A 57671-nucleotide genomic window follows, 5' to 3' on the forward strand; every position below is an offset into this window, starting at 1 on the left:
CTCGACCTTCCGGAACTGAACCGGCGGCTGCTCCACTCCACCCTGGCGGACCTCGAGCTCTACCGGGTGACGGGAGCGGTGTTCCTTACGGATTCGTTGCTCGCAGTCGCGAACGCGGGGTCATCTCAGGTCCTCCTCCTCGATCAACAAGGGAGCCTCCTGGAACGAAGAGGCCGCCAGGGAGAGGGGCCTGGAGAGTATGTCGACATCGCCTGGATCGGGGTCGACGCGGAGGGAACTCTCACCGTGTTCGACGATCGCCTGCGACGAATCACCTTCCTGGACGCGGCGGGAAGCGCGACCGGGGTCCGGCGTGTCGAGGTGACCGAGGCTCTTGTCCCGCTGGTTGGCCTCGCGAGCGGTGAATTCCTCGCCGTGGTCGAGACGCGTCCCTTCCGCCCCCTGGGGTTACAGCGAGGCCCACTTTTTCTCGTGCTGATCGACGATGCGGGCGCGGTCGTGGACACCCTGGGTCGGTGGGCTGGCAAGCAGCGCCATGTGACACCCGATCGGATGATCGAGGTCGGGTTCGCCGCCACGGCGCTGTATGCGGGGCGCGGCCGCCACGCGGCGATCGCCACGACGGATTCGCTCGACGTTACCCTGTACGAATCATCGACACCGCTGACCCGGATCCGCGGTGGCCATTCGCCCCGCCGGGTCACCTCCGGGGAAAAGGAAGCCTGGACCGAACTCGTTCTCGACCTCTACCCGGAGGCGGTGCGTCCGGCTCAGCGCCGAACGCTGGAGCAGTCGACCGTGCGGGACACCTATCCTGCCTTCGGTGCGCTGAAGGTGGCTGCCGATGGCGCGATATGGATCGGCGGCTACGCCGACCTCGACGACGCGGAGCGGAACTGGACCGTCCTCCGGCGCGACGGCGTCCCGCTCGGCCGCCTCAGCCTTCCCGTCTATCGCCCGGAGTTGCTGAAAGTCAGAGAGACCGGCGTCAGCGGCTGGGCTCCGGTTGAGCTTGAGACCACGATTCCCAGCGCCAGCCACGAGTTGCTCGATGTGGCCGCGGACCGCATCGCCGTCCTCCGCACGAGCGAACTCGGAGAAGAGTTCGTCGAAGTATACGCCATTGATCTGCCCCGGTAGCGGCTGACGTCCGGAAGCATGACGAAATCCGCGCCGCCCATCCGAACACCGAGGATGGCTTCGGAACGGCAAAGTTGTCGACGGCCCAAAGAGCTGGAACACAAGACGGGCGTCGTTCAGGACCCTCCGTCCGAGTTGGCGCCTGCGCTTCCGGTGGTGAGTGCGACGACCTCGATGGCGGCCTCGCGCATCGTGACCGCTAGCGTGCGTCCGTCGGGGCTTACGCTCGGCTGGAGTGCGCCGAGGGCGCCGGTCGTCACCTGTCCGGTCGCGCCGGTAGAGATGTCCACCCTCCATACCTGGAAGGGCCCGACCCCGTCGTTGCGCGAGTAGAAGAGCGACATGCCGTCGGCGCTCCACTCGGGCGCGCTGTACGGTTCGCCATTAACAAAGGAGACCACGGCCGTGGGGGCTCCTCCTGCGGCCGGCACCGTGTAGACGGTGACGCGTCCGTCCTCGAGCGAGCGTCCGTAGAAGGCCAGCCGCTCGCCGTCCGGCGAGAAACGGGCTCCCATGGCATAACCCTGGAACGCGTCGAGCGGGACTCGGACGGGGTCGGCGACCGCGCGCCCCGTGGCGGGATCGACGGCGACCGTGTACACGGACCCCGGATTCCCCTCGAGCGGCGGGCCGTGGCTGCTGAAGGCGAGCGCCCGCCCGTCCGGGCTCCAATCCGGCTCGCCGGTGTCCGCGCCCGGCCCGAAGTGCGTGAGTCGTGTGGGTCGCTCGCTCCCGCCGACCGGGACGAGCCAGATGTCGTCGCTCTGCTCCATGTGCGAGTGGAAGGCGAGCCACCGGTCGTCGGGCGACCACGCGGCTCCGTAGTCTTCGCCCTCCTCCGAGAGGAGCGTTCGGGCGGTGCCGGCCGGGGCGCCCTGCGCATCGAGGTCAAGGACGCCGAGGTCGAAGTCGATGGGCATGCGGACGCGCCGCCAGGAGAAGGTGATGAATCCCAGCGCCCGCCCGCCGGGGTGCCAGGAGGGCAGAAAGGCGCTCGTGGAACCTGTCGTGGTCACGTCCGTGGGTTCCCCTCCGGTCACAGGCACGAGGCCCACCGCGGTGCGCGTATGGTACACGCTGAGGGCGACGCGCCCGTCGGCGAGCGGCGTGACCGCGAGCACGTCACGGCCGCTGTGCTCCAGCCGTTCGGTCGGGCCTCCGTCCACCGGCACGCGCCAGGCGACAAAGAGCGAGTCGTCGACCCCGGCTGCCGCGAGATGGAGCGACCGGTCCGTGGAGGACCACTCCACGCGGCGGTCCCATCCGAGCCGGAGGTCGGAGGCGAGCGTGCGCGTCTCGCCCGTCGCGATCTCCGTCACGGCGAGATCCGCGCGTCTACCCGCGGCGCGAAGGTATGCGACGGAGCGCCCATCGGGCGATCGCACGGGCGCGACCCAGCCGCCGGCCCGGTCGACGACGACCGAGATTGCGCGCTCGACTCCCGGCGCATACGCGACCCACGCGGTATCGGCGCCCGCGTAGCGAAGCGCCGTCACGGTCCCGTCGGCCAGCAATCTCGGATAGTCGATGCGGGCGTCGCCGGGGTCCACGATGCGCGACTCCCGGCCGGTGATCGGGTCCAGCGTCCAGACTCCGTGACGGTCGGACTGGCGGTCGACGTACACGACGCGCGAACCGTCGGGCGACCAGGTCACCCGCGTCCGTCCCCCCGGCGTCCTCGTCAGCGCGCGGCCGACCCCCGTCGCCACGTCGTAGACCGTCAGCGATCGCTTGTCCGCGGCATAGTCGGCGAATACGATTCGATCGCCGGCGGGCGACGGAATGCCCGGGTAGGCATCGTAGAGGTCCGTATGGACGTGTCGTGCGAGCACGACGCCCGAAGCGTCTCCGACGTCGCTTCCGCACGCCGCCGCCGTGAGGAGCGGCACTGCCGCGAGGCTGCGGCATCCGGCCGACAGACGCCGTCCCATCATTCCTGTCAGTGTCTTCTCAGTGTCTTCATCGCGCGAGGACGGTATTCGTCGTGCGTTACGACCGTCAATGGAGCCGAGGTGGGGTGTTTCATGTACCTTGCGCTGCACACCCGGAGCCCCACGTGCCATGACCAGCAATCCAACGCCACCTGATGCGATCAACCGGACGATCGAGCTGGACGCCTCGCCCGCCCGTGTGTGGGTGGCGCTTGCCGACCCCGCCGGCCTGGGCTCGTGGTTCCCGGACCGGGTGGAGGGACTCGCGCCGCGAGAGGGGTCGCAGGGCTGGCTGGTGTGGGACAACCACGGGCGGTACGCCATCGCGATCGAGTGGATAGAGGCCGGGCGCCGACTCGTGTGGCGCTGGGCCCGGCAGCCTGAGACCCCGCTCGAGGGCGGCTACACGACGGTCGTCGAATGGACGCTCACCGAACGCGAAGGCGGCGGGACGATCCTGCGCCTGGTCGAGAGCGGTTTCCGAACCGAGAGCGACCGCCAGGACAACGTCGCCGGCTGGGAACACGAACTCGGCGAACTCGGCGACCACCTCGCGACCGCCTGACGGCGCAACCGGCTGACCCGGCTTCTCCTCTTATAGGGGGGGCCTTTACGGCGGGTGCATCTGGACCTATAAATCGTGGAACGAGTTTGGCGGAATCGGGAGCGGATCATTCGGTCGCTTCCATCCCCTCCAGCGCAAGGAGCGCCGAATGAAACGATTTGCCTCTCGCACCATCGGTGCATGGGGAGTGGGCTTGGTTGCGCTCGCCTGCCTCGCGCCGGGCCTGAGTGGCCAGGCCGCGGGCAGCATCGCGGGCCGAGTGACCGAAGAAGGCTCCCTCCGACCCCTTTCATCCGCGCAGGTGTTCATCGAAGGCACCGGCATCGGGACCTTCAGCAACGCCAGCGGAGACTTCGTGTTACTCAACGTACCCGCCGGCGAGCAGACGGTGGTCGTTCGCCTGGTCGGCTACCGTCAGGCCTCCGAGGCCGTGACCGTCACCGCCGGCTCGACCGCGACGCTCGACTTCGCCCTGAACGTCACCGCGGTCCAGATGGACGAGATCGTCGTGACGGGCACCGGTGTCGCGACCGAGAAACGCAGGCTCGGCCACACGATCGCGACCCTGGACGCCGCGGAGCTCGAGAACGCGCCCATCTCCGACTTCAGCCAGCTCATCGCGGGCCGCGAACCCGGCGTGGTGGCGCTGCCCTCGTCGGGCTACACGGGCGAAGGCGCACGCATCCGCATTCGCGGGTCCGCGTCGTTGTCGCAGCTTAACGAGCCCATCGTCTACGTGGACGGAATCCGCGTGGACCGCTCCGCCGTGCAGAACTTCAACGGGCAGGGGAACCCCTCCCGTCTCGACGACATCCCGCCCGAGTCCATCGAGCGCGTCGAGATCCTCAAGGGCGCCGCGGCCGCGACGCTGTACGGGACGGAGGCCTCGAACGGCGTGATCCAGATCTTCACGAAGCGCGGCACCATCGGGAGCCCGCGCTTCACGTTCCGGGGCGACCTGACCGGGATCTCCGTGCCGACCAACCGCATCCTGCCGGTGGCCGACTTCGCCGGCCGGGTCTGCGGGAGTCCCGGCTGCACGGGAGACGGCGACGCCGAGCGGCTGTCGGACGCCGTCAACCTGATGTCGACGCGCTGGGGACAGCCCGTGTCGCCCTGGGAGCCGGTCGAGCGCGACCTGATCCCCGATCTGCTCACCACGGGATTCGGCCAGACGTACTCCGGATCGCTCCAGGGCGGATCGAGCGTGTTCCAGTACTTTGCCTCCGCGCGCCTCGCCACCGAGGACGGGCCGTACGACGCGGCGAGGAACTTCGAGGTGGCGGAGGGGCTGGACCCGGAGAACGACACCAACCGCCGCGCATCGATCCACACCAACTTCACGCTGATCCCGACCAGCGATCTGCGCATCGGCGTTACGACGCTCTATTCGGACATGGCGCACCACACGCCCGACAACTCGAACAACATCTACGGCGTGTTCTCATCGGCGCTCATGTCGCAGCTGCGGCTCGCCAACGCCGACCCGGAACTCGGGCAGATCAACTACTACGGCCAGCCGGCGTTCGCGACGCTGCGCGAGAACGCCTACCAGCTGAACTTCGTGAACTCGCAGCACTTCGCGGGGTCCACGAACATCGACTTCTCGCCCACCGAAGCGTTCAACATCAACGGAACCTTCGGGATCGACTTCACCTCCGACGACGCGGTGAGTTTCCGCCCCTATCGGTGGAACGTGGACGGCTTCTCGGGCTCGACCCCGGACGGGAGCCGAAACGTCCAGGAGAACCGTAGCCGCGAGCTTACGGCCGACGTCAAGGGATCGTACGTCTTCAGCACCAGCCGGATCGAGCACACGCTGCTGTTCGGCGGCCAGGGGTTCCTGCGCCAGGCGCAGTCGGCGGGTGGGCAGGGACGCGACTTCCCCGGTCCCGGCCTGGAGACGCTTTCGGCGCTGGGTTCCGAGAACTCGTTCGAAAACTGGCTCCGGGTGACGCAGCTCGGCGGGTACGTGCAGGATCAGCTCGCTTGGGACAACTGGCTCTTCCTGACCGTGGGCGCTCGCTGGGATGCCAACTCGGCGTTCGGTGAGGCGTTCAACACGGCCTTCTACCCGAAGGCCAACTTCGCGATCGTCCCGAGCGAACAGTGGGACAGCGAGGTCTTCTCGTCGATGCGGATCAAGGGGGCCTACGGCACGTCCGGGCTGCAGCCGGGCGCCTTCGACAAGTTCACGACCTTCTCGTCGCTGGGCACCGAGGTGGGTCCCGGCGTCCAGCCGTCGAATCTCGGCAACGAGCAGTTGAAGCCCGAGGTGTCCACGGAGCTGGAGTTCGGGATCGACCTGGGTCTGTTCAACGACCGGTGGTCGGTCGAGGCGACCTATTGGGATCGGGTGGTCACCGACGCCATGGTCGCGCGCCAGTTCCCGGTCACGGGCGGGTTCACGCAGACCCAGCTCGACAACATCGGCGAGGTGTCGGCGCACGGCGTCGAGTTCGGTATCCGCGGCAACCTGATCCAGGCGCGGGATATCTCGCTCAACGTCTTCGCGAACACGGCCTTCCTGTCCGAGAAGATCACGGACATGGGCGGAGCGCCTCCGCTGAAGACCGGCGGCAGCTACCCGCGCTACCGCAACTACCTGGTCGAAGGATTCACGCCGGGCGCCTTCTTCGGCGCGAAGGTCGCCGATGTCGCGATCCCGCTGAACATCCTCGATCCGGTCGACGGCCAGTGCGTCGTGCCGACGCGCGATCAGGCGCTCGCGTACTTCAGTCAGCCGCGCAATCCCAACAGCTTCAAGCCGCTGGCGATCGGCAACGAGGACTTCGGAGTGCCCAACGGAGAGTTGGCGTCGCATAACTGCGGGGCGGGATTGCTCGATACGCACCTCGGCAACCCCACTCCGGACTTCGCGGGCTCCTTCGGCTTCGACCTCGCGTTCCTGGGCAACTTCCAGTTGACGACGCTCATGGAGTACAAGATCGGTCACCAGGTGCAGGATCTCTCGGGCATGTTCCGGCGCGCCAACAACTTCATCGGGCGCAACACGCCGCGCTCCGCCGAACTGTACGCCACGATGCTGAACCCCGGTTCGTCGGCGGATGAGCGGCTCGATGCGGCGGTCGCGTGGGCGCATGAGGTCGAGGGCCTCTCGCCGATGAGCGGCATGAACGGGATCTACGACGCCGACTGGATCCAGTGGCGCGAGCTGTCGCTCAGCTACCGGGTGCCGGCCACGTTCGTCCAGCGCTGGGGCTTCTCGGCCGCTACGGTGAACATGGGCGTGCGCAACCTGCTGCTCTTCATGATGGGCGACTACCCCGGCATGGACCCGGAGGGCAACGTCCTCGGGCGCTGCAACGAAGGCCTCAACTGCAACTTCCTGAATTCGACGGAAGGCTGGGGCATTCCGGTGCCGCGGCGCTTCACGATGTCCGTGCGCGTCACTTTCTAGATCCAAGCGGGAGAACCATACCATGAGGAATCGAAACATGAAGGCCTGGTTGGCCACGCCTCTCCTGGCCGCTTTCACGCTTGGGTGCGGCGATCTGCTGGACGTCAACAACCCCAACGACCTGGTCGAGGAGGACATCCGCAAGGAAGCGGCGGCGGCCGCCGTGGTGAACGGAACGCTCACGCTCGTTTCGTCGTCCGTCTCACAATCCTGGCAGCCGTACCTGGTGGCGTCCGACGAGATGCGCTGGATCGGCTCCAGGGATGCCTGGCTCTCGCTCGATCTCGGATTCGTGGATGATCCGCTGAACGAGTTCATCGATGGCCCGTTCCCGGCCATGGGACAGGCCCGGTGGATGAGCGACGAAGCCATCGAGATCCTGCAGGAGCATCACGGCAACAACCCATCCACCTCGATCAAGACGGATCTGGCGCGCGCGTACATGTACTCCGGCATCATCTACATGGTGATCGGAGAGATCCAGGAGGACTACGCGTTCTCCGACAAGACGGAGAGCGGACCTCCGGTCGGGCCGGCAAACATGGGTCAGGTCCTGGACGGCGCGATCGACAAGTTCTCTTCGGCCATCGCCGGCTTCAACGAGGTAGGGGCCACCGACATGGCGACGCAGGCCAGGGCGCTCCGCGCCCGCGCCAGACAGTCCCGCGCGATATGGGATGCGATCAACCCGTCGCCATCCGGCAACGGGCTGGTGTCTTCGGCCGACGCCGGCATGGACGCAAGCGCGGTTCTGGCGACCGTCCAGCCGGACTGGACGCACAACCTGACGTTCTCCGCCGCCAGCGTAACCAACTCGATGGCGTCCTGGGTCAACGACCGCAAGGAGAACCAGATCGACCTCTCGATCGCCACGGTCGACGACCAGAACGACATCAACGGCATCGCGCTCCAGGACCCCATCGATAACGTCGACGATCCGGCCGTCATCAAGTGGCTGAATCAGTGGAAGGGCGGCAGCTATCTCGACAAGGGCGGGGTCTATCCGCCCTTGACGCTCGCCTCGGCCCGGATGATGCACCTGATTCTGGCCGAAAACGCGTTGGCGGGCGGGGATTCCAACGGCTTCGCCATGCACATCAATCACATCCGCGCGCTGGACGACCTGACGCCGTACTCGGGTCAGATCTCCGAGATGGAGATGCTCCAGCATACGCGCCGGGTGAACGTGCTGCTGCAGGGCCTGCGCCTGGCGGACATGTACAGGTGGGGACTCACCGATCCCAAGTGGCAGGGCGCCGCCGCCGCGTCCAATGCGCCGGGCACGATGCTCCCGATTTCGATCATCGAGCTGCGGGCGAACTGCCACCTGAACGGACTGGGTTGCGGAGGTTGAGGTCAGGGGGGAGGCGGCGGTTCGCACCCGCCGCCTCTGCCGCCCCCTACGTTCGACTGCCGCTCCTGCTGGCCGCGATCGCCCTTGGCGGGTGTTCGGAGATTTTCGATGACCCGACGCCCGAGAACATCTATTTCGAGATGCGGGGCGAGGCGGGCGACCGGGTCCGGGCGATCTACTCCACCCAGTTCGTGGCCGGCCTCAACGAGTTTGGGGTGACGCGGGTGCAGGTGGCCCGGGCCGACACGGTGATTCACGAAATCCCCTTCCAGAGAACGATGAATATCTCCATCGATCGGCGCTGGCTCGTCCAGGCGGAGTCCCTGGATGGGGATACTCTCTCCGTCCGCGTCATCGTGAACGTCGACGACCGTGGTCTCGTGGACGAATCCGGCGGGATATTCCCCGACGAACCGTGGCACTTCGTCTACTCGTTCAACCAACTCCTGACGCGAGACCTCGATGTTGCGTTCTGATCTCTTGCCGAGCGCTAGAGCGCGGCGACATTGGCTCGTCGCTTTGCTCGGGGTCGTGCTCACCGCGCCGGGTTGCTACTCCTACCGACTTGTCGACGACGCGCCCGTCGGCGCGGTGGCCAGGCTGCGCGTGCCGATCCAGTCCGCGATCGTCGATCCCAACTCGCCTACCGGGACGGTCGCGGTCGAGGGTAAGGTCATCAGCGTGGGAGACACGATCGAGTTTGAAGCGAGCACGCGGCACACTCTCGGCCTGTTCCAGGACGTCGTGCAGTACGACACGCTTCGCGTGGCCCGGGACGGTGTGACGAGCATCGAGGTGCGCGAATTCTCGACGACGAAGAGCGTCCTGCTCGGGGCCGGGATCGCGGCCGGAACGGCGGCCCTGGCTGCCGCCGCGGCGGGGGTCGGGGGAGGCGACGCCGGCGACGCGCCGGGCACGGACCCGCCACAGACGTCCACGACGGTGGGCGTTTCCGTACCGGTGAGCGCGATCGGACGATGGTTCGGGCGCGCGATACCCTCCCTCCTGGGGATGAGGCGCTGACGGACCCGGTGGGTCGCGGCGCGCGCTACGTCGCGTCGCTACACTAGGACTTCGGGATCTCCTTGCGGGGATCCACGAAGGGCCGGGGCACCACCGTGGCGTTCCGCTCTCCGTTAGGCGTCGTCACGCTCAACCGTGAGCCCATCTCTCCGTAGGCGGTCGGTACGAAGGCGTAACCGATGTTCTTCCCGAGACGCGGCGAATACACGGCGGACGTGACGAATCCGATCGCGCCGCCCTCCCCGTTCACGCCTCCGCCTGCGCGCACGGGCCAGCGGTGCATGTTCAAGTCGAGCGGCGCGCCGGAGATTTCGATGCCGGCGAGGAGCCGCCGGGGCCCCTCTTCGGCGATCCGGGCCAGCGCCTCGCGGCCGATGAAGTCGCCCTCCTGATCGAAGTCGACCTGCCATCCGAGCCCGACCTCCCAGGGGTTCGTGTCCAGCGTCATGTCGATGCCGTAGTTGAGGATGCCGGCTTCGATGCGGCGGATGTCCGACGGACCGGTGGGAGAGATGCCCAGGTCGCGGCCCGCCTCCAGCACGCGGTCCCAGAGTTCGACCCCCCGGCTTCCGTCCCTCAGGTAGATCTCGTAGCCGACCTCGCCGCTCCACCCCGTGCGAGTCACGACCACCGGGATCCCGTCCACATCCGTCTCCAGGAACCAGTAGTAGCGGAGCTTCAGGACGTCTTCCCCGAAGAGCCTGCGCACGACCTCCTTCGACTTCGGGCCCTGCACCTGCATGGGCGAGACGTCCGGCTCGCAGATCTCGACGTCGAGGCCGGCGTTGAGCGCGACCCCCTTCGCGTACAGCAGCACGTCGCTGTCCGCCAGCGCGAGCCAGAAGTGGTTCTCGCCCAGGCGCAGCAGCACGGGGTCGTTCACGATGCCCCCGTCCTCGGCGCCGATGAGGACGTACTTGCCCTGCCCGACGGCGCACTTCGAGAGGTCGCGGGGCGTGAGCAGGTTCGTGAACTCGAAGGCGTCCGGCCCGGTGATCTCCACCTGCCGCTCGACGCTCACGTCCCACACCGTGACGCCGGTCAGGAGCTTCTCGTACTCCGCGTGCAGGTCGTCATAGCGCGTCGGGAGGAACATGTGGTTGTAGACCGTATAACTCCGGCATCCATCGCGGAGGGTGGCCTCGAAGTACGGCGAGCGGCGGAGCCGGGCCCCGCGCTGAATCAAGGCCATGTCAAAGGTCTCGGTCATGAGATCTCCCTCTCTGGTTTACAGGTTGGGTCGGTGTCACAGGACGGAATCGTTTCCGGCGAACGCCGCACGCGTTGCACGCGTCGAGTTGCTGCCCCGGTTTACCGCGAATCGGGGCGTTCCCGCGGGAACGTTGGGGACGGTTCGCCGCCGTCCGCCCTCGATCTCTTCGGCCACCGCGGCGCATTGCTCGAGATCACGCCGTATCCGTGCCGGTGTCGGGTGGTGCGATGCCGAGCACGGAACCCTCCAATCGGGCCACCGCCATGCGCGTCCTGGTCAGCTCCGCAACGACCGCGTCGATGCGGCCACCAAGTTCCTCGCGAACGCTCGCGATCTCCTCGCGCACGCTCGCGCGCAGGCTCCCGATCTCCTCGTTCACGCTCGCGCGCAGGCTCCCGATCTCCTCGCGCACGCTCCCGATCTCCTCGTTCACGCTCGCGCGCAAGGTCCCGATCTCCCCGCGCACGCCCTGGATCTCGCTCCGAAGCTCGTCCCGCAGCTCGCCGCTCGTGCGGTCGATCTTCTCTTCGAGCTTGCGCGTACGGCCGGCCACCGCCAATCCCACGACGACGATGGTCAACCATAGGGTTACGAGTCCGATGATCACGTACAGCTCCATCCCTTGACGACTCCCCGTTGAAGGTCTCGCGTGGCCTGCGGCGCCCTGGCCGCGGCCTCCATCCACGCGAACCTCCGCCTCCCGATCAAGGTGGTATCAAGAGGCGATCCGTCAGGCGGGGATGCCGTGCTTCACCGCGCGGGTCATCGCGTCGACGAAGCGGTCGAGTTCCTCGAGCGTCGTATAGGTGGACGGCGAGATGCGGAGCCCCGTGAACTCCGCGTGGTTGATGCCGACCGTGAAGATCCGGTGCTCGTTCCACAGCCAGTTGCGGAGCGCGCTCGTGTCGATGCCCTCGACCTGGACGTTGGCGATCCCGCACGCGAAGCCCGGCTTGAGGCTCGTGTTGAGCCGCACGCGGTCGTGCTCTAGGAGTTGCTCGGCCCAGTAGTTCCGCAGGTGGACGAGACGCGCCTCCTTGCGCTCGCCGCCGACGAGCTGGTGGAAGGTGAGCGCTTCGCCGATGGCGAGGAAGTTGGCCTCCGGGTGGGTGCCGATCGCCTCGAACTTCCGGATGTCGTCGTCGCGGCTTTCCGCCGCGGCCTGCAGCGGCCAGATCTCGGGGATCTTCTCCCGCCTCACGTAGAGGAGTCCGGTGCCGACCGGGGCGTGCAGCCACTTGTGCAGGCTGACGGCGTAGTTGTCGCAGTTCAACTCGGAGAGGGTAAAGTCGTGATGTGCAAGTGAATGTGCGCCGTCGACGAGGACGGGGATGCCGTAGCCGCGCGCCATCTCCACGACCTCGCGCACGGGGAGGATCTGTCCGGTGATGTTGATCATGTGGCACATCAGGATGAGCCGCGTGCGGTCGGTGATCTGCTCCTCGAACAGCCGCACGATTTCGGCTGGATCCTCGGCCGGGACCGGGATCTTGAACTGCTTCATGACGATCCCCTCGCGGCGCTCGCGCTGCTGGAAGGTCGTGATCATGCGCCCGTAGTCCTGGGTCGTCGTCACGACTTCGTCGCCGCGCTCCAGGTCATACCCGTTCTGGAGGATCTGGAGGCCCTCGGACGCGTTGCGCGTGATCGCGACTTCCTCGGGGTCCACGTCCCACTGCCGGGCGAGCCGGGCGCGGACGCCCTCCCGCTGCGGCTCGAGGATCTGCCACCCGTTGTAGACCGGGATCTGGTTCGCGAAGTCGAGGTCCCGCTTCATCGCCTCGAGCACGTGGGCGGGCGTCGGGCTCACGCCTCCGTTGTTGAGGTTGACGAGGGAACGGTCGGTGGTGAACGCCTTCTGGATCTCGATCCAGAACTCCTCGTCCCGCGCGATCTCCTCCGGGGAGCCGGGCGTGCGGGACAGGTCGCGGGCCGCCGCGACTGCGGTGCTCCACTTCGTGGGAACGACGGTCATGGCTCCGGCTGCAGCGGCGGAGCCCCCGAGGCGGGCGAGGAATCGTCGGCGGGTAGGCATGCGGCCTCCTGGCTGGTTCTTACCGGTCCGGCTGCTGCCAATTGGGCCGTTTTCGGCGTCGCGAGCAAGTCCGGCGCCCGCCGTGCCCCCGGCCTCGAGGCGTCAGTCCGGCGCCGTGATCATGGCGAGGATCGGGTCGATCGCCTCGTCCGCCAGCGATTCGAGTTCCGCCGCGGTGCGGTTCTGGATCGGGTGCGGGACCCAGACGATGCCGGGCTCGAAGCCGAGCGAGCGCGACTGGCTGCGCGCGGCCTCCTCGAACTCCGTCGTGACGACGAAGCAGCCGGGGATCCCGCGTTCGTCGAGGTCTCTGAGGTCGTGCAGACCGCACGACGTGCAGGACCCTCAGTCGGCTAAGGCCTGCACCACCACATCGGCCTCCGTGGCGATCCTCTGCAGCAACCCGGTCGGCGCCCGCCGCGCGTTCGTCGGCTTGTCCGTGCGGATCGTCGCGATGCCTCGCGCTTCGAGGCGCGCCTTCACGTGGTCGAGGAACTCGTCGCTGCGCTGCTTGCCGATCCCCTGGAGCGCGACCACGCGTCCTTCGAGAGATGGGGGAGGCGTGCGTCGAGGGCGCATCTCGGAGGCGAGTTCGGAAGTGGGGTCGTGCAGGACGGTCGTTCGCGCCGCCGGGGTTGCCGGGCTCGCCGGAGTCGAAGCGGTCATGTCTCGATCTCTCTGGTGATGGGGTGTGAGTGCTGCCAGGCGCGGCCGCCGGGCCAGCCGGCCAGGATGGCGGAGTACAGTCCGGCCGCGCCGCCGGCCCGGGCGAGGAGCAGTCCCCCGGGCGGGAACTTGGGCACCCGGCGGCGCGCCTCCGAGTCCGGCACGCCCTCCGCGAGGCCTCCCGCGCCGCGCGCCACCTCGCTCAGCGGCCGCGTCGTCGCCTCGAGCAGCGCCTCGGTGATCCGCGCCCGGCCCCAGCCCGCTTCCCGGTAGATGCCGTAATGCTCGGGGGAGAGGAGGAGCACCGCGTGCGCCCACTCGCAGATCTTCGGGTGGCAAACGGCCAGCAGGCACGCGGCCAGGGACGCGGTCAGCTCCTCCGGCGTGCGCGAGCGCTGGTCCATGATCCCCTGCACGCCCTCGCCCTGGAAGAGGGTGACGGCGCTGGCCCCGCGCGGGAGGCCGCGCGAAACCGCGAGCGGCTCCCACTCCTCGTCCGATTCGTCCTCCGCGAAACAGAACGTGTACTTGCTCGGCGCGCCGAAGGTCGCGCGGTCGATCTCGCCGGGGCGGCCGCCGCCCACGTTGCGCACGATCAGGTTGAGGGCGCGCCCGATGGTCGCGTTGGCGCGGTTTCCCTGGCCGAGGACGTTGAGTCCCGCGTTCATCCCGATGCGGCGGGCGACGGGGCCGTTGACGATGATGAGAGGAGACGTGAAGCACGTGCTGCACAGGATCCCGTGCAGCGTGAAGCCGGGGTCGAGCGCCGCCTCGAGCGCCGCGAGCAGGACCGGCATGTACTCCGGCTTGCAGCCGGCGAGCACGGCGTTGATCGCGACCTTTTCCACCGTGCACTCCGCGTAGTCCGGCGGCACGGCCCCCACGACCTCGTCCGCAGCCCGGGGCGTGCCCGCGAGCATGCGCAGGATCCGCTCCGGGGTCGGCGGAACGACGGGCAGCCCGTCCGTCCACCCGCGCTCGAAGCATGCCTCCAGGGCGTCCGCATGCGGTTCCAGCGCCACCTGCCGCGCTTCGATGCCGGTCTCCCCGAAGCGCGCCCGCAGCCGCTCCGCCGCGCCGGGTTCGACGGACCGCGAACCGCAGCCCGGCCGGAGCTCGGGCAGTTCCGCGCCCAGATCCGGCGTCGACGTCAGCTCGCGCCACTCGGCCCGGTTCCAGCCCACCACGCGGCCCGCCTCCTTCCCGTCCTCGAAGCGCACGAGCGTGGGGACCGTCTCGATCCCGAGGCGGAAGGAGTGTTCGAGTTCCGTGTCGTCGACCACACCGGAAAGCGCCGCGGGAAAGTCCGGATCGTCCTGGCTGAAGACGGCGAGCCCTCCGGGACGGCTCGCGAGCCGTTCGAGCACGGGTTCGACCAGCCGGCACGTGGGACAGTCGCGCTTCACGACGGCCGCGAGCCCCTCCTGCGGGAGCGGAACGTGTTCCATGCCGCAACTTCTCGGCCGGACCCGGTGCGGGCAACGAGCACCACAAAGTGTCGTCACGACGACCGAAGTAGTTATGCGGCGTAGTAGTTATGCGACCAGCCGGATTCCGGCCGTGGCGCAGCTTGTTCCACGCCGCGTTTTCTCTCCCAAAATTGGTGGTGTTCCGTGGACGCCCCATGGCCCATTCTGGGAGCCGCCGGAATGGAGAGGACGGGAAGACGGAAAATTGATTCGCAGGACAGGTTCGAGCGCACCGTGGCGTCGTTGTACGGCGCCGCGCTGGACGATGGGGCGTGGGTCTCGGCGGCCGGGGCGATCAACGACCTGCTCCGGATCAGCGGCCACGGCCTGACGTTCGCGGATCCGTGCCAGACCGAGCCCGAGATCTTCTTCAACCGGTTCTTCGTCGGCGCGGAACACCGGATGGACCTGGAGCTCCTGTATTTTCGCGACTGCTACTGGCGCGATGAAGCGATTCCGCGGCTCTACGCACTCGGCGACGGCGATTTCGTCTACCGGTCGGAACTCTATACCGACCGGGAGAAGGAGACGTCTCCCGCGTACAACGAGTTCCGGCACATCGCGAAGTCGCAGGACGGGCTCTTCCTCGCGCTCGACGGGCTGGACGGCTGCGGCGTCGTCTGGTCCATCGGCGACTCCGTCGAACGGGGAGGCTGGGGGCAGGATCAGATCCGGGCCATCCGCCGACTCGCGCCTCATCTGCGCCAGTTCGCGCGCATCCGTCGTGCGCTGGCCGATGCCAGGGCGCTGGGCGCGTCGCTTGCCGAGCTACTGGAAAGCGGGCGGTCGGGGGTCATCCAGCTGGACCGCCGCGGACGCATCCTGGAGGCGAACGACCGGGCCCGGGCCGTCCTGGCGAAACGCGACGAGCTCCGCGACGAGGGCGGCGTGCTCGCGGTCGGAACTCAGACGGAGCACGCGGAACTGCAGCACCTGCTCGCGCGCGCGCTGCCCGTTTACGGCGCCCGGGGGGCCGGCGGCACGATGAAGATCACGCGCCGCCGTGCCGGGACGCCGCTGGTCCTTGAAATCCACCCCGTCCAGAAGACGGGTACGGACGCTCGTTCGTGGGAGGTCGGCGCGCTGGCGCTGATCGTCGACCCGATCGCCCGTCCCCGGGTGGATCCCGGCTTGCCGGCGATGGCCTGGGGGTTGACGCCTGCGGAGAGCCGTGTGGCGGTGGCGGTGGCGACCGGCCAGACGCCAGCCGGCGTCGCGGCCGAACTGGGGTGCGCGGAGAGCATCGTGCGCACACACCTGAAGCGGGTCTACCGCAAGCTCGGAGTCCGCAGGCAGACCGAACTCGTGCGCAGGGTTCTGTCGCTCGAAGCCCTGCGGGGATCCTTCCGCTAGTCGGCAAGCCGCCGCAGGGGCTTCGTCAGCCTCCGAGCGGGATCACGACCCTATGGCAGAGAGTCGATCCGCCATCGGAGCGTGTCCGGGCACTGCGCGGGCGTTGACCGGGTGGGGGACTGAACGGAGATTTGTGCAGGCGTGTTGTGAAGGGATGTGAAGGTGATATGCAGGGTTTGTTGCGCCGCGATGGACCTGCGATGGACCCGTGATGGACCCTCGGGGAAGGATGTATCTCTCATGAACCGCACCGCACTCGCGCGCCGGCTGGCGGGCGGGGTCGTTCCGGGGCTGCTCCTCGCGTCGCTGTCGGGCCTTGCCGCTCCGGCGCCCGCCGACGCGCAGTACATGCCGAGCCAGGCCCCGGTGCCTCCCCCGTTCTTCGCCCTCCAGAACGCGCGCATCGTGACCGGCACGGGCGCCGTGATCGAGAACGGCACCGTCGTCATCGCCAACGGCCTCATCGAGGCGGTCGGAGCCGATGTCGAAGTCCCCGGCGACGCATGGCTGATCGACGTCTCGGGCCTGACCGTCTACCCCGGCCTGTTCGACGGGCTGTCCCGGATCGGGATGGCCTCGCAGGTGGGGAATCCGGGCGGCGGGGGAGGCAACCCCTTCGCCGCGTTTGTCGAGCAGGCGAACCAGCCCCGCACCGTGGGGCCCGAGGACCGTCCGGCGACGAACTCCTGGGTCAACGCGGCCGACATGCTGGACCCGGATTCCGACGACATCGAGACGTGGCGGAGCGGCGGGTTCACGAACGCGCTCGTGGCGCCCGATGACGGGATCGTGACGGGGCAGGGCGTCGTGGTGAACCTCGCGGGCGACGAGCAGGAGATGGTCGTGAAGGCGCCCGCCGCTCTCCGCGTGACGATGAGCGGAGCCGGAGGGTTCCGGAGCTTCCCGGGTTCCCTCATGGGCGTCATCGCCTACATCCGGCAACTGTACCTGGACGCGGATCACAGCCAGCAGTACGAGGCGCGCTACACGGCCAACCCGAGCGGCCAGCCGCGGCCCACCTACGACCGGGCGCTCGGTCCGATCCAGGACGCGATCGCCGCGGGGTGGCCGACCGTGATGCCGGCGAACGAGGTGCGGCAGATCCGGCGCGCGATCAAGCTCGGGCGCGACACCGGCGCGCGGCCGGTCCTCCAGGGCGCGCACGAGGCGTACGGACTCGCCGGCGAGATCGCGGCGGCCGGCGCCCAGGTGCTCGTGAACGCCGATTGGCCGGAGCGGAACCGCGATGCGGATCCGGAAGCCGACGAATCGCTCTCGTCGCTGAAGCGCCGCGCCTATGCGCCGACGACGCCGGCCCGGCTCGAGGAGGCGGGCGTCGAATGGGCCTTCTACAGCGGCTCGGCCGGGAGCCCCCGCGCCATGATGGAGAAGGTGCGGACGGCGATCGAGAACGGACTCTCCGAGGAGGCGGCGCTGGAGGCGCTCACCGTCGCGCCCGCCCGCATCTACGGCGTGGACGCGATGCTCGGCTCCGTCGAGGCGGGCAAGATCGCGAACCTCGTCGTGACCGACGGCCCGCTGTTCGACGAGGACACCGACATCCGCATGGTGTTCGTCGACGGCCACAGGTTCGAGGAGGAAGCACCGGAGCCGCGGCCGACGGAGCCCCCGGCGGTCGACATGAACGGCACCTGGCTCCTCTCCCTGAACAACGACTCGCAGGAGGCGACGGCTGAACTCGAGGTGTCGGAGGACGGCACGATTTCCGGCGTCATCCAGGGCGAGCGCGGGGAGCAGCAGATCACCGACGGCTGGGTGAGCGGCAACGAGTTCAGCATTACGGCCTCGGCCACGATGGGGCCGGGCATGGACGTGGAGATCGTCTACACCGGCACCGTCGAGGGCGATGCGATCGAGGGGAACGCTTCCTTCGGAGGCATGCGCAACATGGACTTCACGGGCACGAGGCCCGGGGGAGGTGTCCGATGAGACATCCGATGAGAGATCCGAGGACACGGGTTGCCGGCCGGGTCGGCGCCGGGTGCCTGGCGCTCGGTCTCGCGCTCGGGATTCCGGGCGGGGCCGCGGCTCAGGAGCAGCCCATCCTGATCACGGGCGCGACGATTCTCACCGCGGCGGAAGCCGGGAGGATCGAGGACGGCGCCGTCCTGTTCCAGAACGGGCGCATCGTCGCCGTCGGGCCGGCCTCCGAGGTGGAGGCCCCCTCCGACGCGGTGGTCATCGACGGGACGGGCAAGTACATCACGCCCGGGATCGTTGACGCCCACTCCCACATCGCGGCCGACGCGATCAACGAGGGGGCGGTCTCCGTCTCCTCCATGGTGTCGATCCACGACGTGATCGACCCGACGGACGTCGCGATCTACCGCGAGGCGGCGGGCGGCACGACGACTTCGCACGTCATGCACGGGAGCGCGAACCCGATCGGCGGCAACAACGCCGTCATCAAGCACCGCTGGGGCGCGGACGCGCAGGGTCTCCTCTTCCAGGGCGCCCCGCCCACGATCAAGTTCGCGCTCGGCGAGAACCCGAAGCGGGCCGGGAGCCCCAACCTACCCGGCCACGAGGCGCGCTATCCCGCCTCCCGCATGGGGGTGATGGACGTGGTCCGGCAGGCCTTCATCGAGGCCAGCGAGTACAAGGCCGAGTGGGACACCTACCGGGCGCGCGTGGCCGATGGCGACCGCAGTGCGATCCCGCCACGCCGCAACCTGACCATGGATCCGCTGGTTGAAGTGCTCGAAGGCACGCGCTACGTGCACGCGCACAGCTACCGCGCGGACGAGATCCTGCAGCTCATGCGGGTGGCCGAGGAGTTCGGCTTCCGCATCCACGTGTTCCAGCACGTGCTCGAAGGCTACCGCGTGGCCGACGAGATGGCCGAGCACGGGGCCCACGCCTCCACCTTCTCCGACTGGTGGGCGTACAAGATGGAGGCCTACGAGGCGATTCCGCACAACGCGGCGATCATGACGCAGCGCGGCGTCAACGTCTCCATCAACTCCGACAGCGGAGAAGAGGGACGGCACCTCAACCAGGAAGCCGCCAAGACGATGAAGTGGGGCGGTCTGAGCGAGGCCGAGGCCCTCGCCACCGTGACGATCAACGCGGCCTTCCAGCTGCTGATCGACGACCGCGTGGGTTCGCTGGAGGCGGGGAAGGACGCGGACATCGTCCTGTGGGAGAACTATCCGCTCTCCTCCTACGCCAGGGTCCGGACGACGTATATCGACGGCGAGGTGGTGTTCGACATCGACGCGGACCTGGCGATGCGGGCCGAGATCGAGGCCGAGAAGGCGGAGTTGAGAGAGATGCTCGGCGAGGCCGACGAGGACGACTCCGATAACGAGCGCGAGCCGGATCGGCGGCCGGGAGGTGAACGATGATGCGCATGGTGAAGTCGATAGTCGCGGCGGCGGCAGTCCTCGGCACCGTCGGGTTTGCCCTGCCGGCTGAGGCCGTCGCGCAGGACGGCGGCACGTTCGCGGTACAGGGAGCCACGATTCACACCGTCGCCGACGGCGTGATCGAGGGCGGCACGATCGTCATCCGGGACGGCCGCATCATCGCGGTCGGACAGGACGTCGACATCCCGGCGGACGCCGAGATCATCGACGGGGAGGGGAAGCACGTCTTTCCCGGCATGATCGATTCGTTCAGCTCGCTCGGGCTCACGGAGGTCGGGGCCGTCGCGGTGACGAACGACGCGAGCGAGCTGGGGCGCTGGAACCCGCATCTCAACGCGCACACGGCGATCCACCCCGCCAGCGAGCACATCCCGGTCGCGCGCGCGAACGGGATCACGCACTCGCTGGTCGCGCCCGGCGGCGGCGGCCGCTTCGGCGGCGGCGGAGGTTCGGGCATCCAGGGTCAGGCCACGCTCGTCCACCTCGACGGCTGGACGGTGGAGGAGATGGAGATCGAGAAGACGGCGGCCATGATCATCGGCTGGCCCACGCTGTCGACGGGTTTCCGCGCCTTCGCCGGCTTCGGCCGCCCGGCCGGGGGCCGCTCCTTCCAGCGGGCGCAGGAGCGCTTCGACGAGGAAGTGGCGGAGATGGACTCGTGGTTCGTCGCCGCCGAGCACTACCGGCAGGCCGTGGCGTCCGGATCGAGCCGCGTGCCCCGCAACATCCAGCTCGAGCACCTGTCGCGCGTCCTCGACCGGGGGATGAAGGTCATCGTGCGGGCGAACGGATGGCGCGAGATCGAGTCGGCCATCGAGTTCGCGGAGAAGTGGAACCTGGACCTCACCATCGCGGGCGGGAACGGGGCGCGCGAGATCGCCGGCACGCTCGCCGAGAAGAACATCCCCGTGATCCTGGGGCCGGTGCAGCGGCTGCCGCAGGGCGAGGACACCGCGTACGACGATCCGAACACGCTGCCCGGCGTGCTGCACGAGGCGGGGGTCGAGATCGCGTTCGCGACCTTCAACTCGTCCGATGCGCGGACCCTGCCCTACGAGGCCGCGAACTCCGTGTCGTGGGGGCTCTCGAAGGAGGCGGCGCTGGAAGCGGTGACGCTGGGCCCGGCGCGCGTGCTGGGCGTGGACGACCGGCTTGGGTCGCTGGAAGTCGGGAAGGTGGGGAACCTGATCGTGACCGACGGGGATCCGCTCGAGATCACGACCCGGATCGAGTGGGTGTTCATCAAGGGCGTGCCGTCCGACCTGGACAACAAGCACGATAGCCTGTGGGAGGAATACAGGAACCGCCCGGCGCGGCGCGTGACCACGACGACGACCTAGCAGCTACTCGTCGGATTCGGGACGGCGCCGCTGCCTCTTCGTGAGGGAGCGGCGCCGTTTCTTTTCCAGCCGTTGTTCGCGGGAGGCCCGGGTGGGCTTCGTCGGGCGGCGGGGCCGCGGCGTGTGCTCCCGCTCCCGGAGGGTGGCGCGGAGCCGGTCCAGGGCGCGGGCCCGGTTGCGGTGCTGGCTGCGGGACTCGCGCGCGGTCACGACGATGCCGGTGGGACGGTGCGTGAGCCGGACGGCCGACTCCGTCTTGTTCTGGTGCTGGCCGCCCGGACCACCGGCCCGGAACGTCTCGACGGTGCACTCGGCGAGCAGTTCTTCGTCGCTGCGTGACTCCGCGGCGCTCACGGCTTCCTCCCGTCGGATCGCTGGCCGGTTCCCGCCGGCTCCGCGCGCCGACACGAAAACCCTTCGATCAGCGTAACTTGTCCACATGAACGAGTCGACGCACAGCCCGGAGACGCCGGACCTGCCCGAGACGTCCGAAACGCCCGAGACATGGGGGACGCCGGAGACGGCGGGCTCCTGGGACCCGGCGGACCCGCCGAACCGGGAGGCCGGCAGCATTGCCGACGGGGTGCGCCGTTCGCTCGATCCGAAGGTGATCCCGCTGCAGCGCACGATCGGCGCCATCGTCACGGGTTGCGTCTCGCTCCCGCTCGGCGCCGCGGTCGGCGTGCTGTGGGCGGCCTTTGGACCCCCTCCGGTCGTATGGGGCCCGATGCTGGGAGGTTGGGCCGCGGTCACCGGCGCGCTGGGCTGGTGGCTGCAGCGGTGGCCCGTCCTTCACCACCGCTACGCGTCCTACGCCGTGCACCCGGACGGGATCGAGATCCGCAAGGGCGTGATCTGGCGGCAGGCGATCAGCGTGGCGCGCTCCCGCGTCCAGCACACCGACGTGTCGCAGGGTCCGCTCGAGCGGAAGTACGGCCTCGGGACGCTGGGCGTCTACACCGCGGGCACCGACCACGCCAAGGTCTCCCTCGACGGCCTGGAGCACGACACGGCGCTCCGCATCCGGGATCATCTCCTGCCGCCCGCGGGGGACGATGCCGTCTGAGGCGGCGGCGCCCACGCGGGCGATCGAGCACCGTCTCCATCCGCTCTCCGTCGGCTTCTCGCTCGCAAGCCAGCTCCGGCGGGCGATCCTCCCGCTGATCATCGGAGGCGCGTCGGCCAACTTCCTCGGCGTCGTGGAGATGCGTTTCGTCCTCCTGGTCGGGCTCATCCCGCTCGTGGTGGGTGCCGTCGTCCGCTACTTGACGTTCCGGTACCGGTACGAGGAGGCGGAACTCGTGATCCGGAGCGGACTCCTGTTTCGGCGCGAGCGGCACGTCCCCTACGCCCGCATCCAGAACCTCGACGCCGTGCAGGGCGTTTTCCACCGCGTGCTGGGCGTCGTGGAGGTCAAGCTCCAGACGGGCGGGGGACAGGAACCCGAGGCGACGCTGACCGTCCTCCCCCTGCCGGCCCTCGAAGCGCTGCGCCAGCGGGTCCGCGAGGGAAAGCGGGAAGCCGCCGGGGAGGTGGCGGGTGCCGGAGAGGTGACGGACGCCGCGACGGGGACGGCTGCCGACGCGGCGGCGACTCTCGACGCAGCGGCGACCGGTATGCCCGCCGAGCCGGCGGCGGATCCCGCTTCGGCCGATTCCGCGGAGAGCCGCACACTGCTGCACCTTCCGGCGCGCGAACTCCTGCTCCACGGTCTCCTCCAGAACCGCGGCATGGTGCTGATCGCCGCCGCTTTCGGCCTCGCTTGGGAGACGGGCCTCTTCGAGCGGGCCTCCGACTGGGTCGCCGGGGAGCAGTCGTGGATCGGCCCCGCGGTCGAGGGCGCGGCTGCGGACGTGGTGGTGGCCGGCATTCTCGTGACCGTGCTCGCCATAGCGGCGCTGGTCGTCGCCTTTGTGATCTTCGCCCGGCTGCTCTCGATCGTCTGGACGCTCGTGCGCCTGCACGACTACCGGGTCGTGCGCTCCGAGGAGGGGCTGCGCGCCACGTTCGGCATGCTGACGCAGGTCGCTGCCACCATCCCGCTGCGGCGCGTCCAGACGGTGACGATCCACGAGGGGCCGCTGCAGCGCTGGGCGGGCCGGGTCGCGGTCGGCGTCCAGACCGCCGGCGGAAGCCAGGCCGGACAGCCCGGGAACGCGGATCCCCACCGGCATCAACTCGCGCCCATCCTTCGCCGGGAACGCCTGCGCGAGTTCCTCCGGGAGGTGATCCCCGAACTGGACGCCCCCGAGGTCGGCTGGGAGCCCGTCTCTCCGCTCGCGTTCCGTCGCGTGGTGAGGGGGATCTCCTTACTCGCGACGCTGGCCGCGGTGCCGCTCTACTTTGCGCTCGGAGGCTGGGGCGTCGCCTTCCACGCCGCCTTCCTGGCCTGGGCGGTGTTCTACGCGCGGCGCTACGTAGACTGCCTCGGGTGGGCGCTGAAGGACGACATGGTCTGGTTCCGCAGCGGCTGGCTGTGGCGCCGCACGACGATCGCCCGCTACACCCGCATCCAGGTCGTGGCGCTGCGCGCTTCCCCGATCGACCGCTGGCGGGGCATGGCCAGCCTCCGGGTGGACACGGCCGGAGCAGGCGCCGCCGCCCACAAGGTGGACATCCCCTACCTGCCCGTCGACACGGCCCGACAACTGCGAACCCTCCTTGCCGCGGAGGCTGCCCGAACCGCCTTCCGCTGGTAAAGGGCTGTCGCCGCCGGGGTCAGCGCGTGCCGTCGGTTTCGCGAAGCGCCTCGACGCGCCAGGCGAACTCTTCGTCGAGCTTCGAGGTGTTGCCGATCTTCACGAACTGGATGTAGCCGTCGCGGTCCACGAACCACGTGGTCGGCCAGGCCCCGATCCCGGCCCGCTGGACGTAGCCGTCATCCATCAGGACCTGGAAGTCGAAGTCGTTCCGTTCGAGGTAATCCTCGACGAGGTCGCGTGACGTATCGTTGCTGATCGAGACCACGCTGACCTCCGGGTCGTCGCGGTAGCGTTCGTCGAACTTCTGGTACTCGGGCATTTCGACGATGCACGGGCCGCACCACGTACCCCAGAAGTGCACCACGGCGATCCTTCCATCGAGGTCGGCGGAGTCGACCATGGATCCGTCGAGCCGCGCCAACTGGAACGGCTCGTAGGTCCCCGCCGCCTCGACCCGCGACTCCAGGATCCGCCCGCGGCGTCGGATCTGGTCGCGCTCGTTCAGCGTGGCGAGGTACTCGTCGATTCCTGCGCGGCTCCCGTTGCGACGCTCGTACAGCGCTTCGATGGCCTCCTGACTTGGGTTCTCGCCCACCCGCGTGCTTCCGAGGCCGGCGATGTAGGAGTCCTCCGCGCGGTCCAGCCACTCGATGGCCGCTTCGGCGTCTCCGTTTTCGGCCGCCCGGTCGGCGAAGTGCTCGTAGACCTGCCCGAGGTGATATCGGGTCTCCCGATTGGATTCCGTGAGAACGAGAGAGCGCTCCAGCGAGTGCAGTCCGTCCTCCACCCGTCCTGCCTTGAAATAGGCCCAGCCCATCGCATCGTGGACGATGCTGAGGTAGTAGCGCAGGGACTGTTCCCACTCTCCCTCGGTATCGAAGGACCTGCGTGACATTCCGACACGGTCGACGGCGTTTTGGAGCCCGTGATTCCGTGCGATCTCGGCCGCCTCCAGCGCATGCGGCGTGGATTCGGCCATGTCGATCAGCGCGGATCCAAATGTGATGTGCGGGTTCAGGTCGTTGTGCGCGACGAGTCCCCGGACGGCCTCGGCCAACTCCTCAGAGGGGACGGGGTCCATGTCCCGGAGCGCGACGTAGAGGCTCATGTAGGCGCTTGCCTTCTGTCGGTCCGAGTACAGCGGTTGCTCGAGAAAGCGGTTTACGGCAGCGCGCACCACTTCGAGTTGCGCCATGTATTCCGGGGAATCGCGGCCCTCAGCCTGGTAGAGCCGGTTCAACTCGCTGCTCGCAGCGTTGTACTCGCGCGCGTATATCAGCGACGCGTGGCGGCTGAGGGGAGCGCGCTCGACCACCAGAGCTTCGAGTCGTTCCCCGCGCTCCATGTCTTCCATGTCCCGGTACATGCTCGCGGTCGCCGAGAGCCCGCGGATGGATTCGAGCCCCGCGTCCCGGAAGGCCGCGATGCTCGCCTCGACGGCCGGGCGCCGCTCTTCGGCCGGAAGCACGCCCGACTCGAACAGAATCCACCAGTGCCACTGCCGCACGTCCACTGAGCCCGGGGCGAGTGCCACGGCCTGTTCGATCAGCGGTAGCGCCTCTTCCGCCCGATTGGCGCGGAACAGGTCTTCGGCCGCCCGGAGGTATCCGTTTACGTGATCCGGGAATCGCGCCCGCAGTTCCGCGTACGTTGCGAGACTCGAATCGGCCCATGCCGGATCACTCAACTCGTACCGGGCCTGGGACTCCAGTTGGGCGCGCGCGAAGAGGATTTCCGGCGTCGCCCGGGTCACCGAATCGAGCGATGCCAGGAAAGCGCGAGCACCCTCGATGCTATCGAAACGGAGCGACTGTACACGCGCGGCCGCGAACTCGGGACGGGGCAGAGCTTCCCACGCCTTCAGGCTGGGCTCGACTGCGAGTTTCCACTCATTCTCGGCGAAGTGCCCAAGCGCCTGCGTATAAAGCCCCCACGGGTTGTTCGGATCCTCGGCAAGTATCGCATCCGCCTGTGCACGGATCTCCTTGAACAGCCACCAGCCCCGCAGTTGCTCCGCATAAAGGGCTCGGAGTTCGGCGTCGTCCGGGGCGCGCGCGACCCATGCCTCCCCGAACGGCAGGCCGGCCTCGAAGGTCCGCAGCCGAACGTGGTCCCGAAGTTCGGCCTTCGCGGCTTCGAGTTCCTCGGGCGTGTAGTCGGGTGGCGCGCCACAGCTCGCGAGGGCGGCGCAGACGAGCAGAGGCCCGACCCGGGAGCCGGGCCGAAGGGAGCGGAGCGACATGCTGTACCTCCGGGATTCGTGGGTCTCTGCTGTCCGGCGCCTTCCGGTCAGGGGCTGCTGGTGTCGTCTCGAATCGCCTCGACGCGCCAGGCGAACTCCTCGTCGAGTTTCATGGCGGTGCCGATCTCCACGAACTGGACGTAGCCCTCGCGGTCCACGAACCAGGTGGTTGGCCAGGCGTACACGCCGGCGCGGTCGACGTAGCCATCGTCCACCAGCACAGTGAAGTCGAAGTTGTTCTTCGCCAGGTACTCCTCGATCACGTCGTTCGTGCGGTCGTTGCTGATCGAGATCACGGCGACCTCGGCGTCGTCCCGGTAGCGTTCGTCGAACTTCTGGTATTCCGGCATCTCGACGATGCACGGCCCGCACCACGTCCCCCAGAAGTGGAGTACGGCGATCTTCCCCTCGAGCTCCGCCGAGTCGATCATTTCACCGTCCAGCCGCGCGAGCGTGAACGGTTCGTACGTCCCCGCCGCCTCCACCCGCGACTCGAGGATGCGCTCGCGCCGCCGGTTCCGGTCGCGCTCGTCGAGCGTCGCGAGGTACTCCTCGATCCCCTCGCGGCTCCCGTTCCGGCTCTCGTACAGGGCCTCGAGAGCGGCTTCATTGGGGTTCGCGCCCCGGCTGGCCCCGAATCCCGCGATGTAGGAATCCTCCGCCTGGTCCAGCCAGGCCGTGACCGCTTCGGCGTCTCCCTCCTCCTCTGCCTCCGCGGCCATGTGCTCATAGACCTGCCCCAGATGGTAGCGGACGTCGCGGGTGTCCTCGGAAATCGCCAGCGCGCGCTCGAGCGTGTGACGCCCATCCTCCACACGGCCAGCCTTGAAGTGGGCCCACCCGATCACGTCGTACGTGTCGGTGAGGAAGCTGCGGAGCAGTTGATCGAACTCGCCTTCCGTGTCGAAGCGGTCTCGCGACTCGTTCAATCGCTCCAGCATGACGGGCACGCCCTCGCGGACGATGTCGACCGCTTCCAGCGCGTAGGGCGTGTGATCGATCATGGCGAGCGGGGCCGCCCCGAACGTGATGTGAGGATTCATGGTTTCGTGTGCGGCGAGTCCCCGCACCGCGTCGGCGAAGTCCTCCACCGGAAGCGGATCCATGGACCTGAGGGCGAAATACAGAGTGATGTAGGCCGTTCCCTTGTAGGTGTCGCTGTAAAGCGGCCGCTCCAGGTATTCGTGCACAGCGTCTCGTACGACGCCGAGCTGGGCGCGATGTTCGGGCGAGTCCGGGCCGTGCTCTTCCCGGAGTTCGCTCAGCTTGTCGTTCGCGCTGCGCACCTCGCCCAGATAGATGAGCGATGCGTGATAGCTGGCCGGGTCGCTCTCGACGATCTGCGTTTCGAGTTGAGCGGCGCGCTCTTCATCGCCCATCTCCCGGTACATTGCGGCGATGACTCCAAGCCCGCGCAGGGTCTCCGGGGCGGCATCACGGAACGCCGCCATGCTGGCCCTGACGGCTGGGCCTCGCTCGTCCTGCGGGAGAAGTTCCGACATCCACAGGCCGCGCCAGTGCTGTCGTCGAACCTCCGACGATCCAGGCGCAAGCTCGAGAGCCGCGTCCATGAGTGAGGTCCACTCATCCATGCGGCGGGCGTTATAGGCCTCGTTGGCCAACCTGGTGTATCCCAGTACGTGGTCCGGAAACCGTTCCTTGAACTCCGCCCACGTCGCTCGGCTGGAGTCCGCCCACGTCGGGTCGTTCAGCATGTAGCGGGTCTGTGACTCCAGCTCGGCCTGCATGCGCAGTATCTCCGGCCAACCGCGGGTCTCCTCATCGAGCCCGTCGAGGAACTCTCGCGCCGCATCGAAGTCGTCCCGGCTCAACGCCCGCAGGTAGAGGAAGGCGAACTCGGGTTGCGGAGAGGCCTCCCACGCCTGCAGGGCCATCTCGTGCGCCGGTCCGGCCTCGTTGTCGACCAGGTGGGCGTAGGCCCGCACATAGAGACCCCACGGATTGTCAGGGTCATCCGCCAGGATCGCGTCGGCTTGCTCGTGGACCTCCTTCGACAGTCCCCAGCCCACGAGCTGGTAGGCGTAGAGGCCTCGGAGTTCCGCGTCGTCCGGCGCGCGGGCGACCCACTCTTCGCCGAACAGCTTGCCGGCCTCGAAGGTGCGCAGCCGGGCATGGTCGCGAAGCTCCTGCTTCGCCGCCGCAAGTTCTTCGGCCGTGTAGTCGGGCGGAGCGGCACCGTCCCCGCACGCTCCGAGCAGCGCGCCCGCAAACACGACGAGCGGAAGAAAAGGTCCGACGTTCGGGCCGGATCGGCGGGAACGCGTCGACATCGCACACCTCCGGGGCAGGGGCAGGGACAGCCGCAGGCTGAGCCTCTCAACCTGTAAGGACGTTGACATGACGAAAAGGGTTTTCCGCCGTTGAGGTTCCGTTGAGCCGGGGGCGGATATCCGTGGTATGTTGCGAACGATGATCGAGCCGCGCGCCCCCCACCCGGAATCCGTCCTCCGCGACGTGTTCGGCTACGACGAATTTCGGCCCGGTCAGGCGCACATCATCGACGCGGTGCTGGCGGGGCGGGATTGCATCGGCGTCATGCCCACCGGGGCGGGGAAGTCGCTCACCTTCCAGATTCCGGCGCGGCTCATGCCGGGGACGGTCGTCGTCCTCTCGCCCCTCATCAGCCTGATGAAGGACCAGGTCGACGCCCTCCTCGACCTCGGGTTCCGGGCCACGGCGATCAACTCGTCGCTCGCGGCGGACGAGCGCCGGCGCCGGCTGCGCGGGTTCGAGCGCGGAGACTATGAACTCGTCTACCTGGCGCCGGAAGCTCTGGGGCCGCACATGCGGCAGCGCCTGCGTTACGCGCCGCTGTCCCTGATCGTCGTCGATGAGGCGCACTGTATTTCGCAATGGGGACACGACTTTCGCCCGTCCTACCGGGCGCTTCAGGGACTGCGGGACGAGATTCTCGACCAAGGCGCGGGAGGGAACGGGTTGCCGATCCTCGCGCTCACCGCGACCGCCACCCGCCGGGTCGCGGCCGACATCATTCGACAGTTGGGAATGAGGAAGCCCGAGGGATACAAGGGTTCCTTCTTTCGCTCGAACCTCCGCGTCGTCTGCCGGAAGAAGGGGGAGGGGAATACGCGGGCCGAGATTCTGGGGCTCATCCGCCGGCACCGGGGGGAGAGCGGGATCGTCTACTGTCTGTCGCGAAAGTCCGTGGAACAGATGGCGGAGTTCCTCCGGCGCGAGGGCGTCGACGCGGTCCCGTACCACGCGGGGCTTGACGACGACGCGCGGGCCGAGCATCAGGACGCGTTCGCCCGCGATGAGGTCGACGTGGTCGTGGCGACGATCGCCTTCGGGATGGGGATCGACAAGTCCAACGTGCGCTTCGTCATCCACCGGGACATGCCGTCCGACATCGAGTCGTGGTACCAGGAGATCGGACGTGCCGGGCGGGACGGGCTGCCCAGCGACTGCGTGCTCTTCTACTCGTGGGCGGACGTGAAGGTACGCGAGCGGTTCCTCGCCGAGATCGACGATCCGACGGTGCGCGAGGCCAAGCGCCGGGCGGCTGTCGACCTCTTCCGGCTCGCGGACCGCGACGCGTGCCGCCACCGCGGGCTGCTCGCCTACTTCGGGGAGGATTTCGAGGCGTGCGGCGAGTCGTGCGATGTGTGCACGGGACTCGGCGTGACGGATCTCGTGGACGTGCTCCCCGTGCTCAAGCGCAAGCCTCGGGCTGGACGCGCGGGCGGCCGCGTTGCCGCGGGGCGGGCCACCGCGGCCGACGCCGACCGGTCGCCGTCGGACCCCACCTTCCAGCGCCTCCGCACGCTGCGGAAGGAACTGGCGGACGCGCGCGGCGTCCCCGCCTACATCGTGTTCAGCGACCAGGTGCTGTGGGACCTGATCGACCTGCGTCCCGGCTCGCCCGAGGAGATGCTGCGCGTTCCCGGCATCGGCCCCGCCAAGCTCGAGCAGTACGGCGACGTGTTCCTCGACGCGCTGCGCGACGGCTGATCTCACGACTTCGTCCAGATCACGACGACGCCGCAGCGCGATTCCATCCCGGCGAACTCGGCCGGCAACTCGGAGGGGCCCAGGTACACTTCGACCCCCGCGATCTCGATTGGAAGGACGAAGTCGTTGATGTTCGCTACGCCACCGCCCCCAATCCGACCCCTGCGCACGATGAGGCTGCCGTCCAGGTAGATGTTCATCAGGCAGCCATCGGTCGAAGAGATGTCCGATATCCGGGTGTTGTACAGCTTGCAGCTGTTCTGCCGCACGCCGCAGTTCCGGAGTCGGATCCCCGGGATATCGGCGACCATCTGCGTGATCCGGAGGGGACTTCGGCGCTCGATGTCCTCGGCCGTGAAGAACGTGCCGCCTGCGACCAGTTCGCCCCAGTATTTTCTCTCGTAGAAGCCCTGGGTTTCCAGTCGGCGAGACCGTACCACGGTGGCGACCAGCGGCTCCAACTCCACCGGTTCCGGGACGAGACCGATCTCGATTTCCGTCGTGTGCCCGCGGGCCACCGCGACCGAATGGCGGAAAGGCGCATACCCGATGTGGCGCACGGCGATCTCGCGCCGGCCGACGGGGACGCCGGTGAGGACGAAGCGGCCCCGCCGATTGCTCGAGACTTCGCCGGCGTTGCCGAGGATGGACACCGCCGCCGCGGCCACGGGCTCATCCGTGGCGGCATCGCGGACAAGGCCCACGAGCCGTCCGGTGCCGGCCTCCGAGAGCAGGAGCCGAAGCTCCACGTCGTGCGGCATCCCCGCTTCGAGAGCCACGACGGCTTCCGGGCTGGATGCGTCTCCGAACTCGGCCCAGAGCGTGGCCTCGCCCGCGTCCCGCGGAGCGCAGAGAAGCAAGTGTCCGTCCGTGCCGGCGCTTTCCCGCACGGGTCGCCGCACCGCGTCCGTCCAGCGCAGGACCACGGAGGCTCCGGGGATCGGAATGAAGCCGGACTCGTCCACCACCGAGACCCGGAGGGAGGCCCGGCCGTCGCAGTCGTCCATCGACTGGCCCTCCACACCGAGGGGGACGACAACCGGTTGCAGCGCGACCAGAACGGCCAGCGCCAACGCTCGTCCGTGATGCATGTCCGTCACTCCCGACACTAGGTTCCCGGATGCTGTTCGGAAGACGCCGAAATCACTTGCAGCGTCACATGGCTCCGACGCCCGACGCCGAGGTTCGACCCATGAAAGCCTCACACGCCGCAGCGCTGAAGACGCGCCGCTCCGGGTAGTGCAGCCGATGCCGGAGGTCTTTTTCCACGTGGGGGCGGGGCGGGCGGCGTCGCGCTGGCTCCAGGAACGGGTGTTCCCGCACTTCCGGGGCGTGCGTTACGTGCCGCGTACCCGGTTTCGGCAGAGCGCGAAAGTGGTGCGGCGGGGCGGAGACCTTCCCGTTCTCGTGTCCCGGCAGCTCGGCTACCGCGAGTTGACGCCCGCGGTGGAGTGGTTCGCGCGCGCCGCGCCGGCGGCCCGGCCGATCCTGGTCCTGCGCCGCCACGATGAGTGGCTGCGGTCGGTGTATCTCCGGGAGATCAAGGAGCTGCGCTACGTCCCGTTCGAGGCCTTTATCGACTTCGAGCGCGATGAGGGCGCCCGGCCCCGGTCCTCGGCTTTCTTTCGCGAGCGGATCCGGGTGCTCGAGGATCACTTCGCACATCGGCCCCTCGTCCTCTTCTTCGACCGACTCATCGAAGATCCCCGGGGGTTCGTCCAGACCATCGCCGACTACGTGGGCGCGTCGTATGACGAGGCCCGGATCTCGTTCCGGCCGTCGAACCGGTCCTATCGCGACCGGCAGTACCGATTCCTGCGCGAGGTGGGCCGGCGCTGGCCGGTGAAGCAGCGCGAAGAACCCGGGCCCGCGGCCTCCCGGTGGCTCCGCGTGAGGTCTCGCCGTCTCGCCTGGCACGCAGGCGTGGCGCTCGGACGGGTCGCGCCGGAGCGGATCCTGAGTCCGGACCCGCTCCTCACCGGAGAGCAGCTCGCGCGCGCCCGGGCCTTCTACGAAGCGGACTGGGAGGCCTGCGTGGACTATGCCCGCCGGCACAACCCGGGACTCATCGCCGGAGACTGACCTGACCCCGGGAAAGACCCAACCCCGGGACTGACCGAACGCCGCGGACGGCGGCGGACTCGCCGCATCCGGTCGCGCTCCCCAGATTCCCGCCCCTGCGATTCGTTTGCCGACGACATTCCGGAGGACGCATGCCCCGACTACCCTTCGCCACCCGCCGCACCGCCCCCATCATGCCGGTCGCCTTGCCGCCGGCCGCGCCGCTGCCGGTTGCCTTGCTCCTGGCCGCCTTGCTTCCGGCGCTGCGTGCGGCGCCCGCCGCCGCCCAGGAGCGCTTTCCCGACCCGCCTCCGGATCACGGCCTGTACTCGGATGCGGTGCGGGTGGGAGATCTCGTATTCCTCGCAGGTGTCGTGAACCGCGATCCCGATCCCGCCACCCAGTTTCGCAACGCGTTCCGCCGCATCGGCCAGGTTCTCGAGGAAGCCGGGTCGAGCCTCGAGCGGGTGATCGACATCACCACCTATCACCTCGACATGCACGCCCACATCGACACCTTCATCGAGGTCAAGGACGAGTTCCTTCCCGAGCTTCCATCCTGGACCGCGGTGGGGGTGACCGAACTCTACAGCCCAGGCGTGCTGATCGAGGTCAAGGTGATCGCTGCGGTCGATGATGAAGGCTGACGGCGAGCCCGTGACTCCGGTCCGCGCGCGCCGGATCGCGCTCGGTCTGGCGTTCGGGTTCGGGGTCGCGCTCTCGGGCTGCGGCGGCGACGAGGCCGCCATCGATACCGGCGAACGCTCGGAGCCGCTGACGGCGTATGCGGGCGACGACTGGCCGGTGTACGGCGGCGACCCCGGCGGTCTCAAGTATTCCTCGCTGACGGACATCGACCGCTCCAACGTCGCCGAACTCGAGGCGGCCTGGGTGTGGGAGACGGGAGAGGAACCGATTCCGGACGCGGCGAGCCCCATCCAGGGCGAACGCGTGGCACCGGGCGCGTTCGAGGTGACGCCGATCGTCATCAACGACACGATGTGGCTCTCGACCCCCTACAGCCGGGTGGTCGCGCTGAACGCGGAGACGGGAGAGGAGTTCTGGAGCTACGATCCCAAGGCGTGGGAGTGGGGGAACCTCCACCGCGGCTGTCGCTTCTGTCACCGCGGCATCGCGCAGTGGAGCGACGGAAGCGAGCGCCGGATCTTCCTCAACTCGCGATGGCGCCTGATCGCGCTCGACGCCGCCACCGGCGAGCCGATTCCCGATTTCGGGGAGGGAGGCGAGGTCGACTTGACGGAAGGGCTCGCCTGGGACGCGAACCGGCTTCACATCTCCAACACTTCTCCCGCCGTCGTGTACGGGGACATCGTCATCGTGGGCAGCGGCGTCCCGGACAACCGGATCTACCGCCACAACCCCCCCGGCGACGTGCAGGCGTTCGACGCACGCACCGGCGAACTGCGCTGGACCTTCCACACCATCCCCAAGGAAGGGGAGTACGGGGTCGAGACGTGGGAGGACGAGTCCTGGTCCTACACCGGCTCGGCGAACGTGTGGGCGCCGTTCTCGCTGGACCCCGAGCGGGGACTCCTCTACCTGCCCGTCTCCACCCCGAACAACGACTTCTACGGCGGACACCGGCGGGGGCAGAACCTGTTCGCCGAATCGCTCGTGTGCCTGGACGCGCGGACGGGCGAGCGCGTGTGGCACTTCCAGACCGTTCACCACGGCCTGTGGGACTACGACCTGCCCGCGCCCCCCGCCCTCGTGACGATCAATGTGGACGGGCGCGAAATCGACGCGGTCGTGGCGGTGGGGAAGACGGCGTTCACGTACGTGCTGGACCGCGAGACCGGCGAGCCGGTGTGGCCGGTCGAGGAGCGCGCGGTGCCGGAGAGCACGGTGCCTGGCGAGGTGCCGTGGCCGACCCAGCCGTTCCCGACGCGGCCCGCGCCGTTCTCCCGGCAGGGGATCACCGAAGACGACCTCATCGACTTCACGCCCGAACTGCGCGCGGAAGCGCTGGACGTATTCCGCCGCCACCGGACCGGGCCGATCTTCACCCCGCCCTCCGTCGAGGGGACAATCATGATGCCGGGCCTCATCGGCGGGGCGGGGTGGGGAGGCGCGGCCATCGATCCCGAGAGCGGCCACATGTTCGTGAAGGCGTATGACGATCCCTTCCTGGCCCGGGTCGCCGAGGCGGAGCCGGGGACCGGGGACGCGGACTACCTCCCAAACTTCGCGAGCACTCTCTCGGTGGCCGGCGGGCTTCCGATCCTCAAGCCGCCTTACGGCACGATCACGGCGATCGACCTCAACACGGGCGACCACCTGTGGCAGCGTTCGTTCGGGGACGACTCCGCGATCCGCGAGCACCCGGCGCTCGCGGGCCTCAACCTCCCGCCCATGGGGGGCACGCCGCAGAGCCACGGCACGACGTCGGGGCCGCTGGCGACGGCGGGTGGGATCGTCTTCCTGGCGGGCGGCACTCCGTGGCTCGAGGCCATGGATGTCCGCGATGGAGGCACGCTGTGGCGGGGGGACCTGGGTGAAGGGTTGGGGCGCGGCAACCCGATGACGTACCGCACCCGGTCCGGGCGCCAGTTCGTCGTCGTCGCCACCTCCGCCGACGGGCAGGTCGACTCGAAGCTGCAGGCGTTCGCCCTCCCGGCCCGCTGATGGAGGCGATGACGGATGCCACGGACGGGACGGATCTCGCCCTCAAAGGGCAGGTCGCGGTCGTCACCGGGGCCAACTCGGGCGTCGGGAAGTCCGCCGCCGACCTCCTCGCGCGGGCGGGCGCCGACGTAACCCTGGTGTGCCGCAGCCGCGAGCGCGGGGAACCGGCGCTTGCCGACGTGCGGCAGGCGGGGGCTGCCGCGCGCGCGGATGTCCGCCTCGAAATCGCCGACCTATCGCTCCAGGCCGATGTCCGCGCCCTCGCCGACCGCCTGGCCGCCCGCTTCCCGGCGATCGACATCCTGGTGAACAACGCCGGCGTCTGGCTCCACCGGCGCGAGATCACGTCCGAGGGCTTCGAGGTCACGTTCGCGACGAACCACCTCGGCCATTTCCTCCTCACCCATCGCCTCCTCGCACCCCTCGCGGCCGGGCGGGGCCGGATCGTCAACGTGAGTTCCGAAGCCCACCGCAACGGGGACCTGCGCCGCGTCCCCCTCGAGTCCATCGTCCGCGGCGATGCGTGGAAGGGCGGTTTCCAGGCCTACGGCGACACGAAGCTGGCCAACGCCCTCTTCACCTTCGAGTCGGTACGGCGCTGGAGCGCCCACGGAATCACCGCGAACGCCGTCCACCCCGGCGTCCTCCGCACGCAGATCTGGCGGAAGAACCGCAGCGTGCTGGGCCTGCTCCTGAACGCGGCCAAGGGCCTGATGGCGAAACCCGAGGTCGGCGGCCACGCCGTGATGCGGCTCGTCGCGGACCCCGCCCGCGAGGAGGTGACCGGGCGCTACTTCAAGGTGGAGTCCGAGGTCGCCGCGACGGCCCAGGCCTACGACGAGGATCTCGCCCGGGAACTGTGGGACCGGAGCCTCGAATGGACCGATGTCGCCAGGAAAGACGGTCCCCGCTAACCGCCAGCCGTTTTCACAGTTGCGATCTCGGCTCGTGCCGCGCATCTTCATCTGACCTTCCTAATTGAGAATGATTCTCATTATCATTATCGCCGAGGTCGAGCCGATGCTGAACAGATTACGGGCGTCCTGCGGCGCCCTGGGATTGATCTGGACGTTGAGCGGGTGTGCGTCCGCAGGGGGACCGCAACCCGCCGTCGAACTGACTTCCGGCCCCGAGCGCACGGGAGCTGCGCCCGAATCGGCGCCTCGTCCCGGGATTCTCGTCATGGCGCACGGGGGCGGCGAGGAGTGGAACGGACGGGTCGAGGACGCCGTGCGGCCGCTGCGGGACAGGGTCCCCGTGTCCCTGGCGCTCGGGATGGCCAATCCCGCGACCATGCAGGCCGCCCTCGACTCGCTCGCGAATGAAGGCGTGAACACCGTGGCGGTCGTGAGGCTGTTCGTGTCCGGGGCGTCGTTTCTGCACCCGACGGAATTCCTGCTCGGCCTCCGCCCCGACCCCCCGAAACGCGCGATGGTGGGGCACCGAATGGTGAGTGGGACGGAGCTCGATCCGCTGGCGAACGGCAGCCGGATCCTGCTGGAGATGGAGGGGCTGGGAGGGTCCGATCAGGCGGCTCGCATCCTGGTCGACAGGGCCTCCGGCGCCGGCATTCCCCCGGCCGAGAGCGGCGTGCTGCTGCTCGCGCACGGCATGGGTGATGAAGGCGAGGACCGGCAGGTGCTACGCTCCATGGAGGATGCGGCCCGGGCCCTGAGCGACGGCGGCTACGCGGAGGTCCACGTCGGCACGCTGCGAGAAGACTGGGCCAGCGCGAGGGAAGAGGCGGAGGAGCGGATCAGGGGGCTGGTCGCCGGCATGGGGGAGCGCCACCGGCACGTCCTCGTGGTCCCGTACCGCGTGTCCGGCTTCGGCCCCTACGCCGACGTGCTGGAAGGCCTCGAATACGTTGCCACCGAGGGCTTCCTGCCCCATCCCCTCATCACCGACTGGATCGCGGCGAAGGCTACGGCGCGCTTCTGCGCCACCGGTCTCGTCTCGCCGCTCGGACCCTGTACCCCTGCCGCGGGAGGGCGCGCGCCGTCCGCCGTCCGCGAGCAGCCATCGAACCCCTGAACGGCGCTGGATTTCGACCCGGAGATGGTGCACATGCACAGAAGCACATTCGTCTCGGCGCGGATTCCGTTCCGCGTGCTGACGATTCTATTCATGATCGCGGCCGTGGCGGCCTGCGAATCGGAAGTCGCCGCTCCCGAGGAGGAGACCTTCGAAGAGGGCGTGATCTCGATCGATGCCTCCTCTCCCGTCTCCTTCGCCTATGTGAGTCTGACCGGCGGCGGACTGCTCCAGAACCCCGCGGACGCTGGCAGTTCCACGTCGTGGGACATGGCCTTCCGCAGGTTCTCCGTCCGGTTGAACGGGGGCGTTGCGGGCCCCGGCTCGGTGTCCGCGGTCAGCCTGGGAAACAACGCGAACCTGACGGCGGATCAGGTCACGGCGCTGACCCCGCAGGATGGGGAAGCGGCGTTCGCGGCGGTCAGTGAGGCCGACATTCCGGCGGCGGGATTCGTCGAGGATGCCCTGGCGCCGGAGACCGGTCCATCGTGGTTCCGCTTCGACCGCCAGTCGGGCTCGATCGTGGCGAACCCCGGCGCGGCCTGGAAGCTGCGCGAGGGTTCGGACCGCGGGTTCGGGGTAATTCGCATGGTGGACATCGCGATGCAGGGAGAGCGGCCCGTGGGCGCGACCATCCAGTTCCGCCGTCACGACCCGGGCGGCAGCCTCGGCGCGCCGGCAACGCTCGCGCTGGACCTCACCCGCGGCCCCGTGTACCTGAGCCTGTCGAGCGGGATCGTGCGCGACCCCGCAAGCTGTGACTGGGATGTCGCGACGTCGCCCGAGTTCACGATACTGGTGAACGAAGCCTGCGGCGCGGGGACCTTCCCGCTCGACGCGACGGACGATTTCACGGCGCTGGCCCAGGCCGACGACGCGCCGGACTACGCCGGTTTCCTCTCGACGATCGCCGGCGCGTTTCCGGCCACGGTGGGAGACGCGCGGGGTACGTTCTGGTACAGCATCCAGCAGAACAATCGCATGTGGCCGACGTACAACGTCTTCCTCGTGCGGGTGGGCGCGGAGATCTACAAGGTGCAGGTCTTCGACTACTACAACGCGACCGGAGATGCGGGGTATCCGTCCGTGAGGTTCCAGCGGCTCCGGTGAGCGTGCGCGGCGCCCGGCTGGCGCTCTGCCTCGCCATCGGGTGTGCCGTCATCGTCTGGCCGGACGCGGCGCGGGCTCAGTCGGAGGGGCGCGTCTACGACCTGGAGTCGGGGGCGGGGATCCCGGACGCCGAGGTGGGGTGGGTTCCGGCTCCCGCGGCGGGAGGCACCCCGGATTCCGTCGCCCTTCGGGACGCGGTACGCACGGACGCCAGCGGTTCCTTCATTCCCGATCCGAGCTGGGGTTCGGGAGGCGCGATGGCGGTGTCGGCGCTCGGGTACCGCTCTCGCACGGTCACCCTGGCGGACGCCGCGGCTGCGGGATGGCGGATCGGGCTTGAGCGCGACCCGCTCGCGCTCGACGAGATCGTGGTCACGGCGGGTTCGCTGCCGCGGCTCCGCTCGCAGGTCGCCGTGCCGATGGAGACGGTGGAAGCCGAGGAGATCGAGGCGGCCGGCGTCGCTGCCGCTGACCGGCTGCTCGCGGAGCTTCCCGGCGTCCAGGTGACGGCCGCCACGCCGGTCGGCTCGAATCTCATGATCCGGGGCGTCGGCGGCGCCCGCGTCCTCGTACTGCTCGATGGCCAGCCCACCGCGGGCGCGCTGCTCGAGAACCGCGACCTGAGCCGCATGTCGCTGACGGGCGTGGAGCGGGTCGAGATCGTGAAGGGGCCCCTGTCGTCCCTTTACGGCTCCGATGCGCTGGGCGGCGTCGTGAACGTCATCACGCAGCTTCCCGCGTCGGGGTTCCGGGTCGACGCGCGTGCCCTGTCGGGTGGCGCCGGACGCCGCGAGGCCGAGGCGTCGGCAAGCGGCGGAGGCCGTCTCCGCTATCGAATCACCGGCGGCTGGCGCCAGGAGGATCGGATCCCGGGGCTCGCCGATGCGGGCCCGAGCGCCTTCGCGCGCGTCTGGGACTTCCGGTCCCGCCTTCAGTTCAAGGCCTCGGACGCTTGGGACGTACGCGCTACCGCCACGTACCTTCGCGAGCGGCAGCGCTGGCCGGTGGGCGGCGCCTTCTCCGGGTTCAACGATAACGCGGGGTTCTCCGGCTGGGTCGAGGCGCGCCGGCCGCTGGGTCCCGGAACGTGGAGCGGAAGTCTCTTTCTCCAGGAATACGAGCACCTGTACCGAAGCGCCCGTGGAGAGGCTCCCATCGCCGACGACGGCGAAGCCACCCAGTGGGAGCGCCTCGCGAAGGGCGCCGCGGGATACTCCGCGGCCTTGGGCGGTCATTCCGTGGACCTGGGTCTCGAAGTCGCGAGCCGCGCGATTCGGTCGCCCGCCAAGTTGATCGAGGAGCGCGCCGCCGACCGGCAGCTCGCGCTCTTCGCGCAGGACGCCTGGCGTCTCGGGGGCACCGTATTGAGTGGCGGCGCCCGCCTCACCTGGAACGATCGCTGGGGCTCAAACCTCTCGCCCACCGTGGGCGTGACTCGGCGCGCCGGCGCCCGCGTGCATCTGCGGGCAGCGTTGGCCCGCGGCTTCCGGGCGCCCTCCTTCAAGGAGCTGGCGTGGAACTTCGTCAACGTGGGGGGCGGCTACGTCCTTCAGGGGTTCCCGGAGCTGGATCCGGAGCGCTCGTGGAACATCTCCGGCGGGGTGGACTGGCAACCGGCGTCGACCCTCAGGATCGAAGTCGAGGCCTTCTCGAACCGGATCCGGAACCTCATCGAGCCGGGGTTCGTCGGGAATACCGAGAGCGGTCTCCTCATCCTCTCCCCCCGGAACGTCGCGGACGCGGTCACGCGCGGGTTCGAGTTCAGCCTCCGCGCCGTCCTGGATCGGATGGAGTTTGCCGCGGGCTACGCGTACCTCGATGCGTACGCGGTCGACTCGGGGCTCCCGCTGGACCGGCGTGCCGGACACTCGGCGCGCGCCCGGGCCGCGTGGACCGCCGAAGCCCTCTCCGGGTTTCGGCTGGATGCCACCGCACACCTCACGGGCGCCGCGCCAATCATCGGAACCGCTTCCGACGGGAACGAAGCGAGGATCGGCACGCAGGAGCGGTTCGTGGCCATCGACCTGCAGACCTCCGTCGATCTCGGGCGAAGCCTCAGGCTGGTGGCCGGGGTCGACAACCTGTTCGATGCGCGTCCGGCGGGTTGGCAGGGGGCGATAGAACGAAAACTGCGGATGGGACTGGCCGTCGAAGACCTGTTCGCACGTTAAGCCGACGCTGCGGCCTGCCAGCTCAGCCGCAGTAGTCGGCCGCAGCCCCGGCGAGGATCTCGGCCAGCCTCGCGCACGATTCGAGGTCCACCCACTCGACGTCGGCGTGCGCGCCCGCGCCGTGCGGGCCGATCACGACGCTGTCCACACCCGCCGCCTGCGTCAGGGCGGAGTCCATCCACGGGGAGTCCCCAATGACCTCCGGCGCGCGGCCAAGCACGGCGCGGGCGGCGCGCGATACACAGGCCGCGACCGGCGCCTCAGGCGTCGTCTCGAAGGGTTCGCGGTGGAAGAAGGTCGACCAGTCGACCTCAAGATCCGGGTCCTCCGCCCGCAGATCCTCGATCAGAGCCGCGATCTCCTCTTCCACGGACTCCCGCGTCTCGGGCGGCACCGTGCGCCGCTCGACCTTGAGCGTGCAGCGCGGGGCGTAGGTGCTGATCCCGCTCCCGCCCTCCACCAGCGCCGCGTGCATCGAAGGGGGACCGAGAAGCGGGTGCCCCGGCCGGGACTGGAGTTCCTCTATGAACGCCTCCAGCCGGTGCAGGACGCGTCCCATGCGCAGGTTCGCGTCGATCCCTTCCCGATAGCGGCTGCCGTGGGCGGCGTGCCCCCCCGTCGCAATCTCGATCCACGTGAATCCGCGGTGGGCCACGCACAGGTCCAGCGCCGTGGGCTCGGTGACGATCGCGGCGTCGAAGGCCAGTTCCCCGCGTGCGCGCCGTTCGAGCAGGTCCGCGGTGCCCAGGCTCGCGTATTCCTCGTCGGCCACGGCGGCCACGAGAACGTCGCCGGCAAGGCGCGGTTCGGATTCGCGGAGGAGCCGGGCGGCCTCGATACAGGCGGCCAGCGCCCCCTTCATGTCGTAGGCGCCCCGCCCGTAGAGCCGCCCGTCCCGTATGCTCGGCGAGAACGGCGCCTCCATGCCCTCCACGCCGACCGTGTCGTAGTGGGCGTTCAGCATCAGCGCCGGCCCTTCCCCGGCCCCCGCGAGGCGCCCGACGACGCTCGGCCGGCCCGCCTCGGGCTCGTGCCGCGTCACCTCCAGACCCGCCTCGCGCATGTGCCGGATCGTGAGATCCGCAATCTCCGTCTCGCCCGGCGCCCCCTCCACGAGGGTCGGATTCACGGAGTTCGTGGCGACGAAGTCCGTGAGGATGGTTGTGAGGCGCAGCAGGTCTGCGGAGAAGGTCAAGGGCTCGGGAGGCGCTTGATCTCCCTGCGGCCCGCCGCCACGCCGGTACCGACCCCGATCCCGAACAGAACGGCCGTGAGGGGAGTGACGAGCGGCAGGGCCGCGGCGAACAATCCGACGACGCCGCCTGCGATCCCGGCCAGGAGCGGGATACCGCGCCGATGAACGCCGTCCACGAAGCGCAATCGTCTGTGTACGAACCTCTTCATGGTCACGAAGCCGCCGATCGACGCGGCGCCGGCGATGGCGAGCCAGAGGAAATTCCCGATGAACTCAAACATGTCGCACCTCCCGAAAAGCCCCTACGCCCTCCATCCCGGGGCGGTTTCAGCGGTTCAGCTGCCCACTTTGGGCGCTGGCGCAGCGCTTTGCCACGAGCTGCCGGCCACGTTGTACTATGTTGCCGAAGTCCGACACCAGCCACGGAGATCGAGATGAACAGGGACGGAATCCAGGTCCGGTGGGACGGCGGCCTCAAGTTCAGCGCCGACCGAGCCGACCACGAGACGCGAATCGACGGGGACGAGGGGATCGCCCCAAGCCCGGTCGCCCTGATGGTGGAGTCCGTCGCCGCCTGTGCCGCGATCGACGTGGTGGTCGTCCTCGAAAAGGGGCGCCAGCAACTCACCGGGCTCTCGGTCCGGGCGAGGGCGCGCAGAGCGGATACGGTGCCGCGCTACGTGAAGGGTCTCCGGTTCGACTTCCATGTCTCCGGCAAGGTGGACGAAGCCAAGGCTCGTCGGGCCGTGATGCTCTCGTTCGAACGCTACTGCTCTGTCTACCATTCGCTCCGGGAGGACATGGAACTCGAATGGACGCTGACCCTCAACGGCGAGCCCGCGGGCGGGCGGGACTGACGCGGGGGCTTTTCGCGCCCTGCTATTCGAAGGGGGGAAGTTCCCCGGCCCAGTCCAGGAAGCCCGCGCCGTCCGGCGTCCAGACCACGATCGCGCCGCAGGTCGAACCCGTGCGCATGAACTCCATCGGCGTCTCCACGTCCCGCCTGTAGACCTCGACCGCGCCGAGAACCTCCCTCTCGAGATCGTCGAATTGCATCCCCGCCTGGTACATCCCGTCCAGGTAGAGCGCCGGCGGACATCCGAGCCGAGCGCCTTCTCCAAGGAAAATTTCCGCTCTCCCGTATTCGATCCGGCCCACGGAGACGTTCGGCAGGCCGCGCAGGAGGTCGCTGGGCATGCGCGGGTTACGGTTGATGATGTCCCGCGGCGTGAAGAAGGTCCCGAACCCCTTTTCCATGCGTTCCAAGAAGCCCTCCAGGTGCCGCGCACGGCGGGTCTGCCGTACCTCCACCGTGAGATCCGCGATGCGGATGACGCTACTCGAAAGCGTCAGCGTGACGCGCGTCGTCTGGTCCGGCTCGAGGTCGATGACGGTGTAGCCGGCCTCGTAGCCGATGTATCGCACTTCGACCGAGTCTCTGCCGGCCCAGGTTTGGGGGACCCGGAAGTTGCCTTCGGCATCGGTGATCGCCCCGTAGCCGGAGCCCAGGAGGATCACGCGGGCCCCTTCGAGCGGGAGTCCCGTCGAGGCGCTGACCACCTGCCCGATCAGCTCCGCCGTCTCCCGTTCCGTCTCTTCCTGCGCCCGAGCCGAAATCGGTGAACCCGCCAGCACGCCTCCCGCGACGAGGGTCAGCGCCGCCAAGCGGGCGCATCTGCTTCCCGACTCCAACGCCGACTCCAATGCACTCATACGGTCCCCCGGTCGAGTCCGGCCCTCTCCCCGATAAACGCCTTCCGTCGCCCGAAAGATACGGCCTTACCGCCTCGTCATCGACAGGACGGTCGGATCTCCGCCTCCGCTGCCATGTATGGTTACGATCAGCTCGGTGCTCGTAGGGCTCTCGTACGTGAACCACCAGGGCGCGTTTGGAGGCGGCGCCTCCGCCGTGCTCCGGAAGGTGGCCTTGCGGTCTTCCAGAGCCGTGAGCCGGTATTCGAGCCGCGTCTCCTCCACCGGCTCCCAGCCCCGCAAGACGTGCTTGAATCGGTAGTAGATCTCACCGTCATCGTCCTGCTCCAGGAGCAGAAGCTCGTACATGATCGCGAGACCGTCGCGGACGAGGCGGAAGGAGCCGGACATCGAGCGCCCCGCGGGGCTGAACCACGCCTCCTCGATCTGTCCCCCGAAGGCATCCCCGCCCCAGTGGCCGGCGATCCACGCCAGCTCCTCGAGATTGACGGCCCGCGCGGGCGCGGGCGGTGCCGGACGATCCTGCGAACCCGCATCCTGGCCCGTTGCCGCCGAGGCGCCGATCAGGTGGCCGACGGCCGCGAGCGCGACGGCGACCGCCGCCGCCCGGCGGCGAAGGGCCCCCGCCGGAGCCGTTTGAGAAAGCGCGGATCTCGCCGCATCTTCGCACGCCATGAGAGCCGTACTGAAGCTCCTGGTTTCCGTCATCGTCTGTCTCCTCGCCGGCCTCGCGGGGCTGGCGCTCGTGTTCAGAGACCTGCCCCTGGGACCCGGCCCCGGGCTCATCGGACTCGGTGGTCTCCTGTACTTCGCCGCGGGTTTCGGTCTCGCGCGCTGGCACCGGGGCGCGCGTCCCCTCCTCTGGGGCCTGGCGCCGGGCTGGAGCCTGGCCCTGCTGGGGGTCGTCGGCGTCTGGGTGACGGTGACGGATCCTCCGTCCGGCCACTGGGGCCTCGCGCTTCTCTTCCTGCTCGGCCCGGCCGCCGCGGGCTCGGCGGGCGCCGTCCTCGCCGCGAGGAGGCTGAAGGGCTGAGCGCTCACGGCTGTGATCGCCGGGGCCCTGCGAGGCGTTCGCCGCTCCGCGGCCTGGCCACGCCAAGGTAGACGGAACCCAGCGCCCGGGGCACCCCGGGCATCGTGAAACGCTCGAGATCGGCGATCCGGAAACCGCCGTCCTCGACCTCGGCGTCGATCTTCCGGTTTATGTTGCAGCCGCAGGCGACGAAGTTCTGGATCGGGTTCAGGGTGTCCTGAAGGCGCGAAACCCAGCCCTTATCGTTCCGTCCGTGCTCGAGAAAGAGGAACTCGCCGGAGGGCTTCAGCGCGCGCCTCAATTCGAGGAGGGCGTCCCGGAGCCGTTCGATCGAGCACAGCGTCCAGGTGCTCGTCACGGTGTCGAAATGTCCGTCCGGAAAGGGCAGTCGGTCGGCGGCGTCGTGGATTACGCGCTCGACGGGGAAGGGGGCACGGGCGACGCGGGCGCGTACGCGGCGTTCGAGCACGGCCGCGGGGTCGATCCCCGTGACGCGGCGAACCGACGCCGGGTAGAACTCGAGATTGAGGCCGGTGCCGAAGCCGACTTCGAGCACGTTCCCCCTCGCGCGGGAGAGCACGCGGCGCCGATATCGGCGATGCACGTCGCCCTTGAGTCCGCTCTCCATGAGACGCGGAAAGATGTGTTCGGAGTAAAGACCCACTCGTTATTCTCCCCGGTGACGCGGGCGCCTTCTTTCCCGGTGACGCGGGCGAAGGTTGAAACGTCTACCCAAACATAGACGTACCGGCACCCATCGGGATGGGTCGCCGGCCCGGTGTTGTGTCCCGCCCTCGACCGCGAGGCGCGCGCCTCGATACCGCTGGCTCTGGACTGGAGATCGCTCTTGGACCGAACGCAGCAGGGCGCTTACCGGGGGCTGGTGGCGCTGGCGATGTGCATGGGGGCTGCCGCGGGCTTCGCGTTCGACGCGTCCGCCCTCCAGGAACCGCCCGCTTCCGTCTCGCGGCCGATTCCGTCCGACGCCTACGCCGATGAGGGGATCGCGGGGCTGATCGGGCGCGCCATGGCCCAGCGCAAAGCTCGGGCTGACGGGCTGACGAGCTTCGAGGCGACCTTCCGCGAGCGCATCTACGCCGGGCTGGGCGGCGCGGCCCTGCGCCGGGAGCGGGCGATGTTCCACCAGGAGCGCGCCGCGCGCCTGCGCTGGGCGGCGGAGGGCGAACACATCGTCCGTTGGCTGGGCGTGCGGCGCGGGGTGCCGATCGTCGGTCTGGGCGTCGAATTCGAGGACGATCTCCGCGACGACGACGCGTTCGAACTCGACTTCGACATGATCGATCCGGCGAGCGAGCACGTGACGGTCGGTTCGGAGTGGGCCCTCCATCCGCTGGCCGATACCGCGGCCTATCACTACCGCTACCGCTCCGGCGACACGCTGCGCATCCGCTTCCCGGGGGACGACCGCACGGTGACGCTGATCGAGGCCATCGTCGAGCCGCGAGAGGCCCGCTTCGACCGCATCGCCGGCTCGCTGTGGTTCGACGCGGACGAAGGGGTCCTCACGCGCGCCGCCTACCGCCCGGCGATCGAGTACGACTTCGACCGCGAAGAACCGGAGGATGCGGAAGACGTCCCCGGGTTCGTGAAGCCGATCCGCGCCAGGGTCGAGTTCATCACGATCGACTACGGACTCCAGGAACTCCGCTGGTGGCTCCCGAATCGCATGGCCTTCGACGCGGTCGCCACGATGGCGGACCTGGCGAGCATGCCGGTCCGCTACGAATGGACCTTCGAGGACTACGTCGTGGATCGCGAACCGTTGCTCGATCCGGGGGAGGATCTGCCGGAAGGTTGGACGCGGTGGGTCGACGAGGAGATCGACGCCGAAGAGGGGCGGATCCAGGCGAACGAGGGAGAAGGGGCGCGAGTCGAGGGAATCCGCGACGATCCGTTGACGGCGGAAGCCGATTCACTCCCCGCAAGGGCCCGTCCCATCGTGATCATCGTCCCGCCTCTCGACGAGCTTCCCGCGTCCCGGGAACTGCCGGAGCCGCTCTTTTCCGCCACCGTCGACGCCTTCGCGGCGCAGGAACTCGACGACCTGAAGGATCGCCTGTCCTCGTTGGAGATCCCCGCCGCCATGGCTCTGGGCCCCCGCCTGGATCTCGCTCCGGGTCTGCGCAGGCTCCGCTACAACCGCGTCGAGGGGCTGTCGCTCAGCGCGCGCTTCGCGGTACCGACCGGGGTCGTGTCGGAGTTCGCGGTCACGCCGCGAATCGGCATCCCGGAGTGGGAGCCCGGCGTGGAGGTCGGGTGGCGGCGGCAGACGGCGACGGGCGGTTTCGGGATCACGGCGTACCGGCGCCTCACGGACCTGGGCGATTGGGGCCGTCCGCTCTCCTTCGGCAACTCCTTCAACAGCCTCGTCATGGGGTACGACGAAGGCCTCTACTTCCGGGAGACCGGCTTCGAGGTCGCGGCGAGCCGCCAGGGGAAGCGGACCCGCGTGGAAGGCGCGCTCTTCGCGGAGCGCCACCGGAACGCGGTGAAGCAGAGCGATGCCTCGCTCCCGAACCTCTTCGGCGATGCGGTCTTTCCGGACAACATCGTGGCCGCCCGCGGCGACGTCGTCGGCGTCTCGGGCCGCCTGCGCGCATTTTCGTCGGTGAATCCGGGCACACCGATCCTGAGCGGTTCCATTTGGGGGGAAGCCGCGACGGGCGACTTCGATCTCTACGGCCGTGCCGCGGTCTCCGCCGCGCTTCAACTCCCCGTGAGCGAGTGGTCGCTGGCGCTGGAGGGTGGGGCGGGAAGAGTGTTCGGGGAGCCGCCCCCACAGCGTCGCTTCCACCTCGGCGGATCGTACACGTTGCGGGCCTTCGACCCGGTGTCGACCGGAGGCGAGAGCTTCTGGTTCGGCCGGTTCGAGCTGGGGCGCGGTTTCCGGATCGGCGATCCGGCGTACGACATCGGGGGCAGCCCGATCCGGATCACGGGGTTCTGGGACGCGGGCTGGACGGGCTCCGTGGATGCCTTCGGCACGAAGGGCTGGTTGTCGAGCGTGGGGGTCGGCCTGTCGCTCATGGACGGGCTGTTTCGCATCGACATCGCCCGCGCCGTCCGCGGCGGCAGCCTCTGGCGGCTCCACATCTACTCCGACGGCCTCATGTAACGATGCCGAGCGTCGGCGGTTCCCGTAACGGAAGGTCCGAAGGTATGGCCAGGAAGCGAAGCAAGAGCAGCAAGAGGCCCGACGCCAAGCAGTCGGCGAGGGAGTGGGCTCGATCATTGATCGTCGCAGCCGCCGGTCTCCTCTTCTTCCGGACGTTTCTCCTGGCGACGTCCGTGATTTCCTCCGGATCGATGGAGAACACACTCCTGGTCGGCGATTTTCTGCTCGTGAACAAGCTTGCCCTGGGCGCCACGATCCCGTTCACCGAGGTTCGCATCCCGGGCTACGTGGAGCCGGTCCACGGCGACATCATCGTCTTCCGCTCGGACCATTCTCCCGGAATGGACCTCGTGAAGCGCACGGTCGGCCTGCCCGGCGACACGCTCCGGATGCAGGGCGGCGTCCTGTACCGGAACGGGGTCGAGGTCGAGGAACCCTACGTCCGCCGCGATCCACGCCGGCCGGATGCCGGAGACAGCCGGATGCTGTGGCAGAGAGAGCACCTGGTACGGGATCCGGAGCGAAGCGAGTACCGGCCGAAGCGGGACAACTGGGGACCGCTCGTAGTTCCCGCGGAGCGCTACTTCATGCTTGGCGACAACCGCGACGACAGTCTCGATTCGCGCTACTGGGGTTTCGTGGAGCGCGCGAAGATGAGGGGGAAGCCGTTCTTCATCTACTTTTCGTACGATCGGGACGCACTCGATCCGTTTCGGGTTCTGACGGCGATGAGACCCGGCCGAATAGGGTCCCGGCCCGACTGACGGTCCGTACGGCTTGCGGCGCCGGCCGGAGCTGCCCGAAGCGCCGGGCGTTTGCGTGGCGGGTGAGATGGCCGCAGAGTAGCGTCCGCCGCAACCGACGATGACGCCCGGCGCCCGGCGCGCCGGCGATCCCCGCAACGAGCACGCCGAAACATGGCACGAAGCCGCAAGAGGAAGGGCCGTACCGGAGAGGCGGACGAAGCCGCGGAAGCGCGGGAACGCCCCCCATCCCCAGCGGCGTTCAGCGCGGAATGGTTCCGCGACTGGGCGCGCACGCTGCTCGTCGCGTTCCTCATCTTCATCTTCTTCCGGACGTTCCTGCTGGCGACCTTCGTGATCACGTCGGGGTCGATGGAGGGGACGCTCCTGGTCGGCGATTTCCTGCTCGTGAACAAGACGTCGCTCGGTGCGCCGATCCCGTTCACGAGTGCCCGCGTACCGGGATACGCCGAGCCGGAGTACGGGGACATCATCGTGTTCAGGGCGGACCATTCTCCGGGGATGGATATCGTCAAGCGTACCGTGGGTCTGCCCGGCGACACGCTCCGAATGGAGGGAGGCGTCTTCTACAGGAACGGCGTCGCCGTCGACGAACCCTACGTCCGCCGGAATCCTCGACAGCTGGATGAAGGGGATCCCCGGATGCAGTGGCAGCTGGAGCACCTGATCCCGGACCCGGAGCGGGGCGAGTACGAGCCCACGCGGGACAACTGGGGACCGCTCGTGGTGCCGGCGGAACGCTACTTCATGTTGGGAGACAACCGGGAGGAGAGCCTCGATTCGCGGTACTGGGGCTTCGTCGAGCGCGGGAAGATGCGGGGCAGGCCATTCTTCATCTACTTCTCGTACGACCGTGAGGCGCTGAGACCCGTGAAGTTCCTGACGGCGATGAGGCCGGGACGGATCGGACCCTCCCCGGACTAGCGGGAATCGAGCGTATTCCGTTCCGCCGTCAGAGCTTCTTGAGCAGCTTCCGAATGACGATCACGGCCACGGCGATGGCGATCTTTCTCATCAGGTCTTCCTCTTCCGCGCATGATGTACGCTCCAAGGTACAATACGGGCGGCTCCCGGGTCGAGGTTTCGGCCGCTCTGGCCCCCGGGCGGGGGTCGGGCAACGTTGAACGGACGGGACAGGTTCGCAGCCGGGGAGGTGTCATGCGCGTGAATCGGGCGATCGCCATGGTGGCGGCGCTCTCCAGTGCCGGGTGCGATTCGCCGCCCGCCGACGAGGTGGTGGCCACTCATTCCCATGCCGGCGGTGGCGCGGTGACGCACTGGACCGAGTCGCTCGAACTCTTCGTCGAGTACCCGCCGCACGTCCGGGGCGTCGCGAGCGAGCCGTGGGCCATCCACCTCACCTGGCTGGCGGACTGGAAGCCGGTGCGGGAGGGGAGCCTCGTGCTCCTGCTGCGGGGACCCGGTGGCGCCCGCGAAGAGATCGTGCTCCCGGCCCCGGCGACCCCTGGAATCTACCATGCGAGCCCGACCCTCACGGCGACCGGGACGTGGCGGGCGGACCTGACCCTCACGGCCCGCGGCGCGGACCACGCGCTCCCGGTGGGACAGCTGGAGGTGTTCGCGAGTGAAGAGACGCTCCCGCACGACGAAGAGCAGCCGCCTCCGGGGCTGATCGCGCTCCTGAAGGAAGAACAGTGGGCGATGCCGTTCGAGGTCGCCGTCGCGGAGACGCGTCGGATTCCGAACTCGATCCCGGTGACCGGGGAGGTCACCGCCCCCGCGCGCGGCCTCGCGCACGTCTCGACGCCGGCGGAAGGCCTCGTGCTCGTTCAGGGGCCATCGCCCGCCCCAGGTGAGGCGGTGCTGGAGGGGGAGACGTTGGCGCTGATCGCCCCCACGAGCATCGACGACTCGTATGCCCGCATGCGGGCCGATGTGGAGGACGCCGAGCGCGAGGCGGACCGGGCGGAGCGTCTCTTCTCTGCCGGCGCCATCGCCGGGCGTCGCCTGGAGGAGGCGCGCCACAACCTCGACGTGGCCCGGGCGGCGTTCGAGGCCGTGGGAGGCCTTCTCTCCGCCGACGGGGACGGCGGTCCCGACCCGCACGTCTACCGCCTTCGGAGTCCGATCGGGGGGGTGATCGCGGATCGCCACGTGGCGCCCGGCGAGCACGTCGCCGTCGGGACGCACGCCTTCACGGTGGTGCGTCCCGATACGCTGTGGTTCGTCGCACGGGTTCCTGCGCGCCACGCCGAGGCGGCCAGCGAAGTCCGCGGCGCGTGGTTCACCGTCGAAGGCGCGGGCCATGCGCACGCCGCCGACCGCGTGGTGTCGGTGGGCAGCATCATCGATGCGGGAAGCCGGACGCTGCCGGTCCGCTTTGCGGTGGCGAACCCGGGTGGCGTGCTCAAGGTGGGGATGCTGGCCGAAGGTCACCTGCTCCTCGGCGAGCCCGTGGAGGGGGTGGCCGTCCCGACGCCCGCGATCCTGGACGAGGACGGGCTCTACGTCGTCTACGTCAAGGTCGGCGGCGAAGCGTTCCAGCGGCGGGTGGTGGAGACCGGCCCCTCGGACGGCTCGTGGACCATCGTTCACTCCGGAGTGGCGAGCGGGGAGCAGGTCGTCGCCGTGGGCGCCTACCAGGTGAGGCTGGCCTCGCTCGGTGACGTGGAGATCTCGGACCACGGACATCCGCACTAGTGTACACCAGTCCGCCGGGATGAGCGCTCCCGGACCGGCGGAAGACCGGTCAGGCCTCCTGCAGGGCCTGCTGGACCGTCTCGTCCACGCCTCGCTGGAGAACCGCTTTCTCGCCGTGGCCGCCGGGGTCCTCCTCCTGGCGGGCGGGGGATGGGTGAGCGCCACGCTGCCCGTCGACGTGTTTCCCGACCTCACCGCTCCCACGGTGACGGTTCTCAGCGACGCGCACGGACTGGCCCCGGAAGAAGTCGAGAGTCTGGTCACCTTCCCGATCGAAACGGCGGTGAACGGTGCCGCCGGCGTGCGCCGGGTCCGATCGAGTTCGGCGCAGGGGATCAGCATCGTCTGGGTGGATTTCGACTGGGGGACGGACATCCTCCGTGCCCGGCAGATCGTGAACGAGCGGCTTCAGCTCGCCACGGCCCAACTGCCGGACGACGTGAGCGCCCCGGTGCTCGCGCCCGTGAGTTCGATCATGGGCGAGATCCTGCTCGTCGGCATGAGCGCGTCCGCTGCGCAACTGATGGAGGCCCGGACGGCCGCGGACTGGACCGTGCGGCGCCGGCTGCTCGCCGTGCCCGGTGTCTCGCAGGTGGTGTCGATCGGCGGACAGGTCCGCCAGTACCAGGTCCTGATCCGGCCCGAACGCCTGCTCGCGTACGGCGTCGGGCTCGACGAGGTACTGGAGGCGGCGGCCGGATCGAACCGGAACGCGTCCGGGGGCGTCTATCGGTCGGGCGGCCGCGAAATCCTGATCCGCGGCATCGGTCGCGCGCGTGACCTGGAGGAGATCGGCCTGACCGTCGTCGCCGTGCGGGAGGGGGTACCGGTCCTCATCGAGGATCTGGCGGAGGTTCGGATCGGCCCGCGCGTCCGGCTCGGCACCGCTTCCGTGAACGCGGAGCCCGCCGTGGTGCTCTCGATCCAGAAGCAGCCCGGCGCCAACACGCTGGAGCTGACGGAGCGGATCGACGCCGAACTGGACGAGATCGAAGCGGAACTTCCGGCGGGCGTGGCCTTCGAGAGATCCGTGTTCCGACAGGCCGATTTCATATCGCTTGCCGTGGACAACGTGATCGAAGCCCTGCGCGACGGTGCGTTGCTCGTCATCGCCGTGCTTCTGCTCTTCCTGTGGAACCTGCGGACGACGGCGATCTCCGCGCTCGCGATCCCGCTCTCGCTGGCCCTCGCCGTCATCGTTCTGCGGCTCCTCGGGGGTACGATCAACACGATGACGCTGGGCGGCATGGCCATCGCCATCGGCGCGCTGGTCGATGACGCGATCATCGTCGTCGAGAACGTGTACCGCCGCCTGCGCGAAGACCGTCGCCGCTCGCCGGAGCGCCGCCGCCGGCCGCTGGCCCTCGTCCGGGACGCGGCGCGGGAGATCCGGACCCCGATCCTGAGCGCCACGCTCATCATCTCCATCGTCTTCGTCCCGCTCTTCTTCCTCTCCGGCGTGGAGGGGCGCATGCTCCGGCCGCTGGGACTGGCGTACATCGTGAGCATTCTCTCGTCGCTGCTCGTCGCGGTCACGGTGACGCCGGCGCTCTGCCACATGCTTCTGCCGGGGGACCGGGCGCTTGGCCGCCCGCGCGAACCGTGGCTGATGCGCGGGATCGAACGTGCGTACGGCCGCGTCCTCGACGGGGCGCTGCGCCGTTCCGGCGCCGTGCTCGGCGGTGCGGCGCTCCTGCTGGCCGGCACGCTGGCGCTCGTGCCCTCGCTGGGGCGCGGCTTCCTGCCCGAGTTCCAGGAGGGGACGCTGACCATCTCCGTCGTGAGCCTGCCCGGGACGTCACTGGTGGAGTCGGACGCGATCGGGGCCCGCGTGGAGCGGCAGCTCCTGGCGCACCCGGCCGTCGTCTCCACCTCGCGGCGGACCGGCCGGGCCGAACTCGACGAGCACGCGCAGGGCGCCAACGCCTCCGAGGTCGACGCGCGGCTGGACCTTTCGGAGCACGACCTGGAGGAGGTCATGGCCGCGCTCCGGGACGACCTGTCGGGACTTCCCGGAACCAACGTCACGATCGGACAGCCGATCGGGCACCGGATCGACCACATGCTCTCGGGCACGCGGGCGGCCATCGCGGCGAATCTGTTCGGCCCGGACCTCCGGGAACTGCGCGATATTGCCGGCGAGATCGAGACCGTCGCGGGGACGGTGGAGGGGCTCGTGGACGTCTCCGTCGAGCGGCAGGCGGACATACCCCAGCTTCAGATCCGCGCCGACCGCCGCGCCATGGCTCGCCATGGCGTCACCCCGGCGGCGATGGCCGCGGCCGTCGATGTCGCGTTCCAGGGAGAGGAGGTATCGCTCATCCGGGACGGCGATCGCGCGTTCGACCTCGTGGTGCGCTATGCGGACGAACACCGCACCGACCCCGAGGCGATCGGCCGGACGCTGATGACGACCCCGGCGGGCGCCACGGTGCCGCTGTCCCAACTGGCTTCGATCGTGCCGTCGCTGGGGCCGAACACCATCAGCCGCGAGAACGTGCAGCGGAAGATCGTCGTGAGCGCGAACGTCGCGGGGCGCGATGTGGGCGGAGCCGCGGAGGCGCTTCAGGCGCGGGTCGCGGCCGAGGTCGAACTGCCGCCGGGCTACTACGTCCAGTACGGCGGCCAGTTCGAGAGCGGGCGAGAGGCGACGCGGCGCATCACGCTGCTCTCGTTGTTCTCGATCGCCGCGATCTTCCTCATCATGTTCCGGGCCTTCGGGAGCGCCAGGATCGCCGCCCTTCTCATGGTGAACCTGCCGCTGGCGCTGGCGGGGGGCGTGCTCGCGGTGCTGCTCATCGGCGGCACGGTGAACATCGCGACGCTGGTCGGGCTCATCACGCTGTTCGGCATCGCCGTGCGGAACGGGATCCTTCTCGTGAGCCGCTATCAGGATCTGCGTGCGGCGGGCGCCGGGCTGGGCCCGAGCATCCGCCGCGGCTCCATGGAACGTCTCAGTCCCATCCTCATGACGGCGCTCACGGCGGGCCTTGCGCTCGTCCCGCTCGCCCTGGGCATCGGCGAACCGGGCAAGGAGATTCAGGCCCCGCTCGCCGTCGTCGTACTCGGGGGGCTGTTCACATCCACCACGCTCAACATGGTCGTCGTACCCGCCCTCTTCCTGCGCTTTGCGGGGGCTTCCGCCAATCCGCGCACGGATGCTGGTTGACATGAATTCGAGGAACAGCTTCCGGCGCACGTTCGCGCTGTTGGCAGTGACCCTTGCTGTCGCCGCTTGCGGAGATGACTCGACCGGGGCTGGAGGAGACAGGCTGACACCGGAGGAGAGCGAGGCCCTTTACCGGGCTCTCCGCAACCATGTCAATCTGGATCCGACGGGTGAGCTGCCGCCGGAGGTACGCGCCTGTACGGGTGGTGGCGAGGCGACGCTGACCGCCTCCGTCTCGATGTCGGAAGGCGAAAGCGACATTACGTTCCACGTCGATCTCACGCTGGTGCCGCGCGACTGCGTGGAGGCGGCGCACGGAAGGACGTTCAAGCTGAACGGCGCTCCGAGCCTCCGGGAAACCGGCACGTACGCCTTGAGGGTGTCGCCCCGGCTCGGGTTCCGGAACGTTATCGACATGGCGCTGTCCGGGGCCGTCACCTACCAAACGGCCGGGCGGAGCGGCACATGCGACATTTCGATGTCCACGCGGCTCGAGGTCTCAACCACAGCCGGAAGGCAGACGGGCGGCGCCTCCGGGATCATGTGCGGGAACCCGCTGGAAATCGATCTGAGCGGGCCGCTGTCGGAGCCGTGACGCCCCGAGCGGCAGCCGCCGGCCTTCCGTCGCGATCCGGGATCGTCCCCGCAAGGGCCGCAGCTGCGGCCGTGCTTACTCGAAGCGGTCGATGGAGAAGTATGACCGTTCCCGGCGCGGCACGTCCGAGAGCAGGTCGGCCATCAGCGACCCGAGGACGGGTGTGAACTTGAACGCATGCCCGGAGCCTCCGGCGAAGATCACCACCCTGGAGTGGTCCGGGTGGCGGTCGACGATGAAGTCCTCGTCGGGCGTGTTCGTGTAGAGACAGACCGACGCGTGCGCCAGCGCGCCCGCCACGCCCGGCGCGTAACGCCCGAACAGCCATCGCAGATCCTCCGTCTCCGAGGCCCCGATCTCACGGTCGACCCGCTCGACATCGGTTCGGCGTCCGTCCTGAAAGTGCATCCCGGCCTTCAGACCTCGCTCCGTCGGTGGGAATCCGTACCACGTACCCCCCTGTTCAAGCTCCCATACCCAGGCAGGGCCGTCGCGGAGCGTGAGGGTGTGTTCCCCGGCGGGTTCGAACCAGTACTGCACCGTGCGCTCCACCTCGAGGGGGAGGGAGAGTTCGGGAAGCAGTTGCGAAGTCCACGCCCCCGCGGCGATGGCGAGTCGCCGCGCCGGGTATTCTCCCCGAGCCGTCCGGACCCGGACGCCCGAGGCCGAAGCGGACCAGCCGACCACGGGCTCGTCGAAGCGCAGGTCCGCGCCCCCGGCCGCCTCCAGCATCGCCTCGAGGCAGCTTTCCAGTGAGAGGATGGCGGCCCCTGGTTCGTAGATGCTGACGGTGCCGGGATCCGGGCGGAGCCAAGGGAAGCGCTCGACCACTTCTTCCACGGAGAGGGGGACGTAATCGGTGTCCGGCCCGGCGACGCCGCGAAGCGGCCCCCCGGCGAACGCGCGGCCGTCTTCCGGCCCCATCATGAGGGCGCCCGTCGTCCGCAGCAGCGTTCGGCCGGACGAGCGCCCGAGTTCCTTCCAGCGCCGGAAGGCGTCGCGGACGAGCGGCATGTACGGCGACGCGTGGTACCACCCCGCGCGGATCATCCGCGTGTCGCTGTGCGCCGATCCCATCGTGTGCGGGGGCCTGTAGCGGTCGAATCCCACCACCGAGTGTCCTCGTCGGACGAGTTCGGCCGCGGTCGCGCTTCCGATGGCTCCGAGTCCGATGACGGCGAAGTCGTGCATGTCGATGCCGGTCGCGACTCAGTTTGCGATTCTTGGGAAAACAAGGCGCTGGTCGGCCTCCACGACCGAAACCGCGCCCGCGACGCGCTCCGCGACTTCGAACACGAACTGCACGGCGGACCCGTGCATCAGGAACGCGGTCGGGGACTGGGGGAGGAGTCGGAACGCGGTCTCGCCAGTGCGGGCGGCCATGAGAACGTCCTCCTCGAGCGTGACGGTCAGGGTCGTGGCCGGGTCGATCCGGTACTCGCCCACCAGGATGGACAGATCCTCGGGCTCCACCCGCACGATGGGGAGCCGAAGCGCCGGATCGGGTTCGACGCCCATCTCCGACAGGCGTTCCAGGAGCCGGGGCATCCCGGGATTGTACGTGAGCGCCGTCCGGATGTGGTCCGACGCCGCCTCCAGAGCCCCGGCCTCTTCGTGAAGCTCGGATAGCGCGAATCGGATGGCGATGGGGAGGGGTTCCGGCGTTCCGGCCGCGTAGGCCTCGAGGATCGCGATGGCCGTGGCCGGCTCGCCCGCCCGGAAGTGGCCCGCGAGCCTCAGGATCTGGCCGGGCGAGTAGTCGTATTCCTCCGGTCGCGTCCGGCGCCAGTTCTCGTACCTCGTCATCGCCGCCTCGACCCCGCCCGCCTCGACGATCGGCAGCAGCCGTTCGGCGATCGACGGTTTCGGACGAACGGCCTCGGCGCCCCACAGCAGATTCGTCAAACCCTCCACGAGCGGTCCCAGGTCGGAGGACGTGTTGTCCAGCAGCACGATGAGGCGTCCGTGGTCCGGGAAGACGCGCAGCAGCGAGGAGAACCCGAAGATCCCCCCAGAGTGTTCGATCGTGCGCACGCCGCGGTCGCGCTCGATATCCCGCGCCCGCACGCCGACGCCGTACCCGTATGCCCCGGCTTCGAGGCCCGGGGTCGTCATGCGCGCCAGCGTCTCCGGGTCCCGGAACAGGCCCCCGTCGAGGAAGAGGCGGGTGGCCCACCGGGTGAGATCCCCCACGGTGGAGTACAGCATGCCGGCCGAATAGGGCACGGACGGATCGATGAGACGCGCCGGGCGATAGCCGACGAGGTCGCGCGTGTGGCCGGCCGCGTGGCCCTCCGGCGGCCGGAGCGAACCGTCGTATCCGGTGTCGCGCAGTTCCAGCGGGTCGAGTACGTACGTTCGAAGCGCCTCGGCGTAGCTCAGCCCCGTGACGCGTTCGGCGATCCAGCCCAGAAGGACGTATCCCGAGTTGGAGTACTCGAAGTCCGTGCCCGGCTCGAAGGAGAGGGGGGCCTCCCAGGTGAGCGCGAGGATCTCGCCCGGCGAGAACGGGGTCGCCGCCTCCCAGTCCATGAACCCCGGCATGTTCGTGTAGCTCGGCAACCCCGACGTGTGGGTGAGCAGGTGATGGAGCGTGACCCGGTCCGCGTTTTCGGGCGGATACTCCTCGATATGGCGCCCCACCGGATCGTCGACCCGCAGCAGCCCCTCTTCTTCAAGTCTGAGGACGAGTGCGGCCGTGAACTGCTTCGTCAGCGAAGCGATGCGGAACCGCGTGCTCGCGTCGTTGGCGCCGCCGGCCGCGAAGTCCGACCGTCCGAACGCGCCCTCGAACAGGACCTCGCCCTCGTCGACGATGAGCGCCGCGCCATTGAACAGCCTGAGGTCATGGAAGGACCGCAGGTAGCCTTCCGCCCGTTCCGCGCGCGACTGCGCCTCGGCGGCGGACGCGAACGCGGCGACGAGCGCGGCCGCGAGACCGTACCTCCACGATGACTTGTGAAGCGGATACAAGCGGGATTCTCCCTCGTCGCTCCTTGTCAGGCGAGCGCCTCACCACTATCGGCGCCGACCCAGGCGTTTGCCACAGGCTGCCGGGCCGAAACGCTCGCGTGCCCCGTACGAAAGGGATAGGATCGCATCATGCGCTCGATCTCAAGTCGGCAGCGGTCCCGGATCCTGGAACTGGAGGAGGCTGCGCGGCCGCTCGACCCCGACGCGGGGGAGCGCGACCGCCTCATGACCGAGGTGCATGGCTACGCGCAGCGGTTCCTCGACGGGCTCCCCGAACGCCTCGCCTACCGGCACGACAAGTCCTCCGTGGCGGAGATCCGGGAACTGGGCGCCGGGGCCGATACGCGGCCCATCGGGCGGCTCATCGACCGGATCGATGAGTCCGTCGTGGGGGTGGGACTGGTGCCCTCGCACGGCGGCCACCTCGGGTACATCCCCGGCGGCGGCATATACGCCTCTTCGCTGGCGGACTATCTCGCGGCCGTCACGAACGAATACGCCGGGGTACGGTTCACCGGGCCGGGCGCGGTCGAGATGGAGAACGTCATCCTCGACTGGATGGCCCGTTTCGCGGGATACCCGGCCACGTGCGCCGGGAACCTGGCCTCGGGCG

The 57671-nt window shown here is 69.0% G+C and carries 46 protein-coding genes (1 of these 46 running past the window's edge); 29 read left to right on the forward strand and 17 right to left on the reverse strand.

Features of this window, described 5'->3' with window-relative positions; all coding sequences use genetic code 11:
• A partial coding sequence (locus OXN85_11025; protein MCY3600484.1) for a 6-bladed beta-propeller occupies positions 1 to 1101 on the forward strand: 1101 nt, incomplete at its 5' end.
• Positions 1102 to 1217: 116 nt separating this feature from the next.
• On the opposite strand, the gene OXN85_11030 is transcribed toward OXN85_11025, so the two are convergent.
• Complete coding sequence (locus OXN85_11030; GenBank protein ID MCY3600485.1) at positions 1218 to 3035, reverse strand: hypothetical protein; 1818 nt, start codon at positions 3033 to 3035, stop codon at positions 1218 to 1220.
• Positions 3036 to 3162: 127 nt separating this feature from the next.
• Between OXN85_11030 and OXN85_11035 the strand changes: the two genes are divergently transcribed.
• From OXN85_11035 to OXN85_11055, 5 genes are all read left to right on the forward strand, one after another.
• Complete coding sequence (locus tag OXN85_11035; protein ID MCY3600486.1) at positions 3163 to 3597, forward strand: SRPBCC domain-containing protein; 435 nt, start codon at positions 3163 to 3165, stop codon at positions 3595 to 3597.
• A 148-nt stretch (positions 3598 to 3745) separates the two neighbouring features.
• On the forward strand, positions 3746 to 7018 hold the full coding sequence (locus tag OXN85_11040; protein MCY3600487.1) for a SusC/RagA family TonB-linked outer membrane protein: 3273 nt from the start codon (positions 3746 to 3748) through the stop codon (positions 7016 to 7018).
• 22 nt (positions 7019 to 7040) lie between these two features.
• The gene (locus tag OXN85_11045) at positions 7041 to 8372 is read left to right on the forward strand and encodes a hypothetical protein (protein ID MCY3600488.1); all 1332 of its coding nucleotides are present in this window, start codon (positions 7041 to 7043) and stop codon (positions 8370 to 8372) included.
• A complete protein-coding gene (locus OXN85_11050; GenBank protein MCY3600489.1) occupies positions 8369 to 8848 on the forward strand; it encodes a hypothetical protein in 480 nt (159 codons plus the stop codon). The genes OXN85_11045 and OXN85_11050 overlap by 4 nt, the downstream gene beginning before the upstream one ends.
• 4 nt (positions 8849 to 8852) lie before the next feature.
• The gene (locus tag OXN85_11055; GenBank protein ID MCY3600490.1) at positions 8853 to 9395 is read left to right on the forward strand and encodes a hypothetical protein; all 543 of its coding nucleotides are present in this window, start codon (positions 8853 to 8855) and stop codon (positions 9393 to 9395) included.
• A gap of 43 nt (positions 9396 to 9438) precedes the next feature.
• Here the strand turns inward: OXN85_11055 and OXN85_11060 are convergent, their stop codons facing one another.
• From OXN85_11060 to OXN85_11080, 5 genes are all read right to left on the reverse strand, one after another.
• The gene (locus OXN85_11060) at positions 9439 to 10605 is read right to left on the reverse strand and encodes a glycine cleavage system protein T (GenBank protein MCY3600491.1); all 1167 of its coding nucleotides are present in this window, start codon (positions 10603 to 10605) and stop codon (positions 9439 to 9441) included.
• Between the two features lie 196 nt (positions 10606 to 10801).
• Positions 10802 to 11227 (reverse strand): hypothetical protein, encoded by a 426-nt coding sequence (locus tag OXN85_11065; GenBank protein MCY3600492.1) that lies wholly within the window; start codon positions 11225 to 11227, stop codon positions 10802 to 10804.
• Positions 11228 to 11338: 111 nt separating this feature from the next.
• Positions 11339 to 12643, reverse strand: coding sequence for an aminotransferase class V-fold PLP-dependent enzyme (locus tag OXN85_11070; GenBank protein MCY3600493.1), 1305 nt, complete (start codon positions 12641 to 12643; stop codon positions 11339 to 11341).
• A gap of 345 nt (positions 12644 to 12988) precedes the next feature.
• Entirely contained in the window at positions 12989 to 13309 is a 321-nt protein-coding gene (locus tag OXN85_11075; protein ID MCY3600494.1) for a hypothetical protein, read from the reverse strand.
• Positions 13306 to 14757 carry a thioredoxin family protein gene (locus OXN85_11080; GenBank protein ID MCY3600495.1) on the reverse strand — a complete coding sequence of 484 codons (1452 nt, stop codon included), beginning with the start codon at positions 14755 to 14757 and terminating at the stop codon, positions 13306 to 13308. Before OXN85_11080 ends, OXN85_11075 begins: the two co-directional genes overlap by 4 nt.
• A 201-nt stretch (positions 14758 to 14958) precedes the next feature.
• Between OXN85_11080 and OXN85_11085 the strand changes: the two genes are divergently transcribed.
• The 4 genes from OXN85_11085 (at position 14959) to OXN85_11100 (ending at position 20860) form a co-directional block, all read left to right on the forward strand.
• Entirely contained in the window at positions 14959 to 16131 is a 1173-nt protein-coding gene (locus tag OXN85_11085; GenBank protein ID MCY3600496.1) for a LuxR C-terminal-related transcriptional regulator, read from the forward strand.
• 240 nt (positions 16132 to 16371) lie between these two features.
• A complete protein-coding gene (locus tag OXN85_11090; GenBank protein ID MCY3600497.1) occupies positions 16372 to 18081 on the forward strand; it encodes an amidohydrolase family protein in 1710 nt (569 codons plus the stop codon).
• Positions 18082 to 18089: 8 nt separating this feature from the next.
• Positions 18090 to 19499 (forward strand): amidohydrolase family protein, encoded by a 1410-nt coding sequence (locus tag OXN85_11095; GenBank protein MCY3600498.1) that lies wholly within the window; start codon positions 18090 to 18092, stop codon positions 19497 to 19499.
• A 5-nt stretch (positions 19500 to 19504) separates the two neighbouring features.
• On the forward strand, positions 19505 to 20860 hold the full coding sequence (locus tag OXN85_11100) for an amidohydrolase family protein (protein ID MCY3600499.1): 1356 nt from the start codon (positions 19505 to 19507) through the stop codon (positions 20858 to 20860).
• 3 nt (positions 20861 to 20863) lie between these two features.
• On the opposite strand, the gene OXN85_11105 is transcribed toward OXN85_11100, so the two are convergent.
• Positions 20864 to 21214, reverse strand: a complete 351-nt coding sequence (locus tag OXN85_11105) for a peptide chain release factor-like protein (protein MCY3600500.1) — start codon at positions 21212 to 21214, stop codon at positions 20864 to 20866.
• 85 nt (positions 21215 to 21299) lie between these two features.
• Between OXN85_11105 and OXN85_11110 the strand changes: the two genes are divergently transcribed.
• Complete coding sequence (locus tag OXN85_11110) at positions 21300 to 21926, forward strand: PH domain-containing protein (GenBank protein ID MCY3600501.1); 627 nt, start codon at positions 21300 to 21302, stop codon at positions 21924 to 21926.
• Positions 21916 to 23559 (forward strand): PH domain-containing protein, encoded by a 1644-nt coding sequence (locus OXN85_11115; GenBank protein MCY3600502.1) that lies wholly within the window; start codon positions 21916 to 21918, stop codon positions 23557 to 23559. Before OXN85_11110 ends, OXN85_11115 begins: the two co-directional genes overlap by 11 nt.
• Before the next feature lie 19 nt (positions 23560 to 23578).
• Here OXN85_11115 and OXN85_11120 read toward each other — a convergent pair whose 3' ends face one another.
• Positions 23579 to 25804 carry a redoxin domain-containing protein gene (locus OXN85_11120; GenBank protein ID MCY3600503.1) on the reverse strand — a complete coding sequence of 742 codons (2226 nt, stop codon included), beginning with the start codon at positions 25802 to 25804 and terminating at the stop codon, positions 23579 to 23581.
• A gap of 47 nt (positions 25805 to 25851) precedes the next feature.
• On the reverse strand, positions 25852 to 28095 hold the full coding sequence (locus OXN85_11125; GenBank protein ID MCY3600504.1) for a redoxin domain-containing protein: 2244 nt from the start codon (positions 28093 to 28095) through the stop codon (positions 25852 to 25854).
• Positions 28096 to 28222: 127 nt separating this feature from the next.
• On the opposite strand from OXN85_11125, the gene OXN85_11130 reads away from it, so the two are divergent.
• Positions 28223 to 29797, forward strand: a complete 1575-nt coding sequence (locus OXN85_11130; protein ID MCY3600505.1) for an ATP-dependent DNA helicase — start codon at positions 28223 to 28225, stop codon at positions 29795 to 29797.
• Positions 29798 to 29799: 2 nt separating this feature from the next.
• Here OXN85_11130 and OXN85_11135 read toward each other — a convergent pair whose 3' ends face one another.
• Entirely contained in the window at positions 29800 to 30888 is a 1089-nt protein-coding gene (locus OXN85_11135) for a carboxypeptidase regulatory-like domain-containing protein (GenBank protein MCY3600506.1), read from the reverse strand.
• Positions 30889 to 31045: 157 nt separating this feature from the next.
• Here OXN85_11135 and OXN85_11140 point away from each other — a divergent pair, with 157 nt between their 5' ends.
• From OXN85_11140 to OXN85_11170, 7 genes are all read left to right on the forward strand, one after another.
• Positions 31046 to 31879: a hypothetical protein gene (locus OXN85_11140; GenBank protein ID MCY3600507.1), complete on the forward strand. Its 834-nt coding sequence runs from the start codon at positions 31046 to 31048 to the stop codon at positions 31877 to 31879.
• A gap of 131 nt (positions 31880 to 32010) precedes the next feature.
• Positions 32011 to 32505 carry a RidA family protein gene (locus tag OXN85_11145; GenBank protein ID MCY3600508.1) on the forward strand — a complete coding sequence of 165 codons (495 nt, stop codon included), beginning with the start codon at positions 32011 to 32013 and terminating at the stop codon, positions 32503 to 32505.
• A complete protein-coding gene (locus OXN85_11150; GenBank protein ID MCY3600509.1) occupies positions 32492 to 34504 on the forward strand; it encodes a pyrroloquinoline quinone-dependent dehydrogenase in 2013 nt (670 codons plus the stop codon). Before OXN85_11145 ends, OXN85_11150 begins: the two co-directional genes overlap by 14 nt.
• Before the next feature lie 8 nt (positions 34505 to 34512).
• Entirely contained in the window at positions 34513 to 35418 is a 906-nt protein-coding gene (locus OXN85_11155; protein ID MCY3600510.1) for an SDR family NAD(P)-dependent oxidoreductase, read from the forward strand.
• Positions 35419 to 35524: 106 nt separating this feature from the next.
• On the forward strand, positions 35525 to 36538 hold the full coding sequence (locus tag OXN85_11160; protein MCY3600511.1) for a hypothetical protein: 1014 nt from the start codon (positions 35525 to 35527) through the stop codon (positions 36536 to 36538).
• A gap of 33 nt (positions 36539 to 36571) precedes the next feature.
• Positions 36572 to 37648 carry an HmuY family protein gene (locus tag OXN85_11165; protein MCY3600512.1) on the forward strand — a complete coding sequence of 359 codons (1077 nt, stop codon included), beginning with the start codon at positions 36572 to 36574 and terminating at the stop codon, positions 37646 to 37648.
• Positions 37645 to 39819 (forward strand): TonB-dependent receptor, encoded by a 2175-nt coding sequence (locus tag OXN85_11170; protein ID MCY3600513.1) that lies wholly within the window; start codon positions 37645 to 37647, stop codon positions 39817 to 39819. The genes OXN85_11165 and OXN85_11170 overlap by 4 nt, the downstream gene beginning before the upstream one ends.
• 22 nt (positions 39820 to 39841) lie before the next feature.
• Here the strand turns inward: OXN85_11170 and OXN85_11175 are convergent, their stop codons facing one another.
• Together OXN85_11175 and OXN85_11180 are read right to left on the reverse strand one after the other, a co-directional pair.
• Positions 39842 to 41014 carry a M20/M25/M40 family metallo-hydrolase gene (locus tag OXN85_11175; protein MCY3600514.1) on the reverse strand — a complete coding sequence of 391 codons (1173 nt, stop codon included), beginning with the start codon at positions 41012 to 41014 and terminating at the stop codon, positions 39842 to 39844.
• Positions 41011 to 41295 carry a hypothetical protein gene (locus OXN85_11180; GenBank protein MCY3600515.1) on the reverse strand — a complete coding sequence of 95 codons (285 nt, stop codon included), beginning with the start codon at positions 41293 to 41295 and terminating at the stop codon, positions 41011 to 41013. Before OXN85_11180 ends, OXN85_11175 begins: the two co-directional genes overlap by 4 nt.
• Positions 41296 to 41448: 153 nt before the next feature.
• On the opposite strand from OXN85_11180, the gene OXN85_11185 reads away from it, so the two are divergent.
• A complete protein-coding gene (locus OXN85_11185; GenBank protein ID MCY3600516.1) occupies positions 41449 to 41871 on the forward strand; it encodes an OsmC family protein in 423 nt (140 codons plus the stop codon).
• Between the two features lie 22 nt (positions 41872 to 41893).
• Here OXN85_11185 and OXN85_11190 read toward each other — a convergent pair whose 3' ends face one another.
• Positions 41894 to 42679 (reverse strand): carboxypeptidase-like regulatory domain-containing protein, encoded by a 786-nt coding sequence (locus OXN85_11190; GenBank protein ID MCY3600517.1) that lies wholly within the window; start codon positions 42677 to 42679, stop codon positions 41894 to 41896.
• A 114-nt stretch (positions 42680 to 42793) separates the two neighbouring features.
• Entirely contained in the window at positions 42794 to 43435 is a 642-nt protein-coding gene (locus OXN85_11195; GenBank protein MCY3600518.1) for a DUF6265 family protein, read from the reverse strand.
• Here OXN85_11195 and OXN85_11200 point away from each other — a divergent pair.
• Complete coding sequence (locus OXN85_11200) at positions 43401 to 43760, forward strand: hypothetical protein (GenBank protein ID MCY3600519.1); 360 nt, start codon at positions 43401 to 43403, stop codon at positions 43758 to 43760. The genes OXN85_11195 and OXN85_11200 overlap by 35 nt on opposite strands.
• A 4-nt stretch (positions 43761 to 43764) precedes the next feature.
• Here OXN85_11200 and OXN85_11205 read toward each other — a convergent pair whose 3' ends face one another.
• Positions 43765 to 44424, reverse strand: coding sequence for a class I SAM-dependent methyltransferase (locus OXN85_11205; GenBank protein ID MCY3600520.1), 660 nt, complete (start codon positions 44422 to 44424; stop codon positions 43765 to 43767).
• Positions 44425 to 44607: 183 nt separating this feature from the next.
• Here OXN85_11205 and OXN85_11210 point away from each other — a divergent pair, with 183 nt between their 5' ends.
• The 6 genes from OXN85_11210 to OXN85_11235 all read left to right on the forward strand — a co-directional run bounded on the left by OXN85_11210 (position 44608) and on the right by OXN85_11235 (position 54085).
• Positions 44608 to 46896: a hypothetical protein gene (locus tag OXN85_11210; GenBank protein MCY3600521.1), complete on the forward strand. Its 2289-nt coding sequence runs from the start codon at positions 44608 to 44610 to the stop codon at positions 46894 to 46896.
• Positions 46897 to 46940: 44 nt separating this feature from the next.
• Positions 46941 to 47660 carry a signal peptidase I gene (lepB, locus tag OXN85_11215; protein ID MCY3600522.1) on the forward strand — a complete coding sequence of 240 codons (720 nt, stop codon included), beginning with the start codon at positions 46941 to 46943 and terminating at the stop codon, positions 47658 to 47660.
• A 153-nt stretch (positions 47661 to 47813) separates the two neighbouring features.
• A complete protein-coding gene (lepB, locus tag OXN85_11220; protein ID MCY3600523.1) occupies positions 47814 to 48584 on the forward strand; it encodes a signal peptidase I in 771 nt (256 codons plus the stop codon).
• Between the two features lie 234 nt (positions 48585 to 48818).
• A complete protein-coding gene (locus tag OXN85_11225) occupies positions 48819 to 50321 on the forward strand; it encodes an efflux RND transporter periplasmic adaptor subunit (GenBank protein MCY3600524.1) in 1503 nt (500 codons plus the stop codon).
• Positions 50322 to 50340: 19 nt separating this feature from the next.
• Positions 50341 to 53490, forward strand: a complete 3150-nt coding sequence (locus OXN85_11230; GenBank protein MCY3600525.1) for an efflux RND transporter permease subunit — start codon at positions 50341 to 50343, stop codon at positions 53488 to 53490.
• A gap of 1 nt (position 53491) precedes the next feature.
• A complete protein-coding gene (locus OXN85_11235) occupies positions 53492 to 54085 on the forward strand; it encodes a hypothetical protein (GenBank protein ID MCY3600526.1) in 594 nt (197 codons plus the stop codon).
• Between the two features lie 75 nt (positions 54086 to 54160).
• On the opposite strand, the gene solA is transcribed toward OXN85_11235, so the two are convergent.
• Together solA and OXN85_11245 are read right to left on the reverse strand one after the other, a co-directional pair.
• Entirely contained in the window at positions 54161 to 55276 is a 1116-nt protein-coding gene (solA, locus tag OXN85_11240) for an N-methyl-L-tryptophan oxidase (protein ID MCY3600527.1), read from the reverse strand.
• Between the two features lie 18 nt (positions 55277 to 55294).
• On the reverse strand, positions 55295 to 57058 hold the full coding sequence (locus OXN85_11245; protein ID MCY3600528.1) for a serine hydrolase: 1764 nt from the start codon (positions 57056 to 57058) through the stop codon (positions 55295 to 55297).
• Between the two features lie 129 nt (positions 57059 to 57187).
• On the opposite strand from OXN85_11245, the gene OXN85_11250 reads away from it, so the two are divergent.
• Positions 57188 to 57671 carry the 5' end (the start) of a pyridoxal-dependent decarboxylase gene (locus OXN85_11250; protein MCY3600529.1) on the forward strand. It continues 1061 nt past the right edge of the window, so the window shows 484 of its 1545 coding nt (coding positions 1-484); the start codon lies at positions 57188 to 57190; the stop codon falls past the right edge of the window.

Origin of the sequence: Candidatus Palauibacter australiensis, assembly GCA_026705295.1 — a bacterium.
GTDB classification, from domain to species: Bacteria; Gemmatimonadota; Gemmatimonadetes; order Palauibacterales; family Palauibacteraceae; genus Palauibacter; species Palauibacter australiensis.

Excerpts from the sequence above, each read along its gene's own strand:
- OXN85_11030 (MCY3600485.1), bottom strand. The coding sequence starts at position 3,035 with ATGATGGGACGGCGTCTGTCGGCCGGATGCCGCAGCCTCGCGGCAGTG.
- OXN85_11035 (MCY3600486.1), top strand. The coding sequence starts at position 3,163 with ATGACCAGCAATCCAACGCCACCTGATGCGATCAACCGGACGATCGAG.
- OXN85_11040 (MCY3600487.1), top strand. The coding sequence starts at position 3,746 with ATGAAACGATTTGCCTCTCGCACCATCGGTGCATGGGGAGTGGGCTTG.
- OXN85_11045 (MCY3600488.1), top strand. The coding sequence starts at position 7,041 with ATGAGGAATCGAAACATGAAGGCCTGGTTGGCCACGCCTCTCCTGGCC.
- OXN85_11060 (MCY3600491.1), bottom strand. The coding sequence starts at position 10,605 with ATGACCGAGACCTTTGACATGGCCTTGATTCAGCGCGGGGCCCGGCTC.
- OXN85_11065 (MCY3600492.1), bottom strand. The coding sequence starts at position 11,227 with ATGGAGCTGTACGTGATCATCGGACTCGTAACCCTATGGTTGACCATC.
- OXN85_11070 (MCY3600493.1), bottom strand. The coding sequence starts at position 12,643 with ATGCCTACCCGCCGACGATTCCTCGCCCGCCTCGGGGGCTCCGCCGCT.
- OXN85_11075 (MCY3600494.1), bottom strand. The coding sequence starts at position 13,309 with ATGACCGCTTCGACTCCGGCGAGCCCGGCAACCCCGGCGGCGCGAACG.
- OXN85_11080 (MCY3600495.1), bottom strand. The coding sequence starts at position 14,757 with ATGGAACACGTTCCGCTCCCGCAGGAGGGGCTCGCGGCCGTCGTGAAG.
- OXN85_11085 (MCY3600496.1), top strand. The coding sequence starts at position 14,959 with ATGGAGAGGACGGGAAGACGGAAAATTGATTCGCAGGACAGGTTCGAG.
- OXN85_11090 (MCY3600497.1), top strand. The coding sequence starts at position 16,372 with ATGAACCGCACCGCACTCGCGCGCCGGCTGGCGGGCGGGGTCGTTCCG.
- OXN85_11095 (MCY3600498.1), top strand. The coding sequence starts at position 18,090 with ATGAGAGATCCGAGGACACGGGTTGCCGGCCGGGTCGGCGCCGGGTGC.
- OXN85_11100 (MCY3600499.1), top strand. The coding sequence starts at position 19,505 with ATGGTGAAGTCGATAGTCGCGGCGGCGGCAGTCCTCGGCACCGTCGGG.
- OXN85_11110 (MCY3600501.1), top strand. The coding sequence starts at position 21,300 with ATGAACGAGTCGACGCACAGCCCGGAGACGCCGGACCTGCCCGAGACG.
- OXN85_11115 (MCY3600502.1), top strand. The coding sequence starts at position 21,916 with ATGCCGTCTGAGGCGGCGGCGCCCACGCGGGCGATCGAGCACCGTCTC.
- OXN85_11120 (MCY3600503.1), bottom strand. The coding sequence starts at position 25,804 with ATGTCGCTCCGCTCCCTTCGGCCCGGCTCCCGGGTCGGGCCTCTGCTC.
- OXN85_11125 (MCY3600504.1), bottom strand. The coding sequence starts at position 28,095 with ATGTCGACGCGTTCCCGCCGATCCGGCCCGAACGTCGGACCTTTTCTT.
- OXN85_11130 (MCY3600505.1), top strand. The coding sequence starts at position 28,223 with ATGTTGCGAACGATGATCGAGCCGCGCGCCCCCCACCCGGAATCCGTC.
- OXN85_11135 (MCY3600506.1), bottom strand. The coding sequence starts at position 30,888 with ATGCATCACGGACGAGCGTTGGCGCTGGCCGTTCTGGTCGCGCTGCAA.
- OXN85_11140 (MCY3600507.1), top strand. The coding sequence starts at position 31,046 with ATGCCGGAGGTCTTTTTCCACGTGGGGGCGGGGCGGGCGGCGTCGCGC.
- OXN85_11145 (MCY3600508.1), top strand. The coding sequence starts at position 32,011 with ATGCCCCGACTACCCTTCGCCACCCGCCGCACCGCCCCCATCATGCCG.
- OXN85_11150 (MCY3600509.1), top strand. The coding sequence starts at position 32,492 with ATGATGAAGGCTGACGGCGAGCCCGTGACTCCGGTCCGCGCGCGCCGG.
- OXN85_11155 (MCY3600510.1), top strand. The coding sequence starts at position 34,513 with ATGACGGATGCCACGGACGGGACGGATCTCGCCCTCAAAGGGCAGGTC.
- OXN85_11160 (MCY3600511.1), top strand. The coding sequence starts at position 35,525 with ATGCTGAACAGATTACGGGCGTCCTGCGGCGCCCTGGGATTGATCTGG.
- OXN85_11165 (MCY3600512.1), top strand. The coding sequence starts at position 36,572 with ATGCACAGAAGCACATTCGTCTCGGCGCGGATTCCGTTCCGCGTGCTG.
- OXN85_11180 (MCY3600515.1), bottom strand. The coding sequence starts at position 41,295 with ATGTTTGAGTTCATCGGGAATTTCCTCTGGCTCGCCATCGCCGGCGCC.
- OXN85_11185 (MCY3600516.1), top strand. The coding sequence starts at position 41,449 with ATGAACAGGGACGGAATCCAGGTCCGGTGGGACGGCGGCCTCAAGTTC.
- OXN85_11200 (MCY3600519.1), top strand. The coding sequence starts at position 43,401 with ATGAGAGCCGTACTGAAGCTCCTGGTTTCCGTCATCGTCTGTCTCCTC.
- OXN85_11195 (MCY3600518.1), bottom strand. The coding sequence starts at position 43,435 with ATGACGGAAACCAGGAGCTTCAGTACGGCTCTCATGGCGTGCGAAGAT.
- lepB (MCY3600522.1), top strand. The coding sequence starts at position 46,941 with ATGGCCAGGAAGCGAAGCAAGAGCAGCAAGAGGCCCGACGCCAAGCAG.
- lepB (MCY3600523.1), top strand. The coding sequence starts at position 47,814 with ATGGCACGAAGCCGCAAGAGGAAGGGCCGTACCGGAGAGGCGGACGAA.
- OXN85_11225 (MCY3600524.1), top strand. The coding sequence starts at position 48,819 with ATGCGCGTGAATCGGGCGATCGCCATGGTGGCGGCGCTCTCCAGTGCC.
- OXN85_11230 (MCY3600525.1), top strand. The coding sequence starts at position 50,341 with ATGAGCGCTCCCGGACCGGCGGAAGACCGGTCAGGCCTCCTGCAGGGC.
- OXN85_11235 (MCY3600526.1), top strand. The coding sequence starts at position 53,492 with ATGAATTCGAGGAACAGCTTCCGGCGCACGTTCGCGCTGTTGGCAGTG.
- solA (MCY3600527.1), bottom strand. The coding sequence starts at position 55,276 with ATGCACGACTTCGCCGTCATCGGACTCGGAGCCATCGGAAGCGCGACC.